The following is a 57671-nucleotide window of genomic DNA, read 5'->3' as shown; positions in this document are numbered from 1 at the left end:
ATTCCGGGAGTTTATTCCCGGTCTTTATAAATAGCACGTTCTTTTCCGTACCAAAGCAGACCTGATTTTCTTTGCAGCCATGGAACGACCCAGTAATCTAAACCAATCGAACGTCCAGAACCATTCATTAAGGCGATGGAAGCAGGAAGAGCCCAGATTTGATCCCAGCCGAGCATTGCAGATAAAGTAAACATCACCAGGAACCCGGCACTTGCAGCACTTGCAAGCCATGTAAATAAGCCAAATACAATAGCGAGACCGATAAATAATTCAATAAAAGTCATAACCTTTTGCATAAATATAGCCACTTCTGGTGTCGGCAGCATAATCTGCATAAACCATTCAAAAATACCCGGCATTTTACTTAAAAGTGGTGTAGCCCATTCAGCGCCGCCTTCAACCGCTTCACTGGCACTGCTGGTCGTTGTTTGCAGCCATTCAAACGGCATGTTCACAGTATTTCCAGTCAGCCATGAGTCTTCGCCGATTCCTTGGAATAACCTTGAGATACCTGCAGATCCTGAGGTGACTTCACTCCAGACAGATTCACCCCAAATTTTAGAGGCTGCCTCCTCAAGCCAAAAACCGCCGACAAACAATCGCAATGGTAAGCTCCATAAGACATTGCCATATCTGGTAATCGTATCTCTGAAAATATTGCGCTTATCCTTTGTCTGGAAAAATTCATGCATAATATAATGAAACATATAATAGCCGCTTCTTATTCCGAAAAAATAATACAGATTAACCAAGTGCTTCATCAGATTTGCCAGCCAGCCGCTTAAGCGGAGCCCCATTAAATTAGCAACACCATATCTGGCGCCGATAGAAACCATCGTACCATGGTATTTCCCTTCAAATGCTTCTTTTTGTCCGTTATCTATTTCTGCAATAATGGATTTTGCTGCTGTTACACCTGTTTGTTCAGCAGCTTCTACAATTTGCGGAGTCGGTTTTCCTTCCTCTTCTTCAAAATAAGCTAGGTCACCAATTACATAGACGTTCTCTAAATTTTCTGCTTCCATAAATTCATTTACTTTAAGACGTCCTGCTCTTGCAGCTGGAACACCATAATCCTTCGTATCAGAATTTGCCTTCACTCCGGCAGTCCAAATCAGAGTGTGGGTAGGGAGTGTTTCACCGGATTTTAATACAACGCCATCTTCCTTTACCTCGACAATCGGCGAATTTTTAAGCAATTTGACGCCTTTTTTATTTAAATATTTCTCTGCTTTATCCGCACTTTTCCGGTCCAGCATATTTAAAATAGATGCTGCTGCTTCCACAACATACAGCCCGATTTCTTCTTCATCCAGCTTGTTTTCCTTTGCTAAACGATACTTCCATTCGATGAGTTCCCCAATCATTTCAATACCGGTAAAGCCGGAACCACAAACAGTAAAGGTAAGCATTGCGCGGCGTTTTTCAGGATTACGTTCTAAGGAAGCGCGTTTGACGACATCTTCTAAGTGGCGCCGGATTCGGACAGCATCCTCCCAGGACCAGAGGGTAAAACCATGTTCTTTTACACCAGGTGTGCCAAAGTCGTTCGCTTCGCCGCCCATCCCCAGAATAAGGTAGTCGTAAGCAAACTCCCCGTGCTCTGTTGTAACAGTTTGCGCAGCATGGTCGACATTAGTGACATTGTCTGTGATAAGCTTCACTTTCGTACGATTGAATAATTTCCGTAAATCAAATTGAATAGCAGAAGGCTCTACACGGTGTGCAGCAACTTCGTGTAATTCTGTCATCATCGTATGATAGGAATGCCGATCTATGAGAGTAATAGAAACAGAATCGTCACGTTTGTATTTCTTTGCAAGCTTTTTAGCTGCATGCACACCGGCGTAGCCAGCACCAATGATAACAATATTCTTCTCCGCCATTGTATTCACTCCTTTGTAATCTATAATGTTAACTTTGTGAAATGTTGAACAATTTTATTCTAACATATAAAGAAATAATGTCCATACATTTGATAAATAGTTCACAAATTAAAAATATATTTTTTAATATTAAGCTGTGTCATTTTAATGACAAAGTCAATGATATAAAGAGATTTATTTGTATTTTTTATAGACATGATACGATATAAATTATACAATTGACATATAATATTGTGAAATATTTCACATTTTAACTGATGTAAATAAATGTGATTTAGTTCACAAATATAATAATGTTTATTATGTTAATGGCAACTTATAAGAATAAGGGAGGCATGGCAATGAAGAAACAAATTTGTACTATGATGATGCTGATTATACTGGTCACCGCAGGCTGTTCCACAAGTGCCGATTCAGCAGATGATGAATCACTATTAATCAAAAATCCATATAGCGAAACAGAATTCTTATTAGGAACAGTTGTAACGATCAAGATCTATGACGAGGGTAAAGAATCGGTATTAAATAAGGTCTTTGATCGAATTGAAGAGCTGGAGCAGCAAATGACAGCTAATGAAAATGGTTCAGAGGTTGCTGAAATTAATGAACAGGCAGGAATAGAACCTGTTCATGTGTCGGAGGATGTGTGGCAGGTTATTGATCAAGGTAAGCATTACAGTGAAATGGCTGAGGGTTCATTTGATATTGCTGTCGGCCCGTTAACCAGCCTTTGGAATATTGGCATGGAGGATGCCATGAAGCCGTCACAGGATGAACTTGATGATATACTGCCGCTGATTGATTATGAAAAAATAGAACTGGATGAAGCCGAGCAAACAGTTATGCTGAAGGAGACAGGCATGCGATTAGATTTAGGAGCCATTGCTAAAGGATATATCGCTGATGAAGTAATGGAGCTGTTAGATGAGGAAGGTGTTACAACAGCCGTCATTGATTTAGGAGGGAACATCTATGTGATGGGAAATCAAACATCAGGTGATCCCTGGGTAGTCGGCGTCCAAAATCCATTCTCAGGAAAGGGGGAGACAGTTGGCAGATTAACTGCAACAGATCAGTCCATCGTTACTTCAGGGATTTATGAACGTTATTTAGAAGTGGATGGTGAAATATACCATCATTTGTTGAATCCAAAGACTGGATATCCATTTGAGGGTGACCTTGCCAGTGTTTCTGTTGTCAGTGAACATTCTGTTGATGGAGATGGGCTTTCTACCTTATTGTTTTCAAAGGGCCTGGAAGAGGGCATAGAATTTATTCAGGATTTCGATGGTGCAGAAGCTATCTTTGTGATGGAGGATAAAACTGTGTATATCACGGATGGTTTAGTTGATAACTTTGAACTGACAGATGAGGACTTTACATTAGTAGAATAGATGAGAGGGAGCTGGCTGTGATGACACTGCCTACGTTTTTGAAGCTGGTAGAAATCCGCACTAAATTGGCAAGTTTGTTTCCATTTCTAATTGGAATATTATTTGTTATCTATCGTTATGATGAGTTTGACCCGCTGAATACGGCTATCTTTTTTAGCGCCATGCTGCTGTTTGATTTAACAACAACAGCAATTAATAACTACATGGATTATAAGAAGGCACTGAGTGATGACTATCGCAGGAAATCTAATATTATCGGACAGAAGAATATTCCTGAAAAAGTTGTCGTGACAACGATCATTACTATGCTGACGATAGCTTCTTTATTAGGGATTTGGCTCGTATTCCGTACTGATTTATTTGTGCTGATTATTGGTATGCTGTGCTTTGCAGTCGGTATTTTTTATACATTTGGACCTATTCCGCTGTCCCGTATGCCACTTGGTGAAGTGTTTTCCGGTGTAACGATGGGGCTGGGTATCACCTTCCTGGCTATCTATGTAAATGCTGCTGATCAAGGGATTGCACATTTTGGCTTTAGCGGATACACGCTTACTTTTGAAATGAATGTTCTTTTACTGCTGGAGATTTTGCTGGTTTCCCTTCCATGTATGCTGACTATTGCAAATATCATGCTGGCCAATAATATCTGTGATTTGGAAGAGGATATTGCCAATCAACGCTTTACCCTTCCTTACTATATTGGCAGAAAAAATGCCTTAATGTTATTTCATCTGCTCTATTTGCTTTCGTTTGCAGCGATTGTAAGTGCTGTGCTGCTTCAGGTGCTGCCTGTTTATGTATTACTTGTCTGTCTGGTTCTGATTCCAATCACAAAAAGTATCAGACAATTCCGGCAAAAACAAAGCAAGCTGGAAACTTTTCCATTATCTTTGAAAAATATGATGCTTGTAAATGGAACGATGGCTATTACCTTACTTATATCCGTCATTCTGTAATATTGGAAAGAGGGGTGAGGAAATGTCAATGACTTGTATTAAAGTAGAAAATGTAAACTTTCATTATAATTTGCAAAAACAGGAGCATACCATTACAGACCTTTCCTTTACGGCCCGGCGTGGAGAGTGGCTGGCTGTTGTAGGACATAATGGTTCTGGAAAGTCGACATTAGCCAGTTTACTAGTTGGCCTTCATACGCCCTCCTCTGGAAAAATCTATATTAATGGTATGGAGCTGAAGGAGGAAACGAAATGGGAGCTTCGCAATCAGATAGGACTGGTATTTCAAAATCCGGAAAATCAATTTATTGGAACTACTGTAAAGGATGACGTGGCATTTGCATTGGAAAATCAGAATATGCCTTATGACGAAATGAAGCAGCGCGTCGATAGAGCGTTAGCAATGGTTGGTATGACCAGCTATGCTGATTATGACCCGTCCCGCTTATCAGGGGGGCAGAAGCAGCGAGTGGCCATTGCCGGGATTTTAGCGTTACATCCAGCAATTATCGTATTAGACGAGGCAATGGTTATGCTCGATCCCAAAAGCAGGCAGGATTTCATGAGCCTCTTAGATGAATTACGGAAGCAGCATCAGCTGACCATTATTTCGATTACACATGATATGAATGAAGCGGCAGCAGCTGATAGAATATTAGTTTTAAAAAAAGGAAAATTGATGGAAATAGGCAAGCCTGCCAAGATTTTTCAAAGGGAAGAGCGGTTAGATGTTCCATTCACCGAGGCATTAAGAAGAAAGTTAAAAGAACAGGGGAGCACCATACCTGATGCCTATATGACAGAAGATGAAATGGTGTGGTGGCTATGCAGATAAATCTTCATCAAGTAACGGCAGATTATCAGGCGGGACCGATTAGAAGTCCGGAGATATTAAAATCAATCAGTACAACAGTAAAGTCAGGATCTTTTACGGCAGTAGCCGGCAAAACCGGATCCGGAAAATCGAGCTTGCTGAAACTGATGAATGGATTGCTTGTTCCGGTAAAAGGGCGAGTATCGATCGGGGAAATAATGATTACATCAGAAAACGCGAAGCAATCAGTGAAGGAAGCACGTCAAAAGGTGGGAATGGTTTTTCAATTCCCGGAATCGCAATTATTTGCTGAAACCGTTGAAAAGGATATTATGTTCGGCCCGATGAATTTTGGTGTACCGGAAGCAGAAGCAAAGCAGATTGCTCTGGAGGTTATCAAGCGTGTTGGTTTAGATGCCTCTCTATTATCTAAGTCACCATTTTCTCTATCCGGCGGCCAAAAAAGGTATGTGGCAATGGCCGGGATATTGGCGATGAGCCCGGATATTCTTATTTTAGATGAGCCTGGTGCAGGGCTTGATCCAAAAGGGAAAAAAGAAGTGATGGATCTTCTTCATGCCTGGCATAAAGAACGCGGATTGACAACCTTGCTGGTTACTCATGATATGGACGATGTTGCTTTGTATGCAGATGAAGTTATCGTAATGGACGGAGGCAGGATTGTTTTTCAGGATAATCCGGAGAGGTTATTTGCTGATATGGCTGCGATTCACCAATGGGGCCTGGATTTGCCGCAGGCCAGAAAGCTGCAAATAAGGATAGAGCAGGAAGCGAATGTAACCTTATCACAAATCTGTCTGACACTGGCTCAGCTGGCAGATGCTTTAATAGAGGCGGGATTGGCATGAACAAATTAATCTTAGGACGCTATTTTCCGGGTAATTCGCTTCTTCATCGTATTGATCCGAGAGCTAAATTACTGGCCGGGATTTCTTTTATTTTTATCTTATTTATCGCTAATAATTGGATAACATATTTGGTACTTTGGCTTTTCACCTTTACGATGATGAAGTTATCTGGTGTATCCATCCGTATATACATCCGGGGAGTCAGACCATTAATATGGTTGATCTTGTTTACAGTATCACTGCAGGTACTGTTTACTGCAGGCGGAGAAATTTATATTGATTGGGGACCGGTTACGATTTCATCATTTGGATTAATAAATGGTATGTATACATTTAGCCGATTTACCATGATTATTTTTGTTTCAACCGTGGTAACCTTAACCACAAAACCGATTGATTTAACGGACGCAATGAATTATCTGCTTCAGCCATTAAAAAGGCTGAAGCTGCCAGTTGATGAAATATCCCTTATGCTGGCAATAGCGCTCCGCTTTATTCCGATTATATTGGATGAAACACAGAAAGTAATGGACGCGCAACGTGCAAGAGGTACCGTGTTCGGAGAAGGATCACTGCCTCAGCAAATAAAAAAAATTGTTCCTATTTTTATTCCTTTATTCGTCAGTTCCCTAGTAAGGGCAGAGGATATGGCTAATGCAATGGAGGTAAGAGGTTACCAGTCTAACAATCCAAGGTCATCCTTTCGCCGTCTGCATTGGCAGAAAACAGATATAGCAGCCCTTATTGCTATGGTGCTGCTGGCAGTTATCTTATTTATACTGCGGACAGAGGGGCATCACTTTCATTGATTATAGAGAAAAATAAAATTACATGATGAGGTCTCATCTCTGGTTGTGGAATGGAGATGAGACCTCATCATGTAATGGGAAAGTACATAAATGAAGCGGACAAGCTTTGGCCTGCCCGCTTTAATAGCGTGGTATAAATGAATTCGATTTGAAGCGGGGAGGGAACCAAGGCTCAATTGATAATAAGCTTTCTGTTATTATTCGATTTCGCCTGTAACTTCACCATCAATAGTAGCTGAGCTTTCTGCTTCTTCATTAGCAAATTTTAAATTTCCGTCAATGGTAGCTGTTTCATCAAGCATAAAACCATTTGCTTCGACAATCACATCACCCTGTAATGTACCACCTTGGAAATTCAAGTTTTCACTCTGTACAGTAAGGCTTGGGACTGTGATAGTAAATGAATCTGTAATGTTATGATCTTCATCTTGTGTATATGGGGCAATTTTACGATAAATATCACTGGATTCGTCATCCTTATCGTAGAATTCACCTGCGACCACTACATCTTCATCTATTGTAATATCATCCAGTGTAGCAATAATCCATGTTCCATTCTCGCTGACAGCATTGACAAAGGCGTCGGGTTCATTAACCAATGAGGCTGTTGTTACGACATCTTCTTCTGTTTCTTCTGTACCTTCTGTTTCTTCCGTATCGTTTGCTGTATTTTCATCAGCCTGATCCTCGTCATTCGAGCCGCATGCGGCCAAAAAACCTACCAGTAACAGGGATAAAAAGGACATTAAAATCAGCTTGAATCTCATTATAAAACCTCCTAGTATATTATTGTGATCTATTTCACAATAATTATATCATGGAATGTTGTGTGACTTCGTGAAGTATTTGTGAAATAATGAGCAATATATGTAGGAAGTGTGACAAATTTGAATCAATTGAAAGGCTAACAACTAAATTTTCTAATTGCTATTGGTTGCTGAATAAATAAAGCGATATTTGTATGGGAAGTTCCTTCATAATTTTTAGTTGCAATGATGATGTCTGGAGGTTAAGAGTATTAGAAAAGAGGAGCATATTTCAAAATTATTAAGTTAATAGTTTGAAGTATGATCAGTACTATGTTTTTAAATATATATTCATTTATCTTCTATTTGCTTTATTAGCATTTAAATCGCAGGGTAAATAATAGAAATTATGGTGCCCGACTTTTTTCATTCAGCCGGGCTTTTTATTTTTTCACTCATCCCAATGCAGACGATGTTCTTTCATCAATGAAATCATAGATTTGATGGCAGGAGAGAGTTGTTTGTTTTTATGATAAGCAATAAAAGTAGTGTTTCCTGTATGATTTAACTGAATATTTTCCCCTTGTATCTGCTTTGTTGCAAGCTCCTTTTCCACTGAAAAATATGGCAGAATAGAAAATCCAAGACCTGAAATCACACACTGTTTTATTGCTTCCAGGCTTGAAAAGTTTAGCGTATTTTTTACTTCGATTTGGTTTTCCTGGACATAGGTTTCCATCATACTTTTATAACTGCAAGTCTCTTCCGTAACAAGAATGGTGTTTTCGACATTTTCCTGATTGACAGGGTATGTGAGAACAACGGATTCTTCCTTTAATTTTTCAATAGTCAGCTCCTTGTCAAACCAATCATTTCTTTCTAACACAAAAGCCAGATCAATTTGCCCGTTTTTGAGTGCAGCAGAAATTTCTTTATTTTCCAGTGACCGTAAAGATAAATTTACATCGGGATATCTTTTTTTGTACTCCAATAGCAGGGAGGGGATTCGGTATTGAGAGAAAATCTCTGTAACACCGAGAACAAGATTCCCTTTTGGTTTATCGTCTATCTGCATAATTTCCGTTGCCTCTTTATATAAATCCGCGATTTTAACTGCATAAGGATGAAATTGTCTGCCGTAGTTTGTCAAAAAGACTTTTCTGCCAATACGGTCAAATAAAGGTTTTCCAAGTTCTTCTTCCAGCTCCTTTACATGTACTGTAACCGATGATTGTGAGTAATCAAGAGATTCTGCTGCCCGTTTAAATCCTCCCTTTTCGACGATTGTCTTAAAGGTAATTAAATGACGTAATTCCAAATGCATTTCCTCCTTAATTTATAGTTTAATTTTATTAAACTATAAATCTAAAAAGATTCGTTTTATTAAACTGTTATGTATTAGTATAATCAAATCAAGTTTCGTTGAAAAGGGGGAGAGTAAAAAGAAATAGAAATAAAAAGGAGGAATTTTTAAAATGAAAGAAAGATACCCGACATTATCTCAACCGGCTACATTATTAGGCTTACTTATTCTTTTATTAGCCGGTTTTATGACTATCCTTGATCTTTTTATCGTGAATGTGGCAATTCCTAGTATACAAGGAGATTTAGGCGCAAACTTTTCACAGGTTGCATTTATTGTGGCAGGCTATGAGCTTGGGTTTGGCGTACTTTTGATTACAGGTGGAAGACTGGGTGACCGTTTTGGCCGCAGACGTCTATTCATCGCAGGTATGCTCGGTTTTACTATTACATCTGCATTTTGCGGTCTGGCAGTTAACCCGGACATGCTTATTATTGCCAGAGTACTTCAAGGCTTGACCGCAGCAATGATGCAGCCGCAAATTTATTCTTCTATTCGAGTGAATTTCTCAGGCCGTGAAAGAGGAATTGCTTTCAGTCTGCTTGGCATGGTGTTAGGTCTCGCTGCGATTGCAGGTCAAGTACTTGGCGGTTTTATCGTAGAAGCTGATTTTGGAGGACTTGGCTGGCGTATGGTTTTCTTAATTAATGTTCCAACCGGGATCTTTTCGATTATTATGGCAAGGTTTATTCCAGAATCCCGTGCTCCAGAGCGTCCTTTACTTGATTGGTCCGGCGTAGTCATTGTCAGCCTTGGACTGATTTTATTCCTGGTGCCGCTGATTGAGTCCCAAAATCATGGGTGGACAATTTGGAGTTTCTTATCATTGGCATCTTCTGCGCTGCTATTATATGGATTTTGGCTTCACCAGGAAAGGCGACGTATTGCTAAAAGACAGCCATTGATAGATACGCAGCTTTTACGCCAATCCCGGTTCGCGCTGGGGGGAAGTCTTGTATTGCTCATCTATTCTACTTCTTCTGTATTTTTCTTATCCTATGCACTCCTGGTACAAACAGGTCTGGGATTGAGCCCGCTTTCTTCAGGACTTCTTTTTGTACCCTGCAGTATCGGGTTTACAGCAGCATCGATAGCAGCGCCACGTCTGGTAGAACGCTTCGGTACAAAGACAATCTTTTGGGGAGCTGTTTTTTATACATTCTCCTTTGCTGTATTAATTGGGCAGGTATGGATTGCAGGAGGTGAATTGATTGCATCTCACTTAATCACGGGGCTGATTTTTGTAGGAATCGGTCAAGGATTAGTCATGACACCGCTGTTAAATCTTGTATTAGGATTCGTAGAAGAAAACAAGGCTGGAATGGCATCAGGGGTTATTTCTACTTTGCAACAGGTTGGTGCAGCTATCGGACTGGCAGCAGTAAGTATCCTTTTTGGCGGTGTTATTGCTAATGGTGCTGGAGGGGATGCTCAGAGCGGACTTTATGCTTCTGCGTTTGTCAGCTCGATGTTTTACAATCTGATTGCTTCACTGGTTTCAGCGATTCTGCTTTGGAAAATGGCAAAAGAACAGAAAAAATAGAAATTTTTATACAACGGAAAGCCACGTTTTTAATCATCAGGAACAAATAAAAAGAATCGGGCATATGCCTATACTAAAAGAATGATTTGTGTATAAACCAATAAAAGAGATGCTTTTTGATGGAAGATCGAACTATTAACCCGTGGAATGGAAATGTGCCACAGCCTATTCGGAGTGACGGAGCCGGTGCAATTGATGCAGGACCACGTAACATTATGCGAGATATACAAAATCCGGATATGCTTATTCCGCCATCTACGGACACAGGATTGCTTCCTAACTTAAAATTCTCATTCTCTGATACCTCGATGAAATTAAAAAAAGAGGATTGTCCCGAGAGGTTACTGCGAGGAAGCTTCCAGCTGCTACTACACTTGCAGGGGGAAATATGAGTTTAACAGCCGGTGGTGTCGGCTATGTTCCTCTTGCTAATGGACATTATATCCAGAACACAGGTAATGAAACATTATGGTTTTTAGAAATGTTCAAAAGCAGTCGATTTGCTGATGTGTCGCTGAATCAATGGCTGGCATTAACACCTGAAGAACTGGTCCCAAGTAATTTGAACGAGGGTTCCGAATTCATTGATTCGCTGCGTAAGAAAAAATGGGCTGTTGTGAAATATCCTAGATTTTCTTATTTTTCTAGGAATAAATAAGTGTTAAATGAATTCATTTTGGTTAAAACCTTCTCTAATGGACAACATAAAAAGAAACAAAGCAGGAGGTATAGAGATGCAGGAAAATAAGGATAATAAATTTACTGCTGCAGGGACAGACATAGAGGCTGTGAAAAAAGCAAATAAAAACTCAGGGATGTCTTATAATGAGGCCAAGGAATTCATAGCTAGAACAACAGGAGGACATGGAACTGAAATATACAGTGATACCGATTTTGAAGATGTGAGTGCGCAGAATCAGCAATCTCAGAAAAATAGTAAATGATAATGATGTAAATAAAACAAAAAATAACATGGTCAATTCTCTTGCAGAGTGATCATGTTATTTTTTAGGCGGCATATACCCCATAGCCTGTGAAATGAAGAAATATTATGTAATATATATTGAATGTTAAAGTGGAAAGGAGTGATGAAAATTGTGGAAAACAATCTCAAAGTAGCCCGCATCCAAGTAGATTTAACACAATAGCAGCTGGCTGAAAAAACAGGAGTTACCCGGCAAACCATCAGCTTAATTGAAAAGGGAAATTATAATCCAACCTTAAACCTCTGTCTTGAAATTTGTTATGCAGTGAATAAAACTTTAGATGAAGTCATTTGGAGGGAAAAGGAGTAATGCCAGATGAAGAAAATTAAAGATGAACGGTTAAAATTAAAAAACTTAAAAGATATTAGAGTACTGTTTTTGATTCAAACCATTGGTATTGTTGTGGGGATATTAGGGTATGATTTTGTTACAAAAGGAATAGACGGAATGACGGATAATCCATTGTGGTATGTTTTTATGATTACAGCTATTGTTTCCGCATATTTATCCATTGGTATTAGCGTAGATCATGAAGCCCAGTGATAAATCTCCTGAAAAAGGATTAGCTTATCTCTCTAGCTGTAACAGTGTTTATATCCGTTGTTATTGGAATTCTGGCATAATTAGGTGAAGAATTTCCAGCAATGAATGGTGTTTTAGTAGGTGGAATAATTTTTATATGTGGATTCATTCCATGTTATTATGTATATCGTTTGCGAAGAAGGTCAAATGAAAGCTGAGAAAGATAAGCTAATAAACATTGCAGGATAAATTGTTCCCCAAAAGGATTTTATAGCTCCTTTTAGGGAACAATTTATGCTTTACAGCAGTCTGTTCTCCTATTCATTTGTCACGGGAACCCACAATTCCACCTCTGCATTCGCAGGATTCCTATTCAAAAGAACCTCCAAAACTTCTTTACCGTTATATTGCACACTTTTCTCCTTGTCTATAAAAAATGTATCCTCCAATTGATCGAATAAGTTTCTGGATATCCCATCTTGTGCAGCAAGTACTACATAACTCTGTGAGGAAATCTCCAGCATTTCATACCCCTCGATATAATCATCTGATAGAATCCCGGCAAAATATCTGATTCCATTTTCAATTGGAATAATAACGGCATAGCCTTTTTTATCCTTTGATACCGGCATTAATTCTTTCATCATACCTAGCTTAAATAATTCTTGATAAAATGCTGTTTTTTCCTGCGAGTATTTTTCATCATGTATTCCTTTTCCTGCTATTTCAATACTTCTGCCAATAAACTGACCTGCATCCTTCTGTTTAATCTGCATGTTTACTACCTCCTTATTTTTTATGCTATAATGCTACCAAAGATAATATGGCAACTGTATGTCATATTAAAAATAAAAAGGACGTGTTTATCATTAAAATAGATAGACATATGGGGATCGTCTCTTATTTAATCGACCATCAACAAACAACAGCAAAAGAACTATCGGAAAAGTTTCATGTAGACAGAAGAACAATTATGCGCGATATTGATGATCTGTCACTAGCTGGAATCCCTTTATACTGCAAGAAAGGGAGAAACGGAGGGATCTATTTAATGGACTCGGTTGAAATGAATAAACCTCCTTTGTCAAAGACAGAACTAATGACCATTGAAACCAGCTTAAAGAGCAGGATGCAGGTACTCCATGATGACGCCGCCTTTAATGCCATCTTAAAATTAAATAAAATGGAAGGAATCGCTGATTTTGAAATAGATTTGTCTCTTTCCACAGGTAATATTGAATTAAGAAAAATTGTTTTGGAAATACTTTTTGCGATTCGGAACAGCAGACTTATTTATTTTGACTATATTAACTCACAGGGAGAAGAATCAAATAAAATAGCAGAGCCCTATCGTGTCGTCTTTAAGGACAGAAGCTGGTATATGGACGCTTATTGTTATTCCAGAGAACGATTCAATGTTTATAAGCTTGCAAGAATATCCAATCTAAATACAAGAGGGACATTTTCCAAGAGGGATTATCAACCAATCTCTTATAATGGCGGGGAGTGGATGGAAAAAGATAATGTTCCCGTTACATTACTTGTCAATAAAGTGGTTATTGATAAATTTCTGGAGCTGTTAGGAAGAGAAAACGTGAAAAAAGTAGATGATACGTGGTATTCTGTCATTTATCCGTTAAAGGATAATGTATTTGGATACAATAAACTTCTTGGCTATGGAAAATTTTTGAAAGTGATATCTCCCGATTCCTTTCTCAGCCATTTCACAGCATATATAGATGAATTGAAAGTTTTCTATCAATATAGTAACTAAGATAAACCATAATCTAAGTTTAGTTCACAGAGCTTATTTTTAACAAGAGAAATGAAGCGTTCATCCGGTTTTATAAGATAATATTTGAGGCAGATTTTATACTTTATAGAGAAAGCTGGACAGCTGAAGAAAGCTATTATATATTGATTTAAATCTTTAAGGTTTATTTTGATTAAGTTTCAGATTCTTAAAACAGGGAAAATATTTATTAGCTGAAATTCAAAATATCTGTATCACCAATTATATAAATGGAAAGATTGGAGAGTTATTTAACAGGTAGTGATTTCGGGATGGAAAATAATCCCTTATGTATTTAGAATTTATTATTTTTTTCAAAAGATGTTATGATATTTTTACGCTAATTGAATAGTAGGAGGAAAAAGCATGACAGAAACAATCGATAAAAATGCATCATTGCGAAATGATGTCAATATGCTTGGGAATATATTAGGGGAAGTACTGAAGCTGCATGGAGGTACAGAGCTATTTGATAAGGTTGAATCGATTCGTGAAATGACGAAAAGTATCCGAAATGAATTCGACGAAGATACATATCATACCTTAAAAAGAGAAATCAGCAATCTAAAACCGCCGCTGCGTCAGCAAGTAATCCGTGCTTTTTCTATCTATTTTCATTTGATTAATATTGCGGAGCAGAATCATAGAATCAGGCGCAAACGCCAGTATCTGCTGGATGAGGAGACCAGTCAATCTTTTTCTATTGAAAAAGCGGTCTCGAAAGTAAAAGAAAGCAGCCTTACAAATGACGGAATTCAAGAAGTGCTGAATGACTTATCCATTGAATTGATTATGACAGCCCATCCGACAGAGGCCACAAAACGAACTGTGTTGGAAATACAAAAACGTATATCGGCACATCTGCGGACATTGGATAATCCACAGACCTCACAAAGAGAGAAGGCAGACGTGGAAGAAAGTTTGTTTAATGAAATTACTGCTTTATGGCATACAAATGAACTGCGGCAAAAGAAGCCGGGAGTACTGGATGAAGTGAAAAATGGTCTTTATTATTTTGATCAAACATTATTCGAAACATTACCTGATGTCTTTCAAGAAATGGAAATACAGCTGCAGAAGCAAATTCCAGAAGGAAACTGGGAAGTACCAAATTTTATTCATTTTGGTTCCTGGATTGGGGGAGACCGGGATGGGAACCCAAATGTCACACCTGAAATTACTTGGGAGACATTGAAAATGCAGCGGAAATTGATATTGAAGAAATATGAAGCTTCCATCGTTGAGCTGATGAGACGGTTCAGTCAATCCAGTGAGCGTATATCTATCAACCAGCAGTTTATTGACAGAATGGAAAAAGAAGAGAATAGCTATTTAACTGAGAGGGATAGATGGCCAATCGAGTCGGAAGTATATCGCCGTAAATTTGCCATTATTCTAAAGAGATTGCGTGAAACAGGGAAAACGTCACAAGGTTATCTTTATCCAGAAGAGCTGGTTCGTGACCTCAAAGAAATTAAGGAAAGTGCCGAAGCACATTTACCGAAGACGAAAAAACTGAAAGCAATTCGAAAGGTCATCCGACAAGTAGAGCTGTTTGGCTTTCATTTAGCGACATTGGATGTACGAAATCATAGTGGAGAGCATGAAACAGCTGTGCATGAGATTCTAACAGCCGTCCACGTTACAGATGATTACGCTGCGCTTACAGAAGAGGATAAACAAAAAGTATTATGTGAGGTTTTGAATGAACCGAGACCGTTGTTGCTTTTCGATGGGGGTTATTCTAAAGAAACGCAGGATATTTTGAAAGTCTTCAGAACAATTAAAAAAGCGCATGAGGAATTTGGAAAACGAGCTGTTGAAGTTTATTTAATCAGTATGTCTGAATCACCGAGTGATCTCTTAGAAGTCTTATTACTTGCTAAAGAAACAGGTATTTATCGTCTTTATCCAGATGGGACAGTGGAAAGTGATCTTGATGTCGCTCCATTGCTGGAAACAATTGATGATTTAATTGCAGGTCCGGATATTATGAAGACATTATTTGAAACAGAAGTATACCGTAAACAATTAGAAGCACGCGGTGAACATCAGGAAATCATGCTGGGCTATTCGGATGGAAGTAAAGACGGTGGTACATTAAGTGCAAACTGGAATCTGTTTAAAGCTCAGGAGGAAATCCATAATATAGCAAGACAATACCATATCCGTTTGAAATTCTTCCATGGCCGCGGAGGTTCTCTTGGTCGTGGTGGCGGTTCGTTGAGTACCAGTATTCTCTCTCAGCCGGCAGAGACGCTGGAGGATGGTGTGAAAATCACAGAGCAGGGAGAAGTACTTTCTTCCAGATATCTGCTTGAAGATATTGCTTACCGTAATTTAGAGCAGGCAGCCTCTGCTTTATTTACAAGGTCTGCCAAAGTTTCCAATACACCTGCTCAAGAAGAGTTGCGCCAAAAAGAATGGGAAACTATAATGGAATCCATTTCAAAAAAATCATTGAAAAAATATCAATCACTAGTGTTTGGTGACCCGGATTTTCTGACATTTTTTAATCAGGCAACCCCTTTGACAGAATTAGGTGCTTTAAATATTGGTTCACGGCCGATGAGCAGAAAGAACAGTCAGCGTTTTGAAGACTTAAGGGCTATTCCATGGGTGTTTGCGTGGACGCAATCCAGATATATGCTGCCTGCCTGGTATGCTGCAGGAACAGGACTGCAAACTTTCATCGAAGAAGACAGTAGTCATTTGAAAATATTGCAAATGATGTATAAGGAATGGCCTTTCTTCAAAGTGACCATTAACAACTTACAAATGGCATTGATGAAAGCTGATATGAAAACAGCTAAGGAATATCTGGCTTTAGTTGAGGACCAGGATACAGCGAAACGGATATATGAAGACATCGCTGATGAATACGATCGGACAAAAAGGGCACTTCTACAAATTTCCGGGAATGAAGAGCTGCTCAGCCATACGCCGAATATACAAGGGTCTGTTCACCTTCGAAACCCGTACGTTGACCCGCTCAATTTCCTGCAGGTGGATTTAATTCATAAATTAAGAGAAACAGACAATCCTCCTGAAGATTTAGTGACTGAGGTGTTACTGACGATTAATGGTGTAGCAGCAGGGTTGGTGAATACGGGTTGATCAAAGGTTAAAGAAAATACTGAACGAAAAAACAATTGGTCATTTACGATTTGAAGTGACCAATTGTTTTTTTGATGAAAAATTGCATAAGGAAGGTCAAAATGCCGCAGGGTATTGGTTGAGAAATTCAGGAAAGGGAATGGATAAATAAGTGTGATTCTAGCTGTTGAAATAATTTTATTGCGGTGTAATCAGTTGTTCTATCGAAACCATTTGTGCATCAAAAAAATCTCCATTGAATGAAGTTTCAATATATATATATATTGATTCCATAATAGGAAAAATCCCCCTGATAACATGACATGTGTCATATTGAATTACTGACAACTGTGTCTAATATTTCATTGCGTTATTCTTTATACTTAAAGCCACAGTATGTTTTAAAGGGCGGGGATATAAATGAGCAAAAAAAAGCAAGTACAACTTAGAAAAGACGTTATGCCATTTGCAAAATCTAAAATGAAGACAAGTATTGTTCAACTTTTAAATACGATTCCTCCATTTTTTATCTTATGGTTCTTAGCTTATCAGAGTTTAGCTGTTTCCATTTGGTTGAGTTTAGTATGCAGCATTGCCGCTGCAGGCTTTATGGTCCGGACGTTTATTATCTTTCATGACTGCGCGCATCAATCTTTTTTCAAAAATCCGAAATATAATAGACTGCTAGGAACCATTACAGGTGTGATTACCCATTTTCCTTTTGAAAAATGGAAAAGAGAACATGCGATTCATCATGCGACAAGTGGAAATTTAGATCAGCGAGGTACTGGTGATATCTGGATAATGACCGTTGAGGAATATGAGCAGGCAACAAAATGGGAAAGACTGCAATATCGCTTATATCGTAATCCAATCATCCTGTTTGGTTTAGGACCATTTTCTTTGTTTCTCTATAGCAATCGCATCAATCGTAAAGATGCGAGAAAAAAAGAACGTAGGAATACCTATATTATTAATATCGTATTGATTGCAATCTATTGTCTTATCGGCTTCCTGCTTGGCTGGCAAGCGCTTGTATTCGTTCAACTGCCGATTGCTTATATCGCTGGAGTATTGGGAATTTGGTTATTTTATGTCCAGCACCAGTTCGAGGATTCTTATTTTGAGAATGAGTCGGAATGGGATTATGTGAAGGCAGCGGTAGATGGAAGCTCTTATTATAAGCTGCCAAAATGGTTAGAGTGGATGACAGGAAGTATTGGTTATCATCATGTGCATCACTTAGCACCAAAAGTTCCTAATTACAATTTGGAACAGGCACACCGTGAAACTCCGCCATTACACAAAGCAACCACTATTACGTTAAAAACGAGCTTGGAATCAATCAAGTTTCGTCTCTATGATGAAGAACAGAAAACATTTATCAGCTTTCGGGCAATGAAACATCGTTTAAAGCAAATAAAAGATCAAGAGATAACGGCAGTAAAGTCAACTCCTACGATTCGTTCCTAAATAATTACAACCCTCTAATCGTTTTAGGGGGATTCTTTATCTGGGAAGAGAAATATTTGGTACAATAAATAATATCCAGCAGGAACATAGGAGGCTAAATTGTGCGGCAATGGTATCATATCTTTCCGAGGAATACAGGATTAAGCATATATATTTGGGTTATTTTTTGTGTGTTGCCGTTTTACTTTATTTTTCGCTCTACTTCCATTTGGGAAATCGGGGTCGGTGTACTGCTGACGTTACTTTTCTTTGCAGTTTACTGGTTTACCTTCAATTCCCATCAACAGCTTATGTACACAGGATTAACAATGGAATTTATTATTAATATTGTGATGACGATTCTATATGGATATGTTTATTTTGCTTTATTTACTGCGTTTTTTGTAGGTAATGTTCGCGGTAAAGCAGGATTTATTACGATGTATGTGATTCATATGGTGGTAATTGTAGGGTCTATCACGGCAGGCTTCTTCTTTAACTATTCTCTGTTTTTGAATCAACTGCCGTTCTTGATTATAACCTTGTTAGGGGTTATTCTGATACCTATCAATCGTTATAATCGCTTGAAACAGGAAGAGTTAGAGGAGAAATTAGAAGATGCCAACCGCAAAATTGCTGAATTTGCTATTGTTGAAGAACGACAAAGGATAGCACGTGATTTACATGATACATTGGGCCAGAAACTGTCAATGATTGGACTGAAAAGTGAACTCGTTGCGAAGTTATTGGATAAAGATCATGTGAGGGCGAAGAAGGAGCTGCAGGATGTGCAGAATACTGCCAGACATGCTTTAAAAGAAGTACGGGAAATGGTGTCAGATATGAAAAATATTCGCTTGACGGAAGAAATTGCACATGTTGAACAATTAATGGAAGTTGCACAGATTAAGCATAAAATTGTGATGAAGGTTGAACAATCTTCTTTACCAATGTTAATGGAAAGTGTATTAAGTATGTGCCTGAAAGAAGCAGTAACAAATGTTGTAAAGCATAGTCAGGCAAATCATTGTTCCATTGAGTTTTCTGAAACAAAGGAAGAAGTCAGGCTGCAGGTAGAAGATGATGGAGTAGGAAAGAATAGTATTCCTGAATTTGGAAATGGGCTTCAGGGTATGAGAGAACGCCTGTCCTTTATCAACGGGACCTTAGCTATCTCTGCACACGTTAAAGGCTTTAAAATAGATATGACGGTGCCAAAGGTTCTAAGACAGATGGAGGAGGTTTAAATTTGATTCGGATTGTAATTGCAGAGGATCAGCAGTTATTGTTAGGAGCACTAGGTGCGCTTTTGGATTTAGAGGAAGATATGGTAGTGGCAGGTAAAGCAGGTAACGGGGAAGAGCTATTGGCATTAGTCAAACAAGAGCAGCCGGATATTTGCTTGATGGATATTGAAATGCCGGTCATGACAGGGCTGGATGCTGCAGAGCATTTAAGGAATGATTCATGTAAAATTATTATTTTGACTACCTTTGCCAGACCGGGCTATTTCGAAAGAGCTAGAAAGGCGGAAGTCGATGGTTATCTGTTAAAGGATAGTCCAAGTGAGGATTTGGTTCACTCTATTCGTCAGATTATGAAAGGGAAACGAATGTATTCTCCAGAATTAATTGACCTTGCTTTTGCGGAAGAAAATCCCTTAACCAAACGAGAAATAGAAGTATTACAATTAATAACAGAGGGGAAAACAACCAAGGCGATTGCCAAGGAATTATTTTTATCCAATGGTACCGTTCGAAATTATATTTCGATTATCTTGGATAAGTTAGAGGTTGATAATCGGATAGAGGCTGTAACAAAAGTAAATGATAAAGGCTGGCTAAAATAGCAGCCTTTATCGGCGTACTTCAAATATTCGTGATAACAGTTATTTCACCAATTAAAGAAGGCTTGGAAATATGTTCTAAACTTGTGTAAAGTTGATATTTGTTGCAAATCAAATAGAGAACAGCTTCTGTCCGCAGAATATTTTAAGAATATTAAATAACAGTCTTAATGGATAACTTTATTTTTAGCCCACTTAGAAAGTGAGTATGATTTAGGCAGATGTTATGTTAACGCTATGATGAGTTTCAAGAAGTATAGAAGCTTCTTATTTTGATTAAGATAGATGTATGAATGCAGCTGGCCTGGTATAAATATTTGATAGAGGCTGAAGCTGATTTGCTTCTTGCAGACGCTGGGAACACGTGTTAGTATTAGTTTACTTAAAGGAACGGAGGGTTTTGAAATGCTGTTAATTCCGAATAACCTCGTTAACTGAATAACAGATTGCTTGTGTAGCAAAATCGGGATTTGTCTGCCTTTTTGAAACCAATAATTGAGCTGGGAGAGAGAATCAACTCTCTTTTTTTATTGGACAAAAATGTAAAAGCTTGATGATTGCTGCCATCTTACAGATCTTAAATTGAAAGGGGTTTCGTTAATGACGGAACAGAATTCAACTAAATATGAATACCTGGCAGAAGACCCGAATTTTAAGGTTATGCCGATTATGCTATCACTAATCATTGGTGCTTTTTTTGCTATTCTAAATGAAACATTGTTAAATATTGCTTTAACAACGTTAATGGGAGAATTTAATGTCACCCTTCCAACTGTTCAGTGGATGGCAACAGGATTTATGTTAGTCATGGGAGTGGTTATCCCAGCTTCTGCTGTTCTTCTGCAATGGTTTACAACCAGACAGCTGTTTTTAGGAACAATGATTATATTTACAATTGGAACAATTATCTGTGCTGCAGCGCCGACTTTCTCTATTTTACTAGTTGGAAGGTTTATCCAGGCAGCTGGAACTGGTTTATTAATGCCAGTCATTTTTAATGTGTTTTTACTAATCTTTCCACCGCATAAACGTGGAAAGATTATGGGGATTGTTGGGCTTGTTATAATGTTTGCGCCGGCGATAGGACCAACACTTTCAGGTATTATTGTAGAGTATTTAGGATGGCGCTTTTTATTTATCTGTGTAATTCCGTTCGCTCTTTTTTCTATAGCATTTGCATACAAATATTTAATAAATGTGTCGGAAATTACAAAGCCGAAAGTTGATGTCTTATCACTTGTATATTCAACTATTGGTTTTGGTTCACTTGTTTACGGATTTAGTTCAGTAGGAGAAGAGGAAGCAGGATTCCTAAGTCCTGATGTGTACAGTTTTATTATAATTGGGGCTGCTGCCATTATTTTATTCTCTGTAAGGCAATTTAAGCTGGATGATCCTGTCTTAGATTTGAGAGTTTTTAAGTACCCAATGTATACGCACGGGGTGCTTATGTTTCTTATTATTATGATGACAATGTTTTCATCTGAAATCATTTTGCCTGTTTTTATGCAGGGACCGTTGGCATTATCTGCTGCAACAGCTGGTCTGCTTCTTTTGCCGGGAAGCATATTAAATGGAGTGATGTCACCAGTGATGGGGCATCTTTTTGACAAATTTGGGCCAAGAGTGCTGATGATTCCAGCTTCACTTGTGTTAAGTGGAACCATGTTTATGATGAGTCGGCTTGATGCAGATACACAACCGTGGATGATCATTGTTGGTTATATATTATTAATGCTTGCTGCTTCAGCGATTATTATGCCGGCGGAAACCAATGGGTTAAATCAGCTTCCGAAACGTTTATATCCTCATGGAACATCGGTCATGACGACATTGCAGCCCGTGGCTGGTGCTATGGGGGTTTCTGTATTCATCAGTATTTTGAATGCAAGGCAGCAGCATTATTTAAATCAATCAGCCACACCTGAGAATCCCGGAACAATAAATGAAGCAATGATTGCAGGAGTCGAGCTTGTGTACTTTATTGCTTTTGCGATCTCTGTCATTGCGGTTATCTTAGGGTTCTTGGTCTATCGTGCAATGCCAAAAGACCAGGAAGAGGAAGCACAAATGGAAACCGAAGACATTTAATATCTGACAATAACAGACCCATCCTTGGTATCTTACCAAAAGACACCAAGGATGGTTTTTATTAAATTCCAGATATGAGATAAGGGATAGCTGTTTTAATGAATTTTTCTGGGGCTGTTTTTTCATCTGTTATACATTATTCAAATATCATATCTTTTAAATGTCTGCCTGCTCTTATTCCTATTAGATATTCTTTTCATTTATATAGATTGAAAAACGGAGTAAAAAGTATAAAAAAGCTTTTTTTAATAATGTCGAGTAATTTGGGCAGAAGAGCAATATTTAAAGTGAAAATAAATTTATTCTCAAATAATTTTAATCAGAAGCATTGGTAAAGCATTTGCGTCAATATTTTTAATAAGATGCTTGTTTCTTCTCTCTCTATTCAAAATAGGATATACTTATCCTCAATTAGAAGGATTGTATTCTTAGCAAAATGAATGTAATTTTACTTTTATGATAAAAAAATAGGAGGAGTAAATTTGAAGAAAATAATTGGATTGGCTTTGTTGTTTTCTATGTTGTTCATTATGGCAGCATGTGCAGACGATAGTGGACCGCAAGACGAAACGGGAGCCCCTGCCAAAGAGGCTGCTGAAGAAATGAAGTTGAAAGCGGGGCTGGCATCAGAGCCTGTATCGCTTGACCCGCATGCTGCAAATGATGGAAATTCTTTATATGTAATGAATACCTTGTATGATACGCTGGTAGAACAGAATACTGATTTGGAAATACAGCCTGCACTGGCTGAAAGTCTGGAGCAAATCGAGGATACGATGTGGGAGGCGAAGCTGCGTGAAGATGTCACTTTCCATGATGGATCAGCCTTTAATGCAGAAGTAGTTAAAGCAAATTTAGATCGTGTACGTGATCCAGACATAGGCTCTCCACTTGGTTTTCTATTTGACATGATTAAAAATGTCGAAGTGATTGATGATTACACAGTTCATATTGAAACAGAATATCCGTTTTCCGCATTACCTGCCCATTTAGCACATCCTGGCGGTCATATGATCAGCTTGGAAGCGATTGAAGCAGATAATGAAGCAATTGCAAATGGTGAAGAGCCTTTTTCTACTATTAATGAAAATCCGGTGGGAACAGGTTACTTTAAATTTGAGGAGCGTGCAGTCAGTGGAGAAATTACTGTAGTAAAGAATGAAGATTATTGGGGAGAGCAGGCTGGAGTGGAAGCTATTGCTTTTCATTTTGTTCCGGAGGACTTAACTCGAATTGCTGAACTCCAGACAGGAGATTCAGACTTTATCTACCCCGTGAATGCCAATAATGTTGAAGAAGTGGATGACAATGGAGGTACCCATGTAATGCAGTCTGACAGTGCCAGTATGACATATCTCGGTTTTAACGTAGAGCGTGAGCCGTTTAATGATGAAAGAGTTCGTCAGGCTATTGCAATGACCATTAATAAAGATGAAATTATTAATGGTGTTCTAAATGGGATTGCTTTACCTGCCAAAGGGCCTCTTGCCCCGACTGTATTTGGCTATGATGAAAATATAGAACCCATAGACAGAGATGTGGAAGAAGCGAAAACATTGCTGGAGGATGCGGGTTTTGCAGATGGCTTGGAAATAACCTTAATGGCTTATGATACAAATACAGGCGATATTGCACAGGTTATTCAATCCCAGCTGAAAGAAATTGGAATTGATGTAAATATTCAAATGACAGAAACGGCCACTTATTTGGAAGATACAGCAAATGGCAGTGTCGACATGTTTTTAGGGAGTTGGGGAACGGTAACATTGGACGCTGATTATGGATTATATCCAATGTTTCATTCCGACAATGCAGGTGCACCAGGAAATCGTTCCTTCTATGCAAATGAAGAGGTGGATGAGCTGCTGGAGCAGGCAAGACAAGAAGGGGATGAAGCAGCACGCTTATCCCTGTATGCCGACGCACAGCAAATTATTGTAGATGAGGCGCCAATTGTACCTATTTATCATTCTGTACTTTTATCCGGTTTGCGTGATGAAGTGAATGGATTCTATCAGTTTCCAAGCAGCTTCCCATTCTTTAGAGATGTTACTATTGAACCGGAATAATGTAGAAAGAAGCAGTTCTTTGGACGACAGAGCTGCTTCTTTTTTTGCATTTAAGCAATCTTTTTACATGCTTCTGCACATTGAAAACATGCATCAGCACACTTCTGACAATGCTCATGATCATGCTGTCTGCATTCATTTCCACATGCTTCACAAATGGCAGCACAAACAGAAGCTAGCTCAGCAGTAAAAGGAGTATCTCTGCATAAAGCTTGTGCAAGATAGGAGCAAATTTCAGCACATTCCCGGTCTAATCGGATACATCCAGCCATCATTTGTATATCTTCTTCTTTAAGGCATGCATCATAGCAGTGGTTACAGGCAACGATGCAACTTTGCAGTGCCTCAATCAACTGCTGATGTTGTTTATGCAACATAAAAAAACCTCCGTAATGTATTTTTTAGCTTACATGTTATAACGTTCCCCTGTAATTAAATATTAATCCTTTTTTTGACTGCTTTTTCAAATTCTATCATTTATCTAAAATACAATATAGATTCAAAGTATCTGATATTTTTACTGGGTGAAAATAGAATGAAAAGATGTTTATTTAAACATCAGTTATATATAAGACAAATTATTCATATATATATTTATACCATGACGTAAGGGAATAAATCTAAATGGTCAATCAATTTTAAGGAGTTTTTTTATATTAAAATAAATAGTTTTAACTTTTATTTTTGGAAAATTAAAAATGTTTATGTTTTCCTATTTTCTTAAATATAACCAAAAATAATCTCAAGAAGCATTACAGATATATATTTTCTACTGATTACAGAAACACATCATATAGATAAAATAGTTCTTTCTGCCATTGTCTTGAAAGGAGGTACTTCAAATATATATGTTGAAGTTGTGATTTGAAAAAAAGGGGGAAATCACATGACAGAAAACAAGGATGCCAACCAAAAGAATGTAAGTGATAATCAAGAAGAAGTAGATCTATCGAAACGTCAATTTATAAAGACTGCAGGGATGACAACCGGTGGAATTGTTGGCGGGATTCTTTTAGGAAGTTTTATAAGTAAGCCTTTTAAAACAGAGAAGTACGAGCCTGCTTCTGAGGATAGTCATCATCATGGTTCAGGGGGGCATAATACTTTTACAGAAGCGATGCAGTTTTTTACGAGAATTGAAGATTTATTAACACTCTCGGCAGCGGCAGAAATCATATTCCCGGAGGACGAAAATGGCCCCGGAGCAATTGCTTTGGGCGCACCCTATTATATTGATAAGCAGTTAGCATCCCCGTGGGGGAAAAACATAGACGACTATCGGAAACGGCCATTTCTTGAAGGGGAATCTCCTTTAAATCGTGGAGATACCATGCTGACTGGTTTACGTAAATTGAATGAAGTCAGCCAGTCCAAATATAATGATATTTTCAATAATTTAGAGGAAGATGCACAAATTGAAATTTTAAAAGGCTTTGAGGCAGGAGAAATAGAAATGAATCTGGTTTCTTCCGCTGGATTTTTTGCACTATTAAGACAACTGACACTGGAAGGTTGTTACGCTGATCCGTTATATGGCGGCAATAAGGATATGGAAGGCTGGAGAATGAAGGAATTTCCTGGAGCGTATATGTCTTATACAGATGTTGTAGAAGTAGAGGAATTTGTTAAAAAAGAACCGATGAGCTTAAGCAACCATATGTAATGTAAGAAAAGGGGGATAATATGGCGAAAAAATTAGATAAAGTGGATGTTGTTACTGTCGGTGTCGGCTGGATGGGTGGAATTGTTGCGGCAGAGCTTACCAAGGCCGGTTATAAGGTGGTGGGCCTTGATAAAGGAAAAGAGAAGGATATAAAGGATTATCTCCACACACATGATGAAGTACGTTATCCGGTGAGGGGAGAAGGCTACGAAAAATTAACCAATGAAACCTATACAGTCAGAAATACACTTGAAGAAGATGCCCGGCCGATTAGAGATAAATCGACAGCTGTTATCGGAGAAGGTATCGGCGGGGGAGGAAGTCATTGGGGAGCGCAAACACATCGTTATTACCCTTATGATTTTGAGATTCGTTCCAAAACAATTGAAAAGTATGGGGAAGAAAAAATCCCTAAAAATATGACTTTACAGGATTGGGGAATTACGTATGACGAATTAGAACCGTATTATGATAAGTTTGAAAAAATGGCAGGTATTTCTGGTGAGCCAGACCCAAATTACCCGGAACGTTCGGACGATTATCCAACACCGCCTTTAAAAAAGAATCGTCAAATGCTTCTATTTGAAGAGGCTGTGAAAAAAATGGGGTATAATCCATTTGTTATTCCTAGCGGTACACTTTCAGAGCAATATACAAATCCGGATGGTGAAACATTAAATGCCTGTCAGTATTGTGGATTTTGCGGAAGTAACTATTGTGAATATGGAGCGAAAGCTGATCCAGTTATGACAGTAATCCCGACAGCAAAAAAAACCGGCAATTTTGAATTGAGAACACATGCAAGGGTAATTCGAATATTACATGAAAATGGAAAAGCAGTTGGTGTATTATATGAAGATACCAGAACGGGACAAGAATTCGAGCAGCCAGCAGATTTAGTTGTATTGACAAGCTATGTATTTAATAACGTCCGGCTGCTGTTATTATCTGAAATTGGTAAACCATATAACCCGGAAAACGGGACAGGTGTAATCGGAAAAAACTTTACAGATCATCATGGCGTGACGTCTTCGCATGGTCTGTTTGATAATGAAAAATTTAATAATTATGTATCCACTGGAGCATATGGAATGGCGATAACAGACTATACAGGGGATTTAGTAGATCATCATGATTTAGATTTTCTGCATGGCGGTCAAATTGAAGCACGTATTACAGGGAATGCACCAGTAGCGAATAATATAGTGCCGGAGGGTACACCGCAATGGGGGAAAGAATTTAAAGAGAAATCTTTATTTTATGCGAATCGATTTCTTATGATATTCAGTCAAAAGGCTACTCTTCCTTATCAAGAGTATTATCTTGATCTGGACCCGACCTATACAGATGCCAACGGGGATCCGTTAATACGGATTACATGGGATTATTCAGATAATGACAAGGCAATACATGAATTTATTCAAGAAAAACATGTTGAGATTTTAGAAGAGATGGGAGCAACACATATTCTGGCTTATCCAATGCCGGAGCATTTCAGCGGAGGACTTGCCTTTCAGCATAACGGTGGCGGTGTAATCATGGGAAAAGATCCAGAAACATCCGCTGTAAATAGTTATTTGCAAATGTGGGATATGGATAACCTGTTTGTATGTGGTGCAAGTGCTTTCCCGCATTTCAGCTGTACCAATCCGACAACAACAGCTGCCGCCTTAACCTATCGTGCAGCAGAAGGAATGATGGAATTCCTAAAAAATGGCGGTCAGCTGGTGGAAGCAAAGAGTCAAAAGAGACTGGTTTAATGTACGAAAAATTTATTTGAGAGCTGGAGGTGACTTCTGATGGGATTGGCAAATATAGGAATCCCCGGATTAATTCTTATTGTTGTTCTGGCATTAATTATTTTTGGACCAAAAAAGTTACCCGAGATTGGAAAGGCTGCCGGAGAAACATTGCGGGAGTTTAAAAGCACAGCGAATGATATTATGGAAGATAAAACAGAGAACACAGAACAAAAAGATAAAAGTTAACCATAAAAATAAGCGCCAAAAGCATTCAAGTTTTGGCGCTTATTTTGTAGGGGGAAAATTAATAAAATGAAAATCAATTTTAATTTGTCTTCACACCCTGGAGCCGTTTGCGGGCAGAATTGTGCGGAGCGGTGATAGGGATGTGTTTTTTTGCATTTCCCATCCCAAATAATGGCATATTCCGATAGACAGATTCATAGCTTCCTGCCTTTATTTGATAGGTTTCATGGTAGAATCCGACAGCATCATTTTCTCCAACCTTTTTGTTGAAATTCTGCCATGCAGTCAAATGTTTTTTTCCTTTTGCATAAGCGAGTAAATCTTCTGTAGAACGCCAGTATTGAACCATTATTGTGGTGCGCAAGCCAAAATAGCTTTCCATGGAAAGAAATCCTAAATCCTCCTGATTTTCATAAAGTTCTTTAATCATACCGGGCATGGCTGTGAAGACGGGACCCCATTTTCGAACTGCAAGTCTTTTATTGATTCGCATCCCGATGATAAAAACAACGACATCCTGATCGTTTTCTGTCGTGTATCTGCCAGTATAAATTTTTTTACCCATGGATGATTCCTCCTCTAAAATTTTAAATTTCCTTTAACGTTGTGTCACACCATTCCATTGCGGCCGCAGTTGTCCGCTTTCCGTAATCCAATGTAAACAGCCAATATTTTGCATCGCTTTGATTATTGTTATGGCTGGCTATTCCCGCTTCAATACCTTCGTACGTCTGATAAATCTTTTCTAATTTTTGTTTATAATCCTCCAATAGACGAATAGTTTGTTCTTCTGTCTGATGATTTCCAAAAAACAGCTTCAGCAATACTTCATTTCGTTCCACCGGCAACTGCTTTAACGGCTTTTCCAGCCAATCCTTTAATATTTCTTTCCCTTTTGCTGTCAGAAAGTATTCCTTACGATCAGGTTTTCCTTCCTGGGAGGTTGCCTGTATAGTTGCCAAGCCTTCTTCTTCCAGCCGTTTTAATGTTGGATAAATCTGTCCATAGCTGATTTTCCAAAAGTGGTTCAGACTATTATCAATAAATTGTTTTATTTCATAGCCTGAACGGCAGTCAGTTGTTAAAATGCCGAGGATAGCGTATGTTGTATCGTTGTATTTTTTCATTTATCTCACCTTATATCTTTTTGATATGTATCATCAAGATATATAATGCAGGAATTTATTTAGAAAGTAAAGAACAGTTTTAATCTGATTTTTTATAAAAATTCAAAAGGTAGATGAGCAATGCCGTTATGTTTTTTATAAATAACCCAATTGTATTAATTTTTTTGAAAATTCATATAAATAATAACGTTATAATGTTAAAGTATTAATGTAGAAATGTTTGTAAAGAAAGGGAATATTTAATTGTGTAAGCCAATCAAAAAATTATATTATTATCTTTTGTTATTAAAGGTATTTCCATAAATGTAACTGTCAAATTCTAATATAGTTCGCTGATTAGCAGCTGCAGTATATTTTATCACTTTAATAGAAAAGGGGACGCAGAACGATGAAGGGGATTTACTCAGAATTATTTGCATATGTAAAAAAGAAAAAATTTACATATGCATTGCTTATGATTTGTTTATTTACTGGAATAATTTTAGATTTGGTTCTTCCCTGGTTTATGATGAACATTACGGATTCAGCTTTAGACGGCAATACGAAAGAATTTCGCTTTATATTAATCATTGGTATTCTCATACTATTTTTTACATTTGCACAAAATTATTTTGATGTGCTGATAAAAAATTACATTTCTTCATTTGTTAGAAATAACCTGCGTTTACGTTTGTTTGATCATTATTTAAAATTACCAATGCAATTTTTTAGTAAAACAAAATCTGGAGAAAATTCTTCAAGAATAATTAATGATGTAAACGTTGTAGGAGATTTGATGGGAAATACACTCATTAGTCTTATACAAGGGCCTCTTGTCGCAATAGCCGCCTTTATATTTTTAATCAATATCCAATGGCAGCTGGCATTAATTTGTGGCCTGATTGGTCCGCTAATTATCCTGATTGGAAAAGTTTTTGGTACATCGATGAGAAAAATTTCTGGTGAATTACAGGAGCAGGTGTCACAAAGTCAAAGCTATATCCAGGAAACAATGAATAATATGCCCTTTGTAAGAACTTATTTAATCGGAAATCTGGTAGCTGAAAAATTTGGAGGTTTAACAAAGAAAATTTTTAATTATGATTTGCAGAAAGGAAAAGTACAAGCTGCTTTACAAGGCTCGTCACAGGCAGTTGGATTTTTAACCTTTCTGATTGCGTTTGGTTTGGGTGCTTATCTTGATAGGTGAAATTACGGTAGGAGCGCTGCTTGCCTTTATTCAACTGTTAAATCACGTTGTATGGCCATTTTCCGGATTAGCACAGGTTTGGGGAACAACGCAGGAATCCTTATCAGCCTGTGAACGAATATTTCGTGTTTTAAAGGAAAAAAGGCAATTTACATCATTTCCCGAAGCATTAGCTGCATTTCAGGAGAGTAATCATATTTCTGTAGACAAAGTGAGCTTTTCTTATGATGAAGGAAACAGGAAAATATTGAATGATATTAGTCTGGAAGTGAAAGAAAATCAATTTGTTGCGATTGTCGGCCATAACGGATCGGGAAAATCAACTATTTTTAAGCTTCTGCTGGGATTCTTCCCTTATTCTGGAATGATAAAGATTAATAATAAAAACACGAATGAAATGACGTATGGAGAGCTAATGCAATATTTTTCTTTTGTCAGTCAGGATCAATATTTATTCTCCGGTACAGTTTTGGAGAATATCCGTTATGGTAATTTACAGGCTACGGAAACTGAGATAAAAACATTATTAAAAAATCTGAAGTTTGATGATCTGATAAACCATTTACCGAATGGATTAGCTATAGAAGTAGGAGAAGGGGGATCAGGTTTATCCGGTGGGCAGCGGCAAAAAATATCCATTGCCCGGGCAATATTGCGTGATGCACCTATATTTCTTTTTGATGAGGCGACTTCTGCATTAGATTATCAATCAGAGGAACAGATTCAGGAAGTATTATTAAACTTTAAAAATGAGCGGATAACATTGGTGATTGCTCATAAAGCTTCTACAATTAAACAGGTAGATTATATTATTGTTTTAGATAAAGGAGAGATACGTGCAAAAGGCTCCCATAATGAACTTATGAATAAGGATGCCTATTATCGTGATTTATATAAAGAATACGCTGCGGGAGAGACGGTATGATACCGAAAAAGATTAATATAAAAGCTAAGTAATTAATAAATATTTTTTTCATGCTAAATTCTTCTCCCTTTTTTATGTTGGTTCATGTATAATATTTATATACTGTTAACGCTTTCGTGACCATTTTATTTTGGGAAAAGAGGGACAAATTGGATTGGAAGATACGAAGAATGCTAAAAAAAGAAATCCTTTTGATTATGCTCTCATATTATTAGCAATAATTGGTTTTGCGTCTCTGTTTTTGTACCCTGATTTTATGGATGTGTATTTCTCGCCAATATTATTATCCATCGGGGCTCTCGCTTTTTTTACAAGATTAGTTGTTTTAGTGAAAAACAAAACATTTGGCTTACATTTTATTGTATTTTTTTATTAACCATTGTAACGATATATTTTCTTTATGATTTAGTTTAACTATGTTATAGAATAGAAAAGTCTCCTATCCAGGTTTTTTTCTATTCTATAACATTTTTTAATTTCCCTGTCTTCTCCACATAAAAAGAGTGGGTCTACTTGATTTTAACGATGATTTTTCCTTTTGCTCTTCCTGTCTCTGAATATTCCATTGCTTTCTGTGTGTCTTCAAAGGGGAAAATCTGATCAATCAATGGTTTGATTTTCTCAGCCTCGATAAGTTCTTTAATCTTGTTTAATTGCTCTCCGCTTGGCTTCATAAATAAAAAGTTATATTGGACCTGGTATTGTTTTTCTAGCTTTGTTAATTTCCTTGAAATCAATTTAAAAGCAAGTGTTTTCCAAAAAGGATAATTATTTTCTTTTCCAAAGCGGGCATTTGGAACATCAGAAATTGATACAATTTTTCCACCGGGTTTAAGGATTTTAAAAGAATTGATTAAAGAATCGCCACCCAAAGTATCATATACATAATCATAATCGGCTAATTTTTCCTCGAATTTTTCTTCCCGATAGTTTATTACCTTGTCTGCACCCAGTCTTTCTACTAAATCTTTTCCGGCATTACTCGCTGTTGTTGCGACATAAGCTTCCATTTGCTTTGCTAGCTGGATTGCAAAGGTTCCAATACCGCCTGATCCTGCCTGAATCAAAATTTTGTCTTTTGGCTGCAGGTTTAATATATCATGAAAGGCCTGATAGGTGGTTAAACCGACTAAAGGCACAGCTGCTGCTTCTTCAAATGTTAAGTTTTCCGGTTTTAATGCAATATCATCTTCATGAATAGCAATGTATTCAGCAAAAGTTCCGATTCTTGATTTTCTAGGGCGCCCATAGACAGAATCACCAGCTTTAAATTTTGTTACATTTTTTCCAGTTTTGATAACTGTTCCGGAAAAATCATTTCCAAGAATCAATGGCATCTTATAATTGATAAGCGGCCTTAATTTCCCGTCTCTAATTTTGAAATCAACAGGGTTAATGCTGGCAGCGTGAATTTCTGCCAGTACATCATTACTGGATACTTCCGGCATAGGTACATTCTCGATTTCAACGTTTTTTTGTCCGTATTTATGAATAAGCATTGCTTTCATCTGATTTTTCATTGTAAGAAACTCCTTTTGGTTTATTGGTTTAAATAATTAAACGATTGAACTAATAATGAATGATAGATGGATTTTTAAAAAATGTCAACTAAATAATTTAAAAGAAGCTGGAAAGATTTTTTAGATAATAGTCAGCATCGTTGACTTGTTTACGCTTTAATGGTTTAATAATTTAAACGATTATACCAATTAAACGAATTGAGGATTTATATGAAAACAAATGAAATAAAAAAATTAAAATACGAATTTGAGGAAGTAAAGGATTTTTTAATTGCTTTAGGGGATGAAAAACGGCAAATTATTATTATTGCCTTGTTGAATGATCATGCCTGTCAAGGGTTGCGTGTAGTTGATTTAACAGAAGCGACGGAGCTTTCCCGGCCCGCTGTATCACATCATCTAAAAATACTGAAGCAAATTGGAATGATTGATATCCGCCGGGAGGGAACAAAGAATTATTACTACCTGTCTAATGCAGCTGCGGAAATTAATAAATTACGAAATTTATTGGATAATGTCATGTCGGTTATGACTGAGAAGCAGAAGGAATTGTAAAGAGGGCAGACAATAAAAAGAATATTGATTTAATAGTAGGGAATAGAAGATGGTGACTTCCCGGTTGATTAGCGGGAGGTCACCATTTAATTCCATTCTACAAACACATCCATCATTCCGTTAATATCAATATTTGTATGAGTCAATCTAAGCAGGAAGAGGGTATCTTTAATATTTGAACTTATCGATTGTTAAGCTTTATTAATAAACATTTGATAAAACTTTAAATGCGGCAGATTGTATTAGATATTAATTTTTTCTTCTACTTCAATCATTATTCTTATTACATAATTTGTTTCTACACCTGAGCTGATTCCGTCCATGAGGTATAGATATTCTTCAAAGCTGTCACCGCAAATACGATATCCTTCCTTATCTAGATAATCTTTTATTTTTTCATATGTTTTATACGTATTCATATAGCTTCCTTTATGATAGCCAATTACATATTTCCCAGCTTTTTTTATAAAAGTTTCTGTTAAATGAAGCTGGTTTTCACGTAAATAAAAATTGGAATAATTTAAGTAATCTCCTGTTTCTATTTGTTCCTGGCGAATAAGAGCTCCCCAATTTTCCACATTGATTTCTCCCTGTTTCACGTATTTCATAAACGATATAATCATTTTTGTGATGTCTTTATGAGAGTAATTTAAAATATTTTCGCTTAAAACAATCTGTTCTGCTTCCATATTCTCGACAATGAATCGATCAAGGTCTAACTGTGATGCTTCTTCAATTTGTTTTTTCTGATTTTTAATGAGGTGCTGTATACGTTCCATTTTCCGGATTTTTATTTCCATCAGTTTTTCTTTCTCTGTTAATAAATCAGTAATTTTCTTCGTGTTTTTAGATTGTAAAAAGCTTTTAATTTCTGTTAAAGACATTCCAATCTCTTTTAACATGTCAATCATGCTATAAGCTTCAGCTTGTTGAATAGAGTAATAGCGATAGCCATTTTCGTTTTTATATTCAGGTTCTAACAGGCCAATATCATCATAATGGAAAAGAGTTTGCTTTTTCACATCGCATAAATCCGCAAATTCTCCAGTTGTCATCAGTTTTTTGGAAGAGTTCATATTTTTCACCAACTTTTCACTTGAGTATACGGTAGCCATATACTTTATATTATACTATAGAAAATAAGAACATACAGTGTAAGAGAATGAGAGGAATATATTTATGTTGAATTATTTATGGCTGGCAGCGTCCGCATGGTTCATGGGATTTTTTCCTATGTTAGAGATATATGTTGCAATTCCTGCTTCAATGGTGATGGGGTTAGATGCGGTTTCTTCAATTATCTGGGCAGGATTTGGAAATTTCCTTCCTGTCCCGATGATTGCTTTTTTCTATCAGCTTCTTGCAAAATCTGAACGTATTAAGAAGTGGCTGGATAAATTAGCAAACAGCAAGTATAAGTATCGAATAGAAAAACAGGGTCCTTTAGTTGTTGTATTGCTTACACCTATTATTGGTTCTTGGGCAGTAGCAGTTATTGCCAATGGAATTGGAATGAATAAGCTGAAGTTATTCATCTCCGCTGGTGCAAGTATTTTAATATATGGGGTTATTATAGCTGTTCTAACACATTATGGTGTAGAGTTTATAAGCTGATGTGCGCTGTATTAAAAATATAAATCCACATATCCTGCAGCGTGTAAATCTGCGGAATATGTGGATTTATTTGTTGCAGGATGAAGTATCTATTAATAAGCTGCTCATAAATTTCTTTGAGATTTAAATGAAAAGAACTTTATCTCAAATCTTATTTCATTTTATAGTTAACAGCTAAGATAGAAAATAACAATAGAAAAATGATTGCCACGCTGGCTACATGAATAATATCAGCGAAATAGCTGAAATTACAGAATATAGCCAAGCAGAATTTAAAAAACTAGCAGGCGAGTAAGGGAAAAGAATAGGTAGTTCGGATATAGCATTTAAAAAAGGTGAGCAGTTTTCATATAAACTGACTCACTTTTTAAATGATGAAACTAAATGAAGGTTCTATCCGCAGACTTTGGGCTTTTATCCTTCCGTTTAAAATAATTTTGCCTAAGGGCTTTATACAACCAAAATTCTTTACCCTTTGGAAATCAGCTTCGATGCTTTACCGCTGTAAATAACTGATAAATGATGCAGTGCCCTTGTACAGCCAACATACAACAATTTGATAGTTTGTTCTGTTTCAGGATAATGTTCTTCATCGACATCAACCATTAAAACCGAATCAAATTCCAAGCCTTTTGATACATACACGGGCAATAAGGAGATTCCTCCTTCGTATGATTTATCCTCTGTTGTAATAATTGTCAGCTCGGGAATTTCTTCTTTCAGTTTTGGATAAATCTCATTACATTCTGCCTCAGATCTTAAAATAACTGCGATGGTATTCATGTCTTGATCTTTCATCTTATGAACCCAGCTTATGATTTCTGCTGATTTTTCTTCTGCCTCTACCTGCTGGATATGGACATCCTCACCGCTTCGGAATACCGGCTCTGCAAAAGCGGGGCGATTGGTAAGATGACTAAGAATGATGTTGGAAAACGCAATAATTTCATAGGTGGAGCGGTAGCTTTTGGTCATTTGGAAAAATTTTGCACGGGATGTACCGAAAAGGTTGATAAAGTTGTTCCACTCATCAATTCCTTCATTGCTATGGATACCCTGCGCTAAATCTCCTAATATCGTAAAGGATGCTGTTTTTGTACGCGCGTTTAGTACAGATACCTGATAGGGAGAAAAGTCTTGCGCTTCGTCAATGACAACATGATCGAACTTTTCGTCTCTTTCTATTCCGTACCAATAATCATGAATATCGAGCAGAGGAGCCAGGTCATCCAGAGTTATTTTATTCTTCGGCGGCAGAAGGTCTTTTCTTCCCATCTTTTTTAAAATTTGTGCGTAAAGCTCATAAGGTTTTCTTTTTTTCCATTTTCGTAAATATCTTCGCAATTCCTGTTTGCCGTCTTTTCTGGCTTGCTCTTGTTCTTTTTTCTCTTCATACATCTTCGCTTCAATTTCTACCCAGCGCGTTAACTTAGCTTTCAGTCTTTCATATTTCTTGGTGACAGGATTTCCTTTGAAATCTGCTTCTATCCAGTTTCTGATTTTTTTCAGCGGAACACCTTGTTTATTTTCCCAGGGAATAAAATCTTCTTCAGGAAGCCATTCTTTTTCTAATTGTGATAATTGCTCCCTGATTTGCTGCTGAAAATCTAAAGAACCTTTCCAATTATTCTGCTCCAATATACCGGATTCAAAAAATGTTTTTCTTCTTTCGCTGAGAGATTCCAGGCTGCATTTGGGATCATCGATAATAGAGGTCATAACCCATTTTGGAAAAGTGGTCTGGACAATGTCTCCTACACCCAATTCAGGCAGCACCTGTGAAATATAATCAAGGAAAATAGTGTTTGGTGCAAAAATAATCATCCGATGTGCTGTTAATTGTTCCCGGTATTCATATAACAGATAGGCTAACCGGTGCAGCGCCACTGTTGTTTTCCCGCTGCCGGCAACTCCCTGGATAATAACAGCCTTGTTCAAGGGATAGCGGATGATTTCATTCTGTTCTCCCTGGATAGTGGCAACAATGTCACGCAGTCTGTTATCCTTTTGGTCTTCCAGTTTATATAATAGAAATTCATCTCCTCCAGATGATCCCTGTTCTCCGCGAATATATCGGTCTACCACCCTTTGCAGCTCCTGTTCATAGGTGACAATATTTCTTTTTAAGTAGATTTCACCTTCTACGACGCCATCTGGAGATTGATAATAGACGTCATCTTCACTCCCGCTGAAGCCATAGAACAGGCTGGCAATCGGTGCACGCCAGTCAGTAATCAGTACATCTCCCGTATTCTCATCAAAAACACCGGCTTTACCAATATAGGTTGCTTTTACTTCCTCGCTTTCTTCATCTTTAAAATCAAGCCGGGCAAAGTAAGGTTCTTTTTTAGCGACAATTAAAGATTCTCTTAATCGCCTTCGATTATCTTCTAATACTTTTTCGGTAAAATCGTCACCAATGTATTCAGGTATGGAAGCTAAACGATCATATTGTTTGTTGATAACTGCTAACGCTTTGGATAAACTCTCTTTTTCTTGTTTAAATTGCACGGTGAAACCCTCCTTAACTTGAATGTCTTGTTTATTTTAGCAATGAAATAAAGAAAAATATAGACTTATATATTCCGTTCATGTATACTATTAAATACAGTCATGCCAAAAAACAGAAATTACATATAATGTAAAATACCTCAGGGGATAAATCGATTCCTTGAGGTATTTTTTTACTTATTATAGAGATATTTCTATGGGAAAGCCCCGTAAAATTCAACGAAAGAAGGCTGTATTTTACTATACGGAATCCTGTATGAAAAATAATAGCCTTTATCATGGACACTAAATTTATTACCATGTAAAATATTTTTTTCAGGAAGAATTATTGGAGGAGTATAAGGGATGGAAGGAAATAAAATATTATCATCATTATGTTATTTTAGTATCTTTTTTGCACCATTTCTATTTCCGGTTGTTGTTTGGATTCTTGGAGATGAAGAAACAAAAGTACATGCAAAAAAAGCACTATGGACACATCTTATTCCGATTATCGCAACAATTATAGCAGGAACCATCATCTTTACCATTGGCATGGGGCAATTTTGGGCAGGGGAAGTAAATGGAGGATTACTCATCGCAACGATTATTGCGACAGCTATTTGCTTTATCATTGATATTTATTATTTCATCTGGAATATCATTAAGGGTATTAAGGTTCTTACTGTTTAATATGTATCTGACAATAAAATACTTAATGAAGAAGGAATCTATTGGAGAGGAGACATCTTTATATAGATTCTTTTTTTAAAAGTCCAATAAAGATGACACGGCGAATTTCTTCGTTGACGAGCTTTTTCCGATGGGACTGCGATTACTCGCCCCACCAAAAGCGTTACTCACGTATTATAAAGCATACGCTCCGTTCGTAAAAAGCTAGTCGCCTTGAACTTCTTGGTCCTATTTATCGGCCTTTTTGAACACGCACTTTAAATCATGAAACTTGATAAATCGTAATCATTACGATATAGTAATGAAATTACGTAAAGAAGATTCTGCGTAAAAAGGAGGAGACTATATTGTTATATGATTGCGCTGTAATCGGGGGAGGACCTGCCGGATTAAACGCTTCTCTCGTGTTAGGCAGGGGAAGAAAAGAAGTTATTTTATTGGATGACGATGCACCACGTAATGCTGTTACACAGGAGTCTCATAATTTTATTACCAGAGATGGTATTGAGCCTGTTGAGTTCAGGAAAGCGGCGTATGCAGATTTAAAGAAGTATCCAGGTATAGTGATTCAAAAAGAGCGGGTGACTGATATTAATCCTGCTGACGCTGTTTTTCATATTCAAACAGAAGCGGGGAAGAATTATGAAGCTAAGACTATTATTCTATCTACAGGACTGAAGGATGTATTGCCTGATATTGAGGGAATTCATAATTTTTATGGAACGAGCCTGTTTTCCTGCCCCTTCTGTGATGGCTGGGAACTGAAGGATACTCCGCTGATCTTTATTGCTGATGGAGCATTTTCTTTTCATGGGGTGAAGATGGTTTCCAATTGGAATAAGAATATTGTCATCTGCACAAATGGAAAAGAGAGCTTATCCCCTGAACAAAGGGATATATTAGCGAAAAAGCAAATTGAGGTTATAGATGATGAGATTTTACGATTGCAAGGAGAGAATGGGCAATTAAAAACGGTTCAATTTAAAAATGGGAAAGAGCTGCATAAAGAGGCAGGTTTTATCTCTGCCAAAATGGAGCAGGCTGCCCCTTTTGCTGAGCGTCTGGGGCTAGAATTGACGGATATGGGCGGAATTAAAACAGATCCATACGGCCGGACAAGTATCAAAGGAATTTATGCCGGGGGAGACAATGCAGCTGGACCTCCGCAGCTGGTTATTGCCGCAAGTGAAGGAAGCAAAGCTGCAATAGGAGTAATCACTGATTTTGTAGAAGAAACATTTTAAATGATTTAATTATCTATACACCCTCTTGATTCAGCTATATAAGAAGAGGGTGTATTTTCTTTACCTAGCTTCATTGCTCATTTGTCATTCTGCTGCTTCACGCAAAAAATGACAAAAGTGGTTGCAACTTTACAAAAAAATGATATAATACGTAATCATTACGGTTTGTTTTTTTAACAAATTAGTTTAGTAGAAAGGAAGTGGCAGCTTAGCGGTAGTGTAACTACATAAACAAACACAGTATTTTTTTAATTAATAAATCGTAATCATTACGGAAGGGTAGGAAATTACTTTGGGGAAATTATTACAAAAAAATAGAATAATAGGAATTGCAGCTGCTATGCTTGCGGTTATTTTGATGGCAGCTTGTCAGCAGGAGGAAGATACCTCTGCAACAGAGGAAAATCAGGATAATAGAACAGAGGAAATAGCTTTTACAGATAGTACGGACAGAGAAGTAGTACTTGACGGACAGCCGGAAAGAATTGTTGTTTTAGCGCCGGAATTTTTGAAATTAATTTATGATCTGAATGGGGAAGCGGTTGGAAGAATGTCAACCAGCGGTATACCTATTCCAGAGAAGGCAGAGGATTTACCTGAATTGGGGACAGTGAATCAGATAAATACAGAGGAATTGGTGGCTCTTTCACCGGATCTGGTTATTGGAGCACCAAATTTCCATGCGGATTTAGAAGGCATTATGGAGAACAGTGATATTCCTTTTGCACTGTTAGATATGCGCTCTTTTGACGATGTGAAGGAAATGTCAACACTTATGGGAGAGATATTAGGAAAAGAAGAGCTTGCAGCTGAGAAACTGCAGGAAACTGAAGATGAGATGCAGGCAATAGAAGATAAACTGCCAAGTGGTGAAGAACCATCTATCGTCGTTTTAAATATTACACCGAGAAGTGTTTCTGTTCAAAGATCCAATACAACTGCACTGGAGATTGGTGATCTGCTTCATGTAAATAATATCGGAAAGGATATGGAAGCCAGCCCGGATTCGCAAACTTCAGCACCGTACAGTTTAGAAACAATTGCTGAGCAGCAGCCTGATTATATCCTGATGACAATCCATGGAAGTGAAGAAGCTGGAAAGGAAACAATAACGGACGAATTAGAAGGAAACCCTGCATGGAGCTCACTAAAAGCAGTACAGGAAGGAAATGTCCATATTGTCCCTTCCGAAAAATATCTATCCAATCCTGGCCTTGATTATGCTGATACGATGCAGGATATGGCAGAGATGGTGTACCCAGAAGTGTTTGAGAATGAGTAAAAAAGAAGCATTAAGAGATAGAGCCGGATGGAAAGGATTTATTGTTGTGATTTTTGCTGTTTTAATGGTAATCTCAACCATTTTTAGTATCCAGTTTGGATCGGCAAATATTCCCTTAAAAGATATTTGGACAACTTTTACAGGAGATATCCAAAGTGATTTTCAAAATATAATCTGGAACATCCGGGTCCCGCGTACATTTGTTGCTATTCTGGTAGGTGCTAATCTGGCAGTAGCTGGTGTCCTGCTTCAGGGGATTATGAAAAATCCGCTGGCCGATCCATATATTATTGGGGTCTCCAGCGGGGCAGGCTTAGCGGGTATGATTGTTTTAATATTGTATCCGCATCTGCCTCATATATTGACCCCAGTTGCGTTTATTGGGGCAACCATTGTGGCTTTTACGGTATATGCTTTAGCGTGGGAAAAAGGAATTGCGCCAACCAGAATTATCCTGGCTGGTGTTGCTATTTCTGCTTTTTTAGGCTCCGGTATATCTGCCCTGATGGTTTTTTACAGTGACAGAGTGCAGGGTACCATTGATTTTATGGTTGGCGGTTTAAGTGCAAGAAGCTGGCCGCAGGTAGAAGTGATTCTGCCTTATTCGATTGTTGGTATCCTTCTTGCAATTATCGGTATCCGAAAAATGAATCTATTAATGCTGGGAGACCGGACAGCTAAGAGTCTGGGAGCCAGAGTAGAATGGATTCGTTTTTCTATGACTGCTGTTGCTACGCTGTTAGCTGCCAGTGCTGTCAGTGTCATTGGCTTATTGGGGTTTGTCGGTTTAATTGTTCCTCATACAGCAAGATTAATTGTAGGCAATGATTATCGTGTGCTTCTGCCTGCTTCTATATTTTTAGGAGCAGCAATTCTGACGGCCTCTGATACTTTGGGCCGTATTATGTTTGCACCGATTGAAGTTCCGGTAGGTGTTATTATGGGTGCATTGGGAGCACCGTTTTTTCTATATTTACTAAGGAGGAAAATGGTATGAGTGCATTAGAAGCTGCTTCCATTTCTCATTCCTTTTCGGATAAACGCGTATTAAAGCAAATAGATTTGGAACTGAAGGAAGGGCGTATATACAGTATTATCGGGCCGAACGGTTCGGGGAAAAGCACCCTGCTGCATGTCCTCTCCCGTCAGCTGAAGCCTGATCATGGCCAAGTATATTGGAAGCAGGCCGACCTTTACCGGCTTTCACCAAAGAAAGTGGCACAGGAATTGGCTTTGCTTGCTCAAGTGAATGATGTAATGGATTTAACCGTGGAACAATTGATTTCATATGGCCGAACGCCGCATAAATCGATGTTTCAAAGGCTCGATGAAGAAGACCAGATAATTATTGATGAAGCGATTCAGCTTACTAAATTAGATGCGCTGAGAAAGCGGAACGTTTCTCAGCTGTCTGGAGGTGAGCGGCAAAGAGCTTGGATAGCTCTTTGCCTGGCTCAACAGCCGAAAGTTTTATTTTTAGATGAGCCAACAACATACTTAGATATTTCACATCAGCTGGATGTGCTGGAAATCGTAACACAGTTGCAAAAAACTCAAAACGTAACAATTGTTATGGTTTTACACGATCTCAATCATGCAGCTGTTTATTCGGATGAAGTAATTGTGGTTAAAGAGGGGCATATTTATGGACAGGGTACTCCAAAAGAAATGATGAACCCGGATATGTTTAAGGATGTTTTTAATGTCCAAGCAGATATCTATGAGGATAAAGATAATGAATTATTGCGTATCGTGATGATGCCGCTAAAAGTGCGTGTTCAAAAAGTCCGATAAATAGGACCAAGAAGTTCAAGGCGGCGAAGATTTTTCAAACGGAGCGTATGCTTTATAATACGTGAGTAACGCTTTTGGTGGGGCGAGTAATCGCAGCCCCATTGAAAAATCTTCGTCAACGCAGAAATTCGTTGCGTCATCTTTTTTGGACTTTTTGAACATCCTCTAAAAGATTAAATAATCGTATGTGATTTTGGAAAGAAGGTTAAATGTGAAAAATTATCCTTTTACAGCAATTGTAGGGCAAGACAAAATGAAGAAAGCGTTAATTTTAAATGGAATTAATCCCAAAATTGGAGGAGTATTAATCCAAGGTGAAAAAGGAACAGCAAAGTCAACAGCTGTAAGAGCATTGGCTGATGTGCTGACAAATACATCTGTGGTCAATCTGCCGGTAAGTGCGACAGAAGACCGTGTTGTAGGGACACTGGATATGGAGCATATTCTAAAAACAGGAGAAAAGAAGCTGGAGCCGGGAATATTAGCAAAAGCGGATAAAAATATTTTATATGTCGATGAGGTGAACCTTCTGGAAGATCATCTGGTTGATATTCTTTTGGATACAGCCGCAATGGGCGTTAACCGGATTGAAAGAGAAGGTGTATCCTATGAGCACCCGTCCCGATTTGTCTTAGTAGGAACGATGAATCCGGAGGAAGGGGCACTTCGGCCGCAGCTGCTCGATCGATTCGGCTTATGTATAGATGTGGAAAGTGAGAAAAATGTCGAAGAGCGCATGGAAGTTATTCGACGCCGTTTGAATTTTGAACAGAATCAGGAGCAGTTTGAGAAAAAATATGAACAGGATCAAAATCAGCTTACATACCAAATACAGCGCGCGAAGGAGCTTTTGCCAGCTGTTGAGATTAATGATCATCTTCTCCGTGCTGTAGCTGATTTATCGATTGAATTGGGTATTGAAAGCCACCGTGCTGATATCACTGTCATCACTGCAGCTCAGACATTGGCTGCATGGAAGCAGCGGACAATGGTGCAGGTGGAGGATATTTACGAAGCGGCAGAGCTTGCCTTGCCACACCGTTTATTACAGGATCCGATGAAGGAGAATTCTTCTTATCAGAAGCTGACTGAGCTGTTAAATCAGAAGGTTGTCGATAATCAATGAATTGCCTGATTGGTCAACTGAAAGCAAAACGTGGCCTTGCCGCAGCGCTTATCAATCCGTATTTGGACCGGATCTGTATCACCGGGGCAAGTGGAACGGGAAAGACAACTTTGCTGCAAATGGTCTTAGCTTACTTTCCTAAAGAGGATACTGTTATTATTCCTTCCCACGTTACGACAGAAAAATTATTGGGAGAAAAAGAGCTTGCCTTGTTTTCTCCACTCAGGAAGAACTCAAGTAATCAAAGTATTTTTCATCAAGCAAAGGTGGTTATTACCGATCAATTTGCATCGATGCCGGAGAATAATCAGCGTTTACTTATGCAATTGCTGAAAAATAAGGGAGTGTCATTTTACGGGGACTCTCATTATCCTATCCTGGCAAAATGGTTTTATTGCCTCGACCAGGAAATATTGGATAAATCCTTGTTAAAGCATGCCAAGCTATGTGTCCGTCTGCTTCCTGTTTTTGATGTGTCAGAGCGCAAGAATATTTTATTATTCCGAGAGAACGCAGAGCGTGAATATACAAAGGGAGAACTGGATAAAGTCAGGCAGCGATTGTCCACTGTTCAAGTTTCTGAAAAAATGCTGAAGCTGGCAGTAGAGGTTGTCATGGGTTCGGGCTGTAAAAATCAGGAAGCTGATATGGATTTGATTGAAACAGCTCGGGCATTAGCAGCTTTGGATTCGGATCAATCCGTACAGCCAAAGCATATTGAGGAAGCAGCGGGGTATGTACTTTCTCATCGAATGGGAGAGCAGCAGGAATCTTCTAATCAGGAGAATTCAGAGTCACAGGCAAAAGAGGAATCTTCTAACAACCATTCGGAGGATACGGGTCAAAGCCATCCATCCTCTGGCAGTGAAGCAAAACCATCGGATAATGGCGGACAGGATCATGAAGCCCCTGGTGATTCTTTTCCAAAGGAAGAACCGCCGGATAACCAGTTTATTACAGAGATCTCTGAAGAAGAAATAGACCAGGTGATAACATCATTGAAAATGCAGTCAGATTTCCTTTTCTCGAAAAAATATATCTATCCATATGCAATGAATGGAAAGCATCGGGAGGGGACTTCTGCTGGAGGTAATGGGCGAATGCTCCGTGCAGTGCAGATACCCACTGAAGCAATTTCTTTATATCATACACTGACAGTGGCAGCTCCATTTATGAAGGTTCGTACGCCTTCTGCGGGAATAAAGCTGGCGATTGAAAAAGAGGATATACGCTATAAATTAAAGGAAAAGCAGCAGGGATTTACCATTCTATTTTTAGTGGATGCAAGCAGCTCCATTGCAGCGAAAAAAAACATGAGAGTTGTCAAAGGAGCTGTTATGGAATTACTTCAGCAGGCCTATCAAAAAAGAGACCATATTGGCATGGTTTCCTTCCGAAAAACAGGAGCGGAAGAGGTATTGCCTTTTACGAATAAGTTTGCAGAAGCAAAGCAGAAACTAGGAGAAATACCAACTGGCGGGAAAACACCGCTGGCAGCCGGACTGGAAAAAGCATTAAAAATATGTGAAAAAGAGAAGCGCATTCATAAACTGGCTATACCTTATCTTGTTATTTTGACGGATGGGAATGCCAATGAAACGTTGAGTCCAGGCGGTACTGCAGCTCAGGCAAGAAGCGAAGCCTATCAGATTGCCAAAAGAATTGCACAGGAACAGCTCCCGGTGACTGTTATTGATACCCAAAGCGGGAGAAATACATTTGGCCTGGCAGAGGAGCTTGCAGCTGTTATAGAAGGAGAATACCTCTCACTGGATGCTTTAACAGATAAAAATATTGCAAAAGCAGTGCAAAACCGGCTGCATCCATTAGAAGGGCGCAGATAAAATCATAGGCCCTGCTATTTATTTTCAGGATGTAAGAAAGTTAATAAAAGAAGGGAGAGAAGTATTCGTGCATATTATTTTTGCTGCTGCTTCATCTGGAACATTAGCTGATGCCGCGAAAGCACATGAACAGATAAAAGAAATCTATCCGGAGATAAAGCTTTCTCTATTTTTAACCGAGGAGCCATTAAGCGCAGAACAATGGAGGCGATTTGAACATGTCTCTCAATCTGCCAATCTATTTATCTATGATCCACACGGAGTTGAGGATGATCTGGTCATGAGAATGGCCCGGATATGTGAAAGATATGAATGTGATCAAATATCATTGATGATTAATGGATCGAAATGGGAGAAAATCATCCGCTTTGGTGCATTACTGGGACAGGATATTCAGGTTAAACCAAAATCAGGAGAGCTGGCCCCGTTTGATCCATCAAATGAGTTGACTCAGGAAGAACGGGAATTAAAGGAGCAGGCAATCGAAAGTTATGAGCAGATAAAAGACTATTGGCATGCTTCCGGTATTGCAAATTGGAAGGAGCTCTTCTACTTTGCAGCTCATCTTTATGGGAATACGGATGTTCCCGAAGCGAAAGCTCCAAGCTATGCAGAGAAAACAGGGATTATCGATCCTGCAACTGGCGAGTATTACAGCAGTGCAGAGGTATTTCTGCAAGATTCTAAACAGGATGCAACGAAGCCAAAAATTGTCTTTATATATATTGCTTCCCAGGCCAGAGTAAAGTCTACGGATGTTATTGCTGAGCTTATCGAACGGTTAAGGCCGACCGCTGCAGTTATTCCTGTCGGCTTAACAAGTATTATGAAGATTGATTTGGAGAATTTGGAGAGCTTGTTCGTCGGGATGCTGGATGACATACAGCTCATTGTGAATTTTATCGGCTTCCGTCTTGGATCAGGACCAAGAGGAGGAGACAGAGAAGATGTAACAGATTGGCTGGAGAAGCTGGATATTCCTATGCTTCATCCATTCTTTCTGACGCGCACCACATTAGCGGAATGGGAGGAAACAAAGGGACTTTCACCTGTTGAAGCGATGGTGAACGTTGTTTTGCCGGAGCTGGATGGTGCAGTGGAGACCTACCCTATTGCAGCAATCCAATCAGCAGGCTTCGATAAAAACTATCAATTTGAGAAAAAAGAGCTTGTTCTTATGGAGGAGCGCGTTCATTATTTTATGAATCGTATTGAGCGCTGGCTGCATTTGCGTAAGCTTGAGAACAGTCAGAAGCGCGTGGCTCTAATCGGATACAATTATCCGCCTGGAGAGGGGAATCTGTTTGGCGGCTCCTTTTTGGATACATTCAGCTCCATCTCTGCTTTATTAAATAAACTGGCAGATGAAGGCTACCAGGTGGAACGAATGACTGGAGATGAACTGGAAAAACAATTTCGCGGGCATCAGCTATTTAATGAAACAAGCTGGGGCGTAGATGAGGATGCAGATCAAAGATTACAGTATTCAGTTTCAAAAGCAAAAGAAGATTGGACCAATCATCTGGACCGGGAACGGATGAAGAGCCAATGGGGAGAGTATCCTGGAGAAATAATGACAGATGAAGAAGTATTTTTCATACCAGGTTTTATTAACGGGAATGTTTTCATTGGATTACAGCCAAGCAGAGGAGGAGCAGACCAGGATTCATCAGCAGATTACCATGATCAGTCTGTACCGCCCCATTATCAATATCAGGCTTTTTATAACTGGCTGGAAAAGGACTTTCAATCCGATGCCATTGTACATATTGGCACGCATGGATCACTGGAATATTTGCCAGGAAAAGAAAATGGCATGTCTTCCAGCTGCTATCCGGATCAACTGGTACATTCCCTGCCGCATTTTTATTTTTATTATATCGGCAACCCGTCTGAAGCAATGCTCGCAAAGAGACGGACACATGCTGTACTGAGCAGTTACCAGGCACCTCCTTTCAGAGATGGGGGACTATATGGCGATTATGAAGAGCTGGAACGTCTGCTCCATGAATATCGGGAAGCCGAGCAGCTTGACCCGCAGCGCTGTGAAGAGATTTTGAAAGAAATTCAGGAGCTGGCAGATAAGAATGGCTTTTCCAATCAACAATTAGAAGATATAGAGCAGGAGCTGCAAAGGATGCAGTATGCTTTAATCCCGTATGGACTGCATATTATCGGAGAAGGCTTGAAGCATGAAGATGCAATTCTTCATACAGTATATACGTTGCGCAGAGAGCATATGGGAATTACCTTGAAACAGTTGGTATCCCAATTAAAGCCGGCGCTGCAGAATGATGAAGCAGAACTGGAAAAAGAAGCAGCTGTTTTATTAAGGGATTATATAGAATCCAGACATTTACCGGATGTACAGGGAAATTCTCATGCAGCAGCATTTGCAGATATTTTGGCGTATGGGGAAAGCATTTATCACAGAGTAAGAAAAACAGAGGAGCTATCCTCTATTATAAAAGCGTTAAATGGAGGCTATCTGCCTGCAAAATTGGCAGGTGATATCTATAGAAATCCAGAATCTTTGCCGACGGGGACCAATTTGTATCAATTTGATCCGCGATCTGTACCGAGCCCTTCTGCGGTTGTAAGAGGTGCTGAAATTGCCAAAGCAACCTTAACGCAATACCAGGAAGCTCACGGGAAAATCCCGCATACCGTAGCCTGTGTACTTTGGGGGATTGAAACATCGAGAACGCAGGGAGAAACAATTGGACAACTTTTAGAATATGTCGGGGCAAAAGCAGTGAAGCATTCCCAGGCAACAAGTACAACATTTGAACTTATTCCCCTTTCAGAGCTGGGCAGACCGAGAATGAACGTTGCCATCAGTATGTCAGGGGTATTCCGTGATTTATTTCCGAATGTGATTGATGCTTTGAATGATTTATTTGAAAAGCTTGCGTGCGCAGATGAACAGGAAGAGGATAATTATTTTAAGGCATTTACTTTAAAAGTACAGGAACAGCTGTTACATGAAGGGTATGAACAAGCGGATGCTTTCGATTTAGCTTCTTCCAGGATATTTGGACCAGCCTCAGGCGAATATGGAACCGGGATTAACCATATGATTGAGGATGGCAGCTGGACAGATGAAGAAGAGCTTGGTGAGATGTACAAGCACCATGCCCAGCATGTCTATAGTAAATTAAGAAGAGGAGAAAGCTTTCCTGATTTATATGATCTTCATATGGAAGCAGCCGATATCGTTTCCCAGCTGCGGGCCAGTCATGAATATGAAATTACGGATATCGATGATTATTATAATTTCTTCGGGGGATTGGCGAAATCGATTGAAAAAGCAAAGGGAGAGCGTGTTGATATTTATATAACCGATACGACTCAGCAAACGCCGCAGACAGAAGATGTAGAGCATGCCATTAATCGCGGTGTCAGAACACGTCTGACCAACCCGAAGTGGATGGAAGGGCTGCTGGGGCATCCTTATCATGGTGTTCAGCAGATGGCAAAGCACACAGAGAATTTACTGGGGCTGGCTGCCACAACGAACAAAGTGGAAAATTGGGTGTTTTCCCATGTGCATGATACGTATGTGGAGGATAAAGCATTGCAGGAAAAAATACGCCAGGCAAACCCGCAAGCATATCATGATTTGCTTGGAACATTGGTCGAGGTATCAGAGCGGGGGTATTGGAAACCTACTGAAGCACAATGGGAAACTTTAAAAAATGCATTTTTGGAGGCAGAGGCTTCGATGGAATGAGGTTTCATGAAGTTATTAATAGTAATAAATAAGCGCCCAATCATAAAAAATGATTGGGCACTTTAAATTTGAGTTTCAAATTTAATCATTTTGAGTATGCTTTTCAATATTATACCGAATTTGACCTAAAAATTTATTGGCTGCGTCGGAAAATACTTGATGTTTCTTCCAAATAATATTTAATCCTGCATGTAAATCAGGGGTTAAAGGTTTAAAGCAAAGTTTACTGTCTCCGGATGTGTTAATTAATTTATCTAAACATAAAGCATATCCAAGACCTTCTTCTACCATAAGTGCAGCATTATAAAGCAAGTTGTACGTTCCTGTGATATGCAGATTCCTGACATCTTGTCCAAACCATCCGGACAGTTCATTATCCACAGTTGTTTGCCGTGAAATCAATAAAGGCTGATCCATTAGATCTGAGGGTTGTATAGAATCTTTATGCGCCAACGGACTATCTCTATGCATCAATACACCCCAAACATCGGAAGCTGGCAGATGTATGTAATCATATTTTTGTTTATCTGTCGGTTCGATAACAATACCAAAGTCTAACAATCCATTGTCTAATTTTTCCATGATATCATCTGCATTTCCACTATATAAATGAAATTGAATATCCGGGTGGATTTTAAGCAGGTCTTTTAAAGCATTCGCGATAAAATGCATGGCTTCTGTTTCACCGCCGCCAATATATATTTCTCCGCTAATAATTTCTGATGGCTGGTTAAAATTCGCTTCTGTTTTATCAATTAACTCCACAATTTCTTTCGCTTTTGTTAATAAAAACATCCCTTCTGTTGTTAAGGTGATTTTTCGGTTTCCTCTAATAAATAATGAAGTACCTAATTCTGTTTCTAAATCACTTAATTGTCTGGATAAGGTAGGTTGTGATATATGTAAATATTTTGCTGCACCAGAAATACTTTGTTGATTTGCGACAGCAATAAAATAACGTAATAACCGGATTTCCATTCTAAATCCTCCTATGCTTTTTAAGTATAACAATATATTTGATATAGGTATTTGATATCTGAATCGTATCATTTTATGATGTTATTGAAAAGAAAATTACTTAAAAGAGGAGAGTTTAATAATGGCAATAAAAGATAAAGTAATTATTATTATGGGTGCCTCCAGTGGGATTGGTGAAGCAACTTCAAAGCTGCTTGCTGAAAAAGATGCCAAGCTGATTATTGCTGCACGCCGATCAGAACGTTTGGAAGCAATCCAAAAATCATTCCCTAAGGCAGATATTCATATCCAACAAGCAGATGTCACCAATTATGAAGATGTGAAAAAAGTAGTTGACCTTTCGATGAATATGTATGGAAGAATTGATGTGCTATACAACAATGCTGGTATTATGCCAACTGCGCCAATTGTGGAAGGACGTCGTGATGAATGGCAGAAAATGCTTGATATCAATATTATGGGTGTATTAAATGGTATTGCTGCAGTTGTACCAATTATGGCACAGCAAAAATCAGGTCATATTATTGCAACGGATTCTGTAGCAGGTCATGTGGTCTATCCTGATTCTGCTGTATATTGCGGAACAAAATTTGCTGTACGTGCGATTATGGAAGGATTGAGACAAGAGCAAAGAGAAAATAATATTAAATCAACTATTATTTCCCCGGGGGCAGTTGCAACAGAACTATACAAAACCATTAGTGATAAACAGGTTTCAGAAGACCTCCATAAAGCACAAAAAGAATGGGGCTTAGCTCCAGAAGATATTGCTTCTGCAGTAGTATTCGCAATCGATACACCTGATCGAATGGCGGTAAGTAATATGATTGTTCGTCCGACTGCACAGCCTGTTTAAGTATATAAAAAATGATAAAACAATAGCTGTTTTCTCTATGCGTGCTGTTTCTGTAAAGATGCAGCAGACTATAATAAATAAAAAGTGTTTACGGTACTTTATTTTAGATGTACTTCTATATTTTATTAATGAAATCTTATGGCTTCCTATCTTTAAATATGAAAAAAATAATAAGAAATTCTAGCCTCGATGAATTAAGAAGGAAGTGGAGTAATATTTTATGAAGAATTCGAAAGGTTTACTTATATTTATATTGGCGGTCGGTGTGTTTGGTATTATCAATACCGAAATGGGGGTTATCGGTATACTCCCGGATTTAGCAGTATATTTTGATGTCAGTGTCCCGACTGCAGGCTTATTGGTGAGTCTATTTGCCTTAGCGATTGCTATTGCCGGGCCGACAATGCCGTTAATATTTTCTGGAATGAACCGGAAAAATGTTATGTTATTGGTGCTGACTATTTTCATTATCGGTAACATTATTTCCGTCTTTACAAACAACTTTACGATTACCTTGATTGCACGTGTGATACCGGCTTTTTTCCATCCGCTTTATGTATCGATGGCTTTATCTGTTGCCGGAGCATCTGTAAGTGAAAAGGAAGCACCGAAAGCAATCTCCAAAGTTTTTATTGGAGTTTCCGCAGGGATGGTATTAGGCGTTCCAATCGTCAGCTTTATTGCGGATGCGATTTCTGTTCAAGCGGGCATGGCCTTTTTTGCTATCGTTAATATCTTCACATTAATTGCAACGATCTTTTTGTTGCCATCTATGCCGGTTACAGAAAGACTATCCTATGGCTCGCAGTTGAAAATATTAACAAAAGGAGTTACCTGGCTCTCGATTTTAGCAGTTCTGCTTATCAATGCAGCTATTTTCGGAGTATACAGTTACCTAGCTGAATATTTAGGAACGGTCACAAATATGTCGTCCAATTTAATCAGTATTATGCTTCTAGTTTACGGTTTGGCAAATATTTTAGGAAATATTATAGCTGGAAGGCTGCTTTCCGAAATTCCTGTCCGTACGGTAACTGTTTTTCCTATCGCATTAATTGCACTTTATCTTATCTTTTATCCTGTAGCAGAATTAACAGTTCCTACGGCGATTATTATTTTAGTGTGGGGGATACTTGGTGGAATTGGTGCAAATATCAACCAGTATTGGATTATATCTGCCGCTCCAAAAGCTCCGGATTTCGCCAATGGTTTATTTCTGACATCCGTTAATTTGGGTACTACGATTGGAACTGCTGCAGCAGGAATGATTATATCGCAAATTGGAACGAGAGAAATTCTATTTGTAGGTGTTGTCGCGTTAATAGGCGGTTTTATATTTATTATACTTCGAAATACTTTGTACAAAACCGCCGGGTGAATAGTATTTTCGTTATTTAGTGTTCTGGTATTTACTGTAACCAGGGGAGAAAAAAACATCTGCACTCTATATAAAATAGTGAAGTGCAGATGTTTTATTAATCAAAAACGGTATTGCCTATTTTATTGTTTTTATGAACATTTTCCGTGCCTGCTTCCAGCGCTACTTTGTAGTAATGACATTTATGGTCAATGAGATCCATTGTATTTTTTAATTCCTCCATTTGTTTTTCTACTACTGCTTTTTGCTCTAAAAATAAGTCATATCTTTGCTGTAAGGTGGAATCGCCATCCGAACACCATTCAATAAAGGTCTTAATATCCTTGATGGTCATACCGCTGGGTTTCAAACATTGAATAACTTTTAATAAATCTATATCAGACTCTTTAAATACCCTCGTTCCATTATCCGTACGTTCTACAAAAGGAATGAGTCCCTCTCTATCATAATAACGTAAAGTTGGTATAGATAAATTTAATTTTTTAGCAACTTCCCCAATAGAATAAGTCATTTTTATCTCCTCTTTTCAAATATAAACCTGAAGTTAACTTAATAGTTGGAGGAATTCTAACGTAATAATTAACGGCCGTCAAAACGAATTATCAAAAAATAGAATCAAATTATTTGACCTAAAGTTAACTTTATATACTAATATTAATTCCAATAAAAGAAGGAGGGATAGAGAGGTTAACATATATTAATTTGAAATTCTGATATACATGAATATGTAAAACGAGAATCGTATCCTTAAAAAATGGCGAGAAAATGGAATGATGATATTGTTTCAGAGATAAAAGCGATAATGGCAAATCAAATTCGTTAAGCTTACAACTATCAATGGCTTCCGATGTTAACTGAGGACTTGAATTTATTAAAAATAATGTGAGGAGAAATGTGAATGAAGAAAATTTTATCTGGACATCTAATTGGTCTGCTTTTCCTGATTGGCTGCTCTGCGAATGATGAACAGCCTTCTCCGGGCAGCAATGAAAATACATCTGATAATGCAGGTGATTCACAGGAAGAGCTAAATCTGTCTATAGAAGGATTAGAAGTTATTGCGGAAAATTTGGATGTTCCATGGTCGATTGAGCAGATAGAAGATACCTTTTATGTAACTGAAAGAACGGGAAGTATTGTCAGAATAGAAAATGGGGAAGCAGAACGGCAGGATGTAGAGCTTGAACATGAAGTATCAACAGCTTCAGAAGCAGGATTACTTGGTTTTGTACTGGCTCCTGATTTTTCTGAATCAAACCAGGCTTATGCTTACTATACGTATGAAAATAGTGATGGACAATTTAATCGTATTGTAACACTTCAATTGGAAGATGACGTGTGGAGAGAGGATGATTTACTTCTGGACCAAATCCCCAGCGGTACCTATCATCATGGAGGAAGACTGAAGATTGGCCCGGACAAATTGCTCTATGCTACAGCAGGAGACGCATCTGAGCGTGAAATAGCACAAGACCTTGATTCATTAGGCGGTAAAATTTTAAGGATGAACTTAGATGGATCGATACCAGTGGATAATCCATCTCCAGACTCCTACGTCTATAGCTATGGGCATCGTAATCCTCAAGGAGTTACCTGGGCTGATGATGGAACGATGTATGCCAGTGAGCATGGAGATAATGCAAATGATGAAGTGAACATCATTGAAGCGGGTGAAAATTACGGATGGCCGGTTATTAAAGGAGAAGAAGAGCAGGAAGGAATGATTTCCCCTTTATACACTTCTGGGAACGAAGAAACATGGGCTCCATCAGGTATGGCGTATGATGAAGGTAAACTATATGTTGCCGCATTAAGAGGATCGGCTGTTTTAGAATTTGATATGGAGAGTGGAGAGCATCATGAGGTTATAAGTGATCTTGGAAGAATCCGGGATGTGCGGATTGATGATAACTATCTATATTTTGTAAGTAATAATGGAGATGGGAGAGGCACTCCAGATAATAATGATGACAAGCTTTATAGAATTTTACTTTCAGAATTAGAGTAGCTGGAAAAGAGTAATTGTTATTCAAAAACATAAAAATGAAGCAGATGAAGAAAGTAAAAATTTCTGGAAGGTGCAAATTGTGCAGTAAATTAAGTTCGTTATAATTTGGCGAATCAGGAAATATCATGTAAGAGTCTATATATGGTTTGTTTTTTTCTCCTTGTGGAATAGGTTAAATATATTAATTTTAAGGAGGGAAAATAATGAAACAGCCAGCAAAAATTACGATTAAAACCTTCATATTTCAAGATAATGGATCAATTCCCAATCATCCAACATACCCTTTGCTGTTATATAAAAATGTCATAACTTCCGCTGACAACCCTAAAGCTGTTTTAGCAGAAAACAACTGGCTTGGCCAATGGCGTGGAGGTATTGCACCTTATCATCATTATCACAGCAACTCCCATGAAGTGCTTATCGTAGTTAATGGAGCAGCTCAGGTACAACTTGGCGGAGAGCAGGGAGAGCGAGTTCAAATTGAACAAGGGGATACAATTATACTTCCGGCAGGTTTTGGACATAAGTTAATCGAAAGCAGTACGGATTTTTCTGTTATTGGTGCATATCCAAATGGACAAAGCTATGATTTTTACTATGGGAAGAAAAATGAAAGACCTGAAAACTTGGAAAATATCAAAAAAGTACCTTTGCCGGATAATGATCCATTGTTTGGAAGAACTGGTCCGCTTTTTACGTATTGGGCAGATGAAAAATAGTACCTCCTTTCGTGTTTTAAATGACATGTAATATAGTCAATAATCATATAAAATAAGTTGATTTATATAGTTGAGAAATTTATTTTCTATAAGATTTTTCTGCTTTATATGTTGACCTGGAGGGGGCTTTATATAGTAAGCTTTACTAATTAAGGCAGGAATAATCAATGTCAGCTAATTTAAGCATTTAAAGAAAGCTTCATACAGCACGAAGGAGGTAAAAAGTGGTAAATAAGAAAAACAAGAAGAAACGTGCCCCGCTTATGACACGTATGAATATCCTTTTCTTTGTCATCTTCATCCTATTTTCTGCATTGATCTTTCAGTTGGGAGTTGTACAAATTTTAAATGGGGATTCTTATCAGGAAGAAATTGAAAGGACAAATTTAGATACGGTCGATATCCCTGTACCCCGTGGGAAAATCTATGACACCAATGGCGAATTGATTGTGGATAATGAAGCAATGTATTCCATTACGTACACGCCTTCGAATGATGTGCAGGCAGAGGATCGTTTAGAAGTAGCGGAAACCTTAGCGCAATATATTGATATGCGGGATAAACAAACAATGGACCGGATAACAGAAAGAGACAGGCGCGAATATTATTTATTGCTTCATGAAGAAGAAATAGAAGAACGATTAGAGGCAATAGACACAGAGGAGATGGAGAATGGGGAAGTCTATGATGCAACCCTTGAATTAATTACCGATGAAGAGATTGCTGATTTTTCCGAAGATGAATTAGAAATTATTGCGATAAAAAAGGAGTTGGATAAAGCCTATGCACTTACGCCTCAGGTTGTAAAAAATGAAGATGTCACAGCAGAAGAATATGCAGCTGTGGCGGAAAATCTGGATCAGCTGCCAGGAATCAATGCTTCTACCGATTGGGATCGTGTCTATCCAAATGGAGAAACATTAACCAGTATTCTGGGGAATATTTCAAGTCAGGAAGAAGGAATTCCGGCAGAGGATATGGATGCCTATTTAACGACGGGATACAGCCGAAATGATCGTGTTGGCAGAAGTGGACTGGAAGAAGAATATGAAGACTTCTTGAGAGGACGTAAAGAACAAATTCAATATACAACAAGCCAGAATGGTTCCATTATTGGCTCAGAGACGATTGTTGAAGGAGAAAGGGGAAAAGATTTAGTATTAACCACAGATTTAGAATTCCAGCAGGAAGTAGATGATATTTTATTAGATGAATTTCAGTCGATGAAATCAAGTAATTCTTATGAGAATCGATTTGCAACAAATGCCTATGCAGTTGTCATGAACCCACAAACAGGAGAATTGTTAGCTATTTCCGGAGTAGAATATGATACCAAGAATGATGAATATAATAATAATGCCGGACTTACGACGTTGACTAATGCACATGAACCAGGTTCCAGTATTAAAGGGGCAACGATTCTGGCTGGATATGATTCGGGTGTTATTTCTCCTGGGGAAACCTTCCATGATGCACCAATGAAGCTGGCGGGGACGGAAATAAAAAGATCTGTGCAAGATATGGGAACGGTAAATGATTTAACAGCGCTGGAAAGGTCCTCGAACGTTTATATGTTCTATGTAACTTTGCGCTTGGGAGGGGACTATCGTCATCCAATGCCGCAAAATGCTAATTTAGACATAAACATGGGAGAAACGTTACAAACACTGCAAAATTATTTTAATCAATTTGGACTAGGATCGACAACAGGAGTGGATTATCCACGTGAAAGCACTGGATTAAGAGGACAAGTACCAGATAATCCAGGGAATCTTCTTGATTTTGCCATCGGTCAGTATGATACATATACGACCTTGCAGCTTGCCCAATATGTATCAACTATTGCCAATGACGGCTATCGTGTTCAGCCTCATTTCCTAAAGGAAGCGCGTGAACCAATCGATTCTATGGATGAGCTTGGTCCATTGTATTATTCGTCCAGTACAACGACGATGAACCGAATTGATATGATAAATGATGAAATCAGTCGTGTGCAGGAAGGATTTCGCCTCTCCTATCAAGGCTCACAGGGAACCGGAAAGGACTATTTTCAAAATAAATCCTATGATCCGGCAGGGAAGACAGGTACAGCGCAATCATATGAATTCGTTGATGGAGAACGGTTTGACCTTAATAATTTAACACTGGTCGGTTATGCTCCCTTTGATGATCCAGAGGTTGCTTTTGCTGTGGTGGTGCCACATGTTGGAATTGGAGAAGGAAACCAAATTAATTTAAAGGCTGGAGAGCGTATTTTAGATTCTTATTTTGACATAAAGGAAGAGCATGATGAAGAAGCAGAGGATTCTGATGGTGATAGTAGGGAGGGATAAGAAACTGTTATTATACTATCTATTGTATAAATTTAAGATAAAAAGACTGTATTAGAAATTATAGTAAACCGTGATGTGATTAATTCACATCACGGTTTATAAAATTATTAGAACTGTCTCCAATGAGTCTTTCTTTAATGAGATAAACAATTTAGCAGGACTTTAACTTTGTGATTAATTAAAAGAAAAAGTGAAAAGTCTCTGTATTTCTAATAAGAATAAAGATGCATCTTAGCAAAATACGGTGAGATGTCAGTTTCTAGATAATCTAGATAACTTCCAACCACCAACCTGCGAGGTGCATTTTCATTGAATCACAATTTGGGATAAACTACTCTGAAGTGATTTATCATTTATTTTGCAGCTTCGTAATGA

48 protein-coding genes and 1 pseudogene are annotated in these 57671 nt (G+C 38.2%); 37 read left to right on the top strand and 12 right to left on the bottom strand.

Annotation, left to right across the window (positions count from 1 at the left end):
• Window positions 1-11: 11 nt before the first annotated feature.
• Complete coding sequence (locus tag OSO01_RS18635; protein ID WP_147211980.1) at window positions 12-1886, bottom strand: FAD-dependent oxidoreductase; 1875 nt, start codon at window positions 1884-1886, stop codon at window positions 12-14.
• Window positions 1887-2227: 341 nt separating this feature from the next.
• Between OSO01_RS18635 and OSO01_RS18630 the strand changes: the two genes are divergently transcribed.
• Genes OSO01_RS18630 through OSO01_RS18610 form a run of 5 tightly spaced genes read left to right on the top strand, consistent with a single transcriptional unit; the run spans window position 2228 to window position 6731 of the window.
• Entirely contained in the window at window positions 2228-3280 is a 1053-nt protein-coding gene (locus OSO01_RS18630; protein ID WP_147211979.1) for an FAD:protein FMN transferase, read from the top strand.
• 20 nt (window positions 3281-3300) lie between these two features.
• The gene (gene menA, locus OSO01_RS18625; protein ID WP_147211978.1) at window positions 3301-4239 is read left to right on the top strand and encodes a 1,4-dihydroxy-2-naphthoate polyprenyltransferase; all 939 of its coding nucleotides are present in this window, start codon (window positions 3301-3303) and stop codon (window positions 4237-4239) included.
• A gap of 28 nt (window positions 4240-4267) precedes the next feature.
• Window positions 4268-5074: an energy-coupling factor transporter ATPase gene (locus tag OSO01_RS18620; RefSeq protein WP_307725858.1), complete on the top strand. Its 807-nt coding sequence runs from the start codon at window positions 4268-4270 to the stop codon at window positions 5072-5074.
• Window positions 5065-5922, top strand: coding sequence for an energy-coupling factor transporter ATPase (locus OSO01_RS18615; protein ID WP_147211976.1), 858 nt, complete (start codon window positions 5065-5067; stop codon window positions 5920-5922). The genes OSO01_RS18620 and OSO01_RS18615 overlap by 10 nt, the downstream gene beginning before the upstream one ends.
• Window positions 5919-6731, top strand: coding sequence for an energy-coupling factor transporter transmembrane component T family protein (locus OSO01_RS18610; protein ID WP_147211974.1), 813 nt, complete (start codon window positions 5919-5921; stop codon window positions 6729-6731). Before OSO01_RS18615 ends, OSO01_RS18610 begins: the two co-directional genes overlap by 4 nt.
• 197 nt (window positions 6732-6928) lie before the next feature.
• Here OSO01_RS18610 and OSO01_RS18605 read toward each other — a convergent pair whose 3' ends face one another.
• Together OSO01_RS18605 and OSO01_RS18600 are read right to left on the bottom strand one after the other, a co-directional pair.
• Window positions 6929-7498, bottom strand: a complete 570-nt coding sequence (locus tag OSO01_RS18605) for a hypothetical protein (RefSeq protein ID WP_147211973.1) — start codon at window positions 7496-7498, stop codon at window positions 6929-6931.
• Between the two features lie 430 nt (window positions 7499-7928).
• Window positions 7929-8795, bottom strand: a complete 867-nt coding sequence (locus tag OSO01_RS18600; protein WP_147211971.1) for a LysR family transcriptional regulator — start codon at window positions 8793-8795, stop codon at window positions 7929-7931.
• A gap of 157 nt (window positions 8796-8952) precedes the next feature.
• Here OSO01_RS18600 and OSO01_RS18595 point away from each other — a divergent pair, with 157 nt between their 5' ends.
• The 5 genes and pseudogenes from OSO01_RS18595 to OSO01_RS24000 all read left to right on the top strand — a co-directional run bounded on the left by OSO01_RS18595 (window position 8953) and on the right by OSO01_RS24000 (window position 11912).
• Entirely contained in the window at window positions 8953-10383 is a 1431-nt protein-coding gene (locus OSO01_RS18595) for an MFS transporter (protein ID WP_147211969.1), read from the top strand.
• Between the two features lie 119 nt (window positions 10384-10502).
• Window positions 10503-11041: pseudogene (locus OSO01_RS18590) on the top strand (cupin domain-containing protein).
• Window positions 11042-11117: 76 nt separating this feature from the next.
• Window positions 11118-11327 (top strand): gamma-type small acid-soluble spore protein, encoded by a 210-nt coding sequence (locus OSO01_RS18585; RefSeq protein WP_147211968.1) that lies wholly within the window; start codon window positions 11118-11120, stop codon window positions 11325-11327.
• Window positions 11328-11534: 207 nt separating this feature from the next.
• Window positions 11535-11678 carry a helix-turn-helix transcriptional regulator gene (locus OSO01_RS18580; protein WP_246145231.1) on the top strand — a complete coding sequence of 48 codons (144 nt, stop codon included), beginning with the start codon at window positions 11535-11537 and terminating at the stop codon, window positions 11676-11678.
• Between the two features lie 6 nt (window positions 11679-11684).
• Window positions 11685-11912 carry a hypothetical protein gene (locus OSO01_RS24000; protein ID WP_307725857.1) on the top strand — a complete coding sequence of 76 codons (228 nt, stop codon included), beginning with the start codon at window positions 11685-11687 and terminating at the stop codon, window positions 11910-11912.
• A 296-nt stretch (window positions 11913-12208) separates the two neighbouring features.
• Here the strand turns inward: OSO01_RS24000 and OSO01_RS18570 are convergent, their stop codons facing one another.
• Entirely contained in the window at window positions 12209-12667 is a 459-nt protein-coding gene (locus OSO01_RS18570) for an effector binding domain-containing protein (protein ID WP_147211967.1), read from the bottom strand.
• Window positions 12668-12777: 110 nt separating this feature from the next.
• Between OSO01_RS18570 and OSO01_RS18565 the strand changes: the two genes are divergently transcribed.
• From OSO01_RS18565 to OSO01_RS18535, 7 genes are all read left to right on the top strand, one after another.
• The gene (locus tag OSO01_RS18565) at window positions 12778-13665 is read left to right on the top strand and encodes a helix-turn-helix transcriptional regulator (RefSeq protein ID WP_222595746.1); all 888 of its coding nucleotides are present in this window, start codon (window positions 12778-12780) and stop codon (window positions 13663-13665) included.
• 384 nt (window positions 13666-14049) lie between these two features.
• Window positions 14050-16800, top strand: coding sequence for a phosphoenolpyruvate carboxylase (gene ppc / locus OSO01_RS18560; protein WP_147211966.1), 2751 nt, complete (start codon window positions 14050-14052; stop codon window positions 16798-16800).
• Between the two features lie 399 nt (window positions 16801-17199).
• The gene (gene desA / locus OSO01_RS18555; protein WP_147211964.1) at window positions 17200-18252 is read left to right on the top strand and encodes a Delta(5) desaturase DesA; all 1053 of its coding nucleotides are present in this window, start codon (window positions 17200-17202) and stop codon (window positions 18250-18252) included.
• A gap of 101 nt (window positions 18253-18353) precedes the next feature.
• Window positions 18354-19478: a sensor histidine kinase gene (locus OSO01_RS18550; RefSeq protein WP_147211962.1), complete on the top strand. Its 1125-nt coding sequence runs from the start codon at window positions 18354-18356 to the stop codon at window positions 19476-19478.
• A gap of 2 nt (window positions 19479-19480) precedes the next feature.
• Complete coding sequence (locus OSO01_RS18545; protein ID WP_147211961.1) at window positions 19481-20080, top strand: response regulator transcription factor; 600 nt, start codon at window positions 19481-19483, stop codon at window positions 20078-20080.
• Between the two features lie 597 nt (window positions 20081-20677).
• Entirely contained in the window at window positions 20678-22168 is a 1491-nt protein-coding gene (locus tag OSO01_RS18540) for an MDR family MFS transporter (protein WP_147211959.1), read from the top strand.
• A 518-nt stretch (window positions 22169-22686) separates the two neighbouring features.
• Complete coding sequence (locus OSO01_RS18535; protein ID WP_147212044.1) at window positions 22687-24237, top strand: glutathione ABC transporter substrate-binding protein; 1551 nt, start codon at window positions 22687-22689, stop codon at window positions 24235-24237.
• 50 nt (window positions 24238-24287) lie between these two features.
• Here the strand turns inward: OSO01_RS18535 and OSO01_RS18530 are convergent, their stop codons facing one another.
• Window positions 24288-24614 (bottom strand): four-helix bundle copper-binding protein, encoded by a 327-nt coding sequence (locus OSO01_RS18530; RefSeq protein WP_147211958.1) that lies wholly within the window; start codon window positions 24612-24614, stop codon window positions 24288-24290.
• 509 nt (window positions 24615-25123) lie between these two features.
• On the opposite strand from OSO01_RS18530, the gene OSO01_RS18525 reads away from it, so the two are divergent.
• The 3 genes from OSO01_RS18525 to OSO01_RS18515 are packed head-to-tail and all read left to right on the top strand — an operon-like array spanning window position 25124 to window position 27888.
• Window positions 25124-25900 (top strand): gluconate 2-dehydrogenase subunit 3 family protein, encoded by a 777-nt coding sequence (locus OSO01_RS18525; RefSeq protein WP_147211956.1) that lies wholly within the window; start codon window positions 25124-25126, stop codon window positions 25898-25900.
• Between the two features lie 20 nt (window positions 25901-25920).
• The gene (locus OSO01_RS18520) at window positions 25921-27660 is read left to right on the top strand and encodes a GMC family oxidoreductase (protein ID WP_147211954.1); all 1740 of its coding nucleotides are present in this window, start codon (window positions 25921-25923) and stop codon (window positions 27658-27660) included.
• 39 nt (window positions 27661-27699) lie between these two features.
• Complete coding sequence (locus OSO01_RS18515) at window positions 27700-27888, top strand: twin-arginine translocase TatA/TatE family subunit (RefSeq protein WP_147211953.1); 189 nt, start codon at window positions 27700-27702, stop codon at window positions 27886-27888.
• Window positions 27889-27967: 79 nt separating this feature from the next.
• Here OSO01_RS18515 and OSO01_RS18510 read toward each other — a convergent pair whose 3' ends face one another.
• Window positions 27968-28453, bottom strand: coding sequence for a DUF4188 domain-containing protein (locus OSO01_RS18510; RefSeq protein ID WP_147211951.1), 486 nt, complete (start codon window positions 28451-28453; stop codon window positions 27968-27970).
• Between the two features lie 22 nt (window positions 28454-28475).
• Window positions 28476-29015, bottom strand: a complete 540-nt coding sequence (locus OSO01_RS18505) for a PadR family transcriptional regulator (protein WP_147211949.1) — start codon at window positions 29013-29015, stop codon at window positions 28476-28478.
• Between the two features lie 388 nt (window positions 29016-29403).
• On the opposite strand from OSO01_RS18505, the gene OSO01_RS18500 reads away from it, so the two are divergent.
• Together OSO01_RS18500 and OSO01_RS18495 are read left to right on the top strand one after the other, a co-directional pair.
• Window positions 29404-30204 carry an ABC transporter transmembrane domain-containing protein gene (locus tag OSO01_RS18500; protein WP_147211947.1) on the top strand — a complete coding sequence of 267 codons (801 nt, stop codon included), beginning with the start codon at window positions 29404-29406 and terminating at the stop codon, window positions 30202-30204.
• Window positions 30194-31129: an ABC transporter ATP-binding protein gene (locus OSO01_RS18495; RefSeq protein ID WP_186813706.1), complete on the top strand. Its 936-nt coding sequence runs from the start codon at window positions 30194-30196 to the stop codon at window positions 31127-31129. Before OSO01_RS18500 ends, OSO01_RS18495 begins: the two co-directional genes overlap by 11 nt.
• A gap of 509 nt (window positions 31130-31638) precedes the next feature.
• Here the strand turns inward: OSO01_RS18495 and OSO01_RS18490 are convergent.
• The gene (locus OSO01_RS18490; protein ID WP_147212043.1) at window positions 31639-32637 is read right to left on the bottom strand and encodes an NADP-dependent oxidoreductase; all 999 of its coding nucleotides are present in this window, start codon (window positions 32635-32637) and stop codon (window positions 31639-31641) included.
• A gap of 222 nt (window positions 32638-32859) precedes the next feature.
• Here OSO01_RS18490 and OSO01_RS18485 point away from each other — a divergent pair, with 222 nt between their 5' ends.
• Entirely contained in the window at window positions 32860-33204 is a 345-nt protein-coding gene (locus tag OSO01_RS18485; protein ID WP_147211944.1) for an ArsR/SmtB family transcription factor, read from the top strand.
• Between the two features lie 242 nt (window positions 33205-33446).
• On the opposite strand, the gene OSO01_RS18480 is transcribed toward OSO01_RS18485, so the two are convergent.
• Window positions 33447-34280 (bottom strand): MerR family transcriptional regulator, encoded by an 834-nt coding sequence (locus OSO01_RS18480; protein ID WP_246145229.1) that lies wholly within the window; start codon window positions 34278-34280, stop codon window positions 33447-33449.
• Between the two features lie 103 nt (window positions 34281-34383).
• Between OSO01_RS18480 and OSO01_RS18475 the strand changes: the two genes are divergently transcribed.
• The gene (locus OSO01_RS18475) at window positions 34384-34818 is read left to right on the top strand and encodes a small multi-drug export protein (RefSeq protein ID WP_147211940.1); all 435 of its coding nucleotides are present in this window, start codon (window positions 34384-34386) and stop codon (window positions 34816-34818) included.
• Window positions 34819-35286: 468 nt separating this feature from the next.
• On the opposite strand, the gene OSO01_RS18470 is transcribed toward OSO01_RS18475, so the two are convergent.
• Complete coding sequence (locus OSO01_RS18470; RefSeq protein ID WP_147211939.1) at window positions 35287-37329, bottom strand: HelD family protein; 2043 nt, start codon at window positions 37327-37329, stop codon at window positions 35287-35289.
• A gap of 345 nt (window positions 37330-37674) precedes the next feature.
• On the opposite strand from OSO01_RS18470, the gene OSO01_RS18465 reads away from it, so the two are divergent.
• From OSO01_RS18465 to OSO01_RS18430, 8 genes are all read left to right on the top strand, one after another.
• Window positions 37675-38001, top strand: a complete 327-nt coding sequence (locus tag OSO01_RS18465; protein WP_147211938.1) for a magnetosome magnetite crystal formation protein family — start codon at window positions 37675-37677, stop codon at window positions 37999-38001.
• Between the two features lie 347 nt (window positions 38002-38348).
• Window positions 38349-39245 carry an NAD(P)/FAD-dependent oxidoreductase gene (locus OSO01_RS18460; protein ID WP_147211936.1) on the top strand — a complete coding sequence of 299 codons (897 nt, stop codon included), beginning with the start codon at window positions 38349-38351 and terminating at the stop codon, window positions 39243-39245.
• Between the two features lie 292 nt (window positions 39246-39537).
• Window positions 39538-40527, top strand: coding sequence for an ABC transporter substrate-binding protein (locus OSO01_RS18455; RefSeq protein ID WP_147211935.1), 990 nt, complete (start codon window positions 39538-39540; stop codon window positions 40525-40527).
• Window positions 40520-41524 (top strand): FecCD family ABC transporter permease, encoded by a 1005-nt coding sequence (locus tag OSO01_RS18450; RefSeq protein WP_147211933.1) that lies wholly within the window; start codon window positions 40520-40522, stop codon window positions 41522-41524. Before OSO01_RS18455 ends, OSO01_RS18450 begins: the two co-directional genes overlap by 8 nt.
• The gene (locus tag OSO01_RS18445) at window positions 41521-42321 is read left to right on the top strand and encodes an ABC transporter ATP-binding protein (protein ID WP_147211931.1); all 801 of its coding nucleotides are present in this window, start codon (window positions 41521-41523) and stop codon (window positions 42319-42321) included. Before OSO01_RS18450 ends, OSO01_RS18445 begins: the two co-directional genes overlap by 4 nt.
• 211 nt (window positions 42322-42532) lie before the next feature.
• Complete coding sequence (locus tag OSO01_RS18440; RefSeq protein WP_246145223.1) at window positions 42533-43447, top strand: magnesium chelatase ATPase subunit I; 915 nt, start codon at window positions 42533-42535, stop codon at window positions 43445-43447.
• Entirely contained in the window at window positions 43444-45291 is a 1848-nt protein-coding gene (locus OSO01_RS18435) for a VWA domain-containing protein (protein ID WP_147211929.1), read from the top strand. Before OSO01_RS18440 ends, OSO01_RS18435 begins: the two co-directional genes overlap by 4 nt.
• 67 nt (window positions 45292-45358) lie before the next feature.
• The gene (locus tag OSO01_RS18430; protein WP_147211928.1) at window positions 45359-49024 is read left to right on the top strand and encodes a cobaltochelatase subunit CobN; all 3666 of its coding nucleotides are present in this window, start codon (window positions 45359-45361) and stop codon (window positions 49022-49024) included.
• Between the two features lie 81 nt (window positions 49025-49105).
• Here OSO01_RS18430 and OSO01_RS18425 read toward each other — a convergent pair whose 3' ends face one another.
• Window positions 49106-50002: a LysR family transcriptional regulator gene (locus OSO01_RS18425; protein WP_147211927.1), complete on the bottom strand. Its 897-nt coding sequence runs from the start codon at window positions 50000-50002 to the stop codon at window positions 49106-49108.
• Window positions 50003-50123: 121 nt separating this feature from the next.
• Here OSO01_RS18425 and OSO01_RS18420 point away from each other — a divergent pair, with 121 nt between their 5' ends.
• Window positions 50124-50858 carry an SDR family oxidoreductase gene (locus OSO01_RS18420; protein WP_246145222.1) on the top strand — a complete coding sequence of 245 codons (735 nt, stop codon included), beginning with the start codon at window positions 50124-50126 and terminating at the stop codon, window positions 50856-50858.
• Between the two features lie 220 nt (window positions 50859-51078).
• The gene (locus tag OSO01_RS18415; protein ID WP_147211924.1) at window positions 51079-52236 is read left to right on the top strand and encodes an MFS transporter; all 1158 of its coding nucleotides are present in this window, start codon (window positions 51079-51081) and stop codon (window positions 52234-52236) included.
• A 97-nt stretch (window positions 52237-52333) separates the two neighbouring features.
• Here the strand turns inward: OSO01_RS18415 and OSO01_RS18410 are convergent, their stop codons facing one another.
• Window positions 52334-52747 carry a MerR family transcriptional regulator gene (locus OSO01_RS18410; protein ID WP_147211922.1) on the bottom strand — a complete coding sequence of 138 codons (414 nt, stop codon included), beginning with the start codon at window positions 52745-52747 and terminating at the stop codon, window positions 52334-52336.
• Between the two features lie 387 nt (window positions 52748-53134).
• On the opposite strand from OSO01_RS18410, the gene OSO01_RS18405 reads away from it, so the two are divergent.
• The 3 genes from OSO01_RS18405 (at window position 53135) to OSO01_RS18395 (ending at window position 57296) form a co-directional block, all read left to right on the top strand.
• Complete coding sequence (locus tag OSO01_RS18405; protein ID WP_147211920.1) at window positions 53135-54244, top strand: PQQ-dependent sugar dehydrogenase; 1110 nt, start codon at window positions 53135-53137, stop codon at window positions 54242-54244.
• A 203-nt stretch (window positions 54245-54447) separates the two neighbouring features.
• Window positions 54448-54963, top strand: coding sequence for a cupin domain-containing protein (locus OSO01_RS18400; protein ID WP_147211918.1), 516 nt, complete (start codon window positions 54448-54450; stop codon window positions 54961-54963).
• A 224-nt stretch (window positions 54964-55187) separates the two neighbouring features.
• A complete protein-coding gene (locus OSO01_RS18395) occupies window positions 55188-57296 on the top strand; it encodes a peptidoglycan D,D-transpeptidase FtsI family protein (RefSeq protein WP_307725856.1) in 2109 nt (702 codons plus the stop codon).
• Window positions 57297-57671: the final 375 nt, after the last annotated feature.

This window comes from Oceanobacillus sojae, assembly GCF_007991515.1.
GTDB lineage: Bacteria > Bacillota > Bacilli > Bacillales > Amphibacillaceae > Oceanobacillus > Oceanobacillus sojae.
The sequence above is the reverse complement of the archived record's forward strand: the minus strand, read 5'-3'. Positions and strand labels throughout refer to the sequence as shown.

Bases quoted from the DNA above. Each gene is read 5' to 3' on its own strand.
- OSO01_RS18525 (WP_147211956.1), top strand. From the start codon at position 25,124: ATGACAGAAAACAAGGATGCCAACCAAAAGAATGTAAGTGATAATCAA.
- OSO01_RS18615 (WP_147211976.1), top strand. From the start codon at position 5,065: ATGCAGATAAATCTTCATCAAGTAACGGCAGATTATCAGGCGGGACCG.
- desA (WP_147211964.1), top strand. From the start codon at position 17,200: ATGAGCAAAAAAAAGCAAGTACAACTTAGAAAAGACGTTATGCCATTT.
- ppc (WP_147211966.1), top strand. From the start codon at position 14,050: ATGACAGAAACAATCGATAAAAATGCATCATTGCGAAATGATGTCAAT.
- OSO01_RS18445 (WP_147211931.1), top strand. From the start codon at position 41,521: ATGAGTGCATTAGAAGCTGCTTCCATTTCTCATTCCTTTTCGGATAAA.
- OSO01_RS18485 (WP_147211944.1), top strand. From the start codon at position 32,860: ATGAAAACAAATGAAATAAAAAAATTAAAATACGAATTTGAGGAAGTA.
- OSO01_RS18465 (WP_147211938.1), top strand. From the start codon at position 37,675: ATGGAAGGAAATAAAATATTATCATCATTATGTTATTTTAGTATCTTT.
- OSO01_RS18620 (WP_307725858.1), top strand. From the start codon at position 4,268: ATGACTTGTATTAAAGTAGAAAATGTAAACTTTCATTATAATTTGCAA.
- OSO01_RS18530 (WP_147211958.1), bottom strand. From the start codon at position 24,614: ATGTTGCATAAACAACATCAGCAGTTGATTGAGGCACTGCAAAGTTGC.
- OSO01_RS18425 (WP_147211927.1), bottom strand. From the start codon at position 50,002: ATGGAAATCCGGTTATTACGTTATTTTATTGCTGTCGCAAATCAACAA.
- OSO01_RS18510 (WP_147211951.1), bottom strand. From the start codon at position 28,453: ATGGGTAAAAAAATTTATACTGGCAGATACACGACAGAAAACGATCAG.
- OSO01_RS24000 (WP_307725857.1), top strand. From the start codon at position 11,685: ATGAAGAAAATTAAAGATGAACGGTTAAAATTAAAAAACTTAAAAGAT.
- OSO01_RS18595 (WP_147211969.1), top strand. From the start codon at position 8,953: ATGAAAGAAAGATACCCGACATTATCTCAACCGGCTACATTATTAGGC.
- OSO01_RS18585 (WP_147211968.1), top strand. From the start codon at position 11,118: ATGCAGGAAAATAAGGATAATAAATTTACTGCTGCAGGGACAGACATA.
- OSO01_RS18490 (WP_147212043.1), bottom strand. From the start codon at position 32,637: ATGAAAGCAATGCTTATTCATAAATACGGACAAAAAAACGTTGAAATC.
- OSO01_RS18630 (WP_147211979.1), top strand. From the start codon at position 2,228: ATGAAGAAACAAATTTGTACTATGATGATGCTGATTATACTGGTCACC.
- OSO01_RS18540 (WP_147211959.1), top strand. From the start codon at position 20,678: ATGACGGAACAGAATTCAACTAAATATGAATACCTGGCAGAAGACCCG.
- OSO01_RS18535 (WP_147212044.1), top strand. From the start codon at position 22,687: ATGTTGTTCATTATGGCAGCATGTGCAGACGATAGTGGACCGCAAGAC.
- OSO01_RS18475 (WP_147211940.1), top strand. From the start codon at position 34,384: ATGTTGAATTATTTATGGCTGGCAGCGTCCGCATGGTTCATGGGATTT.
- OSO01_RS18435 (WP_147211929.1), top strand. From the start codon at position 43,444: ATGAATTGCCTGATTGGTCAACTGAAAGCAAAACGTGGCCTTGCCGCA.
- menA (WP_147211978.1), top strand. From the start codon at position 3,301: ATGACACTGCCTACGTTTTTGAAGCTGGTAGAAATCCGCACTAAATTG.
- OSO01_RS18420 (WP_246145222.1), top strand. From the start codon at position 50,124: ATGGCAATAAAAGATAAAGTAATTATTATTATGGGTGCCTCCAGTGGG.
- OSO01_RS18400 (WP_147211918.1), top strand. From the start codon at position 54,448: ATGAAACAGCCAGCAAAAATTACGATTAAAACCTTCATATTTCAAGAT.
- OSO01_RS18605 (WP_147211973.1), bottom strand. From the start codon at position 7,498: ATGAGATTCAAGCTGATTTTAATGTCCTTTTTATCCCTGTTACTGGTA.
- OSO01_RS18515 (WP_147211953.1), top strand. From the start codon at position 27,700: ATGGGATTGGCAAATATAGGAATCCCCGGATTAATTCTTATTGTTGTT.
- OSO01_RS18520 (WP_147211954.1), top strand. From the start codon at position 25,921: ATGGCGAAAAAATTAGATAAAGTGGATGTTGTTACTGTCGGTGTCGGC.
- OSO01_RS18565 (WP_222595746.1), top strand. From the start codon at position 12,778: ATGGGGATCGTCTCTTATTTAATCGACCATCAACAAACAACAGCAAAA.
- OSO01_RS18415 (WP_147211924.1), top strand. From the start codon at position 51,079: ATGAAGAATTCGAAAGGTTTACTTATATTTATATTGGCGGTCGGTGTG.
- OSO01_RS18410 (WP_147211922.1), bottom strand. From the start codon at position 52,747: ATGACTTATTCTATTGGGGAAGTTGCTAAAAAATTAAATTTATCTATA.
- OSO01_RS18500 (WP_147211947.1), top strand. From the start codon at position 29,404: ATGAAGGGGATTTACTCAGAATTATTTGCATATGTAAAAAAGAAAAAA.
- OSO01_RS18450 (WP_147211933.1), top strand. From the start codon at position 40,520: ATGAGTAAAAAAGAAGCATTAAGAGATAGAGCCGGATGGAAAGGATTT.
- OSO01_RS18610 (WP_147211974.1), top strand. From the start codon at position 5,919: ATGAACAAATTAATCTTAGGACGCTATTTTCCGGGTAATTCGCTTCTT.
- OSO01_RS18505 (WP_147211949.1), bottom strand. From the start codon at position 29,015: ATGAAAAAATACAACGATACAACATACGCTATCCTCGGCATTTTAACA.
- OSO01_RS18635 (WP_147211980.1), bottom strand. From the start codon at position 1,886: ATGGCGGAGAAGAATATTGTTATCATTGGTGCTGGCTACGCCGGTGTG.
- OSO01_RS18480 (WP_246145229.1), bottom strand. From the start codon at position 34,280: ATGAACTCTTCCAAAAAACTGATGACAACTGGAGAATTTGCGGATTTA.
- OSO01_RS18570 (WP_147211967.1), bottom strand. From the start codon at position 12,667: ATGCAGATTAAACAGAAGGATGCAGGTCAGTTTATTGGCAGAAGTATT.
- OSO01_RS18405 (WP_147211920.1), top strand. From the start codon at position 53,135: ATGAAGAAAATTTTATCTGGACATCTAATTGGTCTGCTTTTCCTGATT.